This is a genomic window from Nonomuraea sp. NPDC004580, from assembly GCF_040609855.1.
Lineage (GTDB): Bacteria > Actinomycetota > Actinomycetes > Streptosporangiales > Streptosporangiaceae > Nonomuraea > Nonomuraea salmonea.
This window is the reverse complement of the sequence record NZ_JBEXLH010000003.1, coordinates 113,276-169,383: the sequence shown is the minus strand read 5'-3', so window position 1 is coordinate 169,383 and position 56,108 is coordinate 113,276. Positions and strand designations below refer to the sequence as shown.

The window sequence follows — 56,108 nt, the reverse complement described above, 5'->3', positions numbered from 1 at the left end:
GGAGGTCAAGGCCACCGGCATCCCCTGGAACTTCGCCCCCTGCCTGTGCGTCTCCCGCGACGACCGGTGGGGCCGCGCGTACGAGTCGTTCGGCGAGGACCCCGCGCTGGTCACCCGCATGGCCACCGTCGTGGACGGGCTGCAGGACCACGGCGTGCTGGCCACCGCCAAGCACTACGTCGGCGACGGCGGCACCGCCTTCGGCTCGTCCACGACCGGCGACTACACCATCGACCAGGGCGTCACCACGACCACCCGTAAGGAACTGGCCGCGATCCACCTGGCGCCGTTCAAGGAGGCGGTGAAACGCGGCGTCGCCACCGTGATGCCGTCGTTCTCCAGCGTGGACTTCGGTGACGGGCCGCTGAAGATGCACGCCCACGACGAGCTGATCAACGGGACGCTCAAGGGCGAGCTCGGGTTCAAGGGGTTCGTGGTCAGCGACTGGCAGGCCATCGACCAGATCCCCGGGGACTATCCGTCCGACGTGCGCACCTCGGTCAACGCCGGGCTCGACATGATCATGGTGCCGTACGCCTATCCCGAGTTCACCGGCACGCTGAAGGCCGAGGTCGAGGCAGGGCGGGTGCCCATGTCGCGGATCGACGACGCCGCCGCCAGGATCCTCACCCAGAAGTTCCGGCTCGGCCTGTTCGAACGCCCCTACGCCGACCGCTCCCACCTGCGCGACGTCGGCTCGCCCGCGCACCGCGCGGTGGCCCGCAAGGCCGCCGCCAAGTCGCAGGTGCTGCTGAAGAACGACGGCGGGCTGCTGCCGCTGCGCCGCGACGCCAAGGTGTACGTGGCCGGCTCCAACGCCGACGACATCGGCAACCAGAGCGGCGGCTGGACCATCACCTGGCAGGGCTCCTCAGGGCCCATCACGCCCGGCACGACCATCCTTGAGGCCGTCCGCTCGCGGGCCGCGTCCGTCACCTACTCCCGCGACGCCTCCGCGGACCTCGCCGGGCACGACGTGGGCGTGGTCGTCGTGGGCGAGACGCCGTACGCCGAGGGGCAGGGCGACGTCGGCCGCGCCGGCCGCACGCTCGACCTGTCGGCCGCCGACCGGGCCGCCGTGGACAAGGTGTGCGGGGCCATGAAGTGCGTCGTCCTCGTCGTGTCGGGCCGGCCGCTGCTGCTCGGCGACCTGTCGGGCGTCGAGGCGGTCGTCGCGTCGTGGCTGCCCGGCACCGAGGGCGACGGGGTCGCCGACCCGCTGTTCGGCGCGGTCCCGTACACGGGGCGGCTGCCGTTCACCTGGTTCAGGAGCGTCGCGCAACTGCCGATCAACGTGGGTGACGCGTCGTACGATCCGCTGTTCCCCTACGGGTGGGGGCTGCGTACCGACCGGGCCCGCGACCGGCTCAAGGACGCCCGCGACCGGCTCGCGCGCGGAGACGTCGCGTCCAGGGCGGCCGCGCTGACGCTCTCGGCCACCCTGTCCGGCCGGAACTGGAACGCCGACGGCTCGGTCCGCGACCAGCGAAGGGTGCTGGACGGACTGGCGGCCACCGCCACCCTGCTCGACCGCTCGAAGAACGAGCCGTACGAGGTGGCCGACGCCGTGGCCTCGGTAGCCCGCGACCTGGCCCAGAAGTCCGGAGAACGCCCGGACCTCCAGGCACTGGCCGACCACGAACTGGCGTCCGGCAACGCCCGCAAGGCAGTAGACCTGCTGACCCAGGCCACCCGCTGACCCTTCGGGCCCCCGGCCGGGGGCCCGAAGCTCATCGAGACGCGACGCCTCCCGGCTCCGTGGACAGGTCGTCATCGGCCACGACCACGTCGAAGTCGGCGTTGAGTGCGGAGACGTCCGGCATGGTCACCACGAGGTCGCGGGCCATCTCCTCGGCCTCGCTCACTGCCCCTTCTTCTCCTTCACGGCGTCCTGACTGGACTCGGGGCTGACCTCGCGGGGTGCGAGGTCAGCCCCTCATCCGGGCCGGGAGCAGTCCCCTTCGCCCGGCCCGGGCTTCGATGCCGCGTGGTCGGTCGCGGCGGCTGGGCGGTGTGGTCAGTCGTGGCAGAGGCAGAACGGGTGTCCGGCCGGGTCGAGGAAGACGCGGAAGGAGTCGTTGTCGCTCGGCTGGTGCTCGTGCTTGCGGGCGCCGAGCTTGAGCACCTGGCGCTCGGCCTCGTCCATGTCGGACACCGTCACGTCGATGTGCATCTGCTGCGGGCGCTCGGCGCTCGGCCAGTCGGGCGGCTGGTGGTCGGGGGCGAGTTGGAAGGCCAGCCGCTCGGGCGAGCCGCCGTTCGTGACCACCACCCAGTCGTCCTCGACCGAGGTGATCGGCCAGCCCAGCAGCTGCGAGTAGAACTCCGCCAGTCCCTTGGGATCCCGGCAATCGATGACGATGGTTCGGAAAACGGCTATGCCGCCCATCCTGTCCAGCCTCTCCGTGACGACAATGGGTGTCATGGCTGCCAACTCGTTCATGGTTCCGCTCGGCACTCCCGCACCAGCCTTCGACCTGACCGCCATCGACGGCGGCAGCGTGTCACTGGGTGACCTCGAGGGGTCGCCCGCCACCCTCGTGATCTTCCTGTCGAACCACTGCCCGTACGTACGGCGGATCGAGGACGGCCTCGCCGCCCTGGCCAAGGACTACGGCGCGAGGTTGTCGATCGTCGCCATCTGCAGCAACGACAGCGTGACCTACCCCGACGACGACCCCACACACCTCGCGGAGCAGGCGGCGCGGGCGGGGTTCACGTTCCCGTACCTGCTGGACGACACCCAGGAGGTGGCCAAGGCTTTCCGCGCGGCCTGCACTCCCGACTTCTTCCTGTACGACGGGCGGCTCCGGCTGGCGTACCGGGGCGAGTTCGACGGGGCGCGGCCGGGGAACCACATGCCGGTGACCGGCGTGTCGCTGCGCGCGGCCATCGACGCGGTGCTGGCGGGCGAGCCGGTGCCGCAGGACCAGCGGCCGTCGATCGGCTGCGGCATCAAGTGGCGGCCGGGCAACGAGCCCGCCTGATCGCACGCGGGACGGCGGGCCCTCACCCCATGCGGCCTGCCGGACCCGAGCAGCCTGCGGACCCGAGCAGCCTGCGGGCCCGAGCGGGCTGCCGGATCCGCTCCTGGACAGCGGCCTGCTCAGGACCCGGACCAAGGCACAAGCCCGATCCCGGTGTGCCCGTCCCGGTCAGGAGGTGGCGGCGGCGATCGCGGCGGGGAGGGCCAGGAGCAGGTCGTGGGGCTCACCGCCCTGCCAGTGGCGGATCAGCGCGGTGCCCGCCTCCCCCGGATCGAACTCCTCGCACCCCAGCGGGCCGAAGCAGCCGGCCTGGTCGAGCATGAGGATGAGGGGATCGTCGTCCGGCAGGGCGGCCGCGTAGGCGGCGGCGTCGAGCAGCGCGAGCGCGCACCTGGCGTTTCGCCCCTCGTCCCTGGACTCCACGCGGTCGAGGCGACGCCGGGCTTGAGCACGGAGGTACTCGGCGAGCGATTCTGACCTACTCACGACAAACCTTCTTCGATCATGTGCGTACGGCTACGACATCATCACTCAAGGTGAGGCTCTCTCGTGGGACGTTTGCCAACTACGGCCAGTCGGACCCCCGCGAACATGACTTCTGCGGGGTGGGGGATTATTTGAGGCATGAGTGCGTTCGACGATCTGTATGCCGCCAACGCGACGTTCGCCAAGGAGTTCGGCACCTCCGACCTGACCGGTCGCGCGGCCCGTGGTCTGGCCGTGGTGACCTGCATGGACTCCCGGATCGACCCTCTCGGCCTGTTGGGGCTCAAACCCGGTGACGCCAAAATTCTGCGGAACGCGGGCGCCCGCGTGACGGATGACGTCCTGCGTACTTTGGTGCTGGCCGTGTACCTGCTGGGCGTGGAGCGCGTGCTCGTCATGGCGCACACGGACTGCGGCATGTCGAAGGTGACGGACGACGCCGTACACGACCTCACCCAGTCCCACGGGGTGGACACCCGCATGCTGGACTTCCACACCGTCCCCGACCAGGCGGCGGCCATGCGCCACGACCTCACCCGGATCCGCAGCACCCCGTTCCTGCCGCCGGGCATACCGGTGGCAGGCGCCATGTACGACGTCCACACGGGCCTGCTGTCCCCCTACCCGGACTGACGAGGACGCCGACGCCCCCCACCCATGGCAGCCCACCCCTCGCTGCGGCGCCGGACCGCCGCAGCGAGGCTTCTCGTGTCCGGCGCGACGGCGCCTCTTCGTCGGACTTGCCGAAGGGCTCTCAGACGGCCTCAGCGCCCGAATGACACGCTGAGACGATCAAGGGGACGGAAGGGGCCCCTGTGAGCCCCAGAAAGCCACACAGGGCCTCTGAGGCCCCGCCAGGCCCTTCAGGACCGGTGGGCGCTCACCTGCCGCGGTCACTCAAGCGGCCCGGCCGCCGTATCGCCCGTGGGCGGTCGGGGCCGGGCCGGAAGCGTGGGTGGTCAGGCGTCGATGTGGTCGCGGTCGACTTCGGCGGCGCTGTTGACGATGAACTCGCGGCGCGGCGCGACCTCGCTGCCCATCAGCAGGTTGAAGATGTGCTCGGCCGCCTCGGCGTCTTCGATGCGGACGCGGCGCAGGATGCGGTGGCGCGGGTCCATGGTGGTCTCGGCCAGCTGGTCGGCGTCCATCTCGCCCAGACCCTTGTAGCGCTGCACCGGGTCCTTCCACCGCTTGCCGCGCCGCTCCAGGTCGCGCAGCACCTTCTGCAGCTCGGCGTCGGAGTAGCAGTAGATGTACTTGTCCTTGCCGCGCCCCGGGTTGGTCAGCTCGATGCGGTGCAGCGGCGGCACCGCGGCGAACACCCGCCCGGCCTCGACCATCGGCCGCATGTAGCGGTGGAAGAGGGTCAGCAGCAGGCAGCGGATGTGGGCGCCGTCGACGTCGGCGTCGGCCATGAGGATGACCTTGCCGTAGCGGGCGGAGTCGATGTCGAACGTGCGGCCCGACCCGGCCCCGACCACCTGGATGATGGCGGCGCATTCGGCGTTTTTGAGCATGTCGCTCACGGACGCCTTCTGGACGTTGAGGATCTTGCCGCGTATCGGCAGCAGCGCCTGGAACTCGGAGTCGCGGGCCAGCTTGGCGGTGCCGAGCGCCGAGTCGCCCTCGACGATGAACAGCTCGCTGCGGTCGACGGCGTCGCTGCGGCAGTCGACCAGCTTGGCCGGTAGCGCGGAGTTCTCCAGTGCGCTCTTGCGGCGCTGGTTGTCGCGGTGCTCGCGGGCCGCGATGCGGGCCTTGGCGGCGGCGACGATCTTCTCCAGCACGGCCCTGAGCGGCTGCTTGTAGCCGCGCGGCGGGTTGGTGAACAGCTCTTTGAGCTCGCGCGAGACCACGTGGGAGACGATGCGGGTGGCGGCGGAGGTGCCGAGCACCTCCTTGGTCTGCCCCTCGAACTGCGGCTCGGGCACCCGGACCGTGACCACGCCGGTCAGGCCCTCGGAGATGTCGTCCTTGGTGACGGGGTCGTCGCCGTTCTTCAGCAGGCGGGTCTCGCGCAGCAGCTCGTTGATCGTACGGACGAGGCCGCGCTCGAAACCGGTGAGGTGGGTGCCGCCCTTGGGCGTGGCGATGACGTTGACGAACGAGCGCACGGTGGACTCGTAGCCCTTGCCCCAGCGGACCGCCACGTCGACCGACAGCTCGCGCTGGACCTCGGTGGGCGTCATGTGGCCCTGGTCGTCGAGGACCGGCACGGTCTCGTGGAAGTGGCCGACCCCCTGCAGGCGCAGCACGTCGCAGATCGCCTCGTCGCGGGCCAGGAACTCGGTGAACTCGGAGATGCCGCCGTCGAAGCGGAACTCCTCCTCCAGGCGCTCCTCGTGACGGCTGTCGTAGACGACCAGGGTCAGGCCGGGGACCAGGAACGCGGTCTGCCGCAGGCGTACGTGGATCTCGTCGAGCGAGACCTCGGCGTCGGGGAGGAAGATCTGCTTGTCGGCCCAGAAGCGCACGCGGGTGCCCGAGACGTACTTCGCCGTCTTGTCGCCGATGCGCAGGCCGGACTTCTTCTTGAACTTGGCGGTGGGCCCTTCGCCGTCGAAGACGCCGGGCACCCCGCGCCTGAAGCTCATCTCGTGGACCACCCAGTCACGGTCGACCTCGACGTCGACGCGCGCCGACAGGGCGTTGACCACGGAGGCGCCCACGCCGTGCAGACCGCCGGAGGCGCCATAGGAGCCGCCGCCGAACTTGCCGCCCGCGTGGAGCTTGGTGTAGACGAGCTCGACGCCGGCCAGGCCGCTCTTGGGCTCGATGTCGACGGGGATGCCGCGGCCGTTGTCGCGCACCTCGATGGAGCCGTCGGCGTAGAGCTCGACCTCGATGCGGTCACACTGGCCCGCCAGCGCCTCGTCGACGCTGTTGTCCACGAGCTCCCAGAGGCAGTGCATGAGCCCGCGACTGTCGGTGGACCCGATGTACATGCCCGGGCGCTTGCGGACGGCCTCGAGACCCTCAAGCACCGACAGGTGACGAGCCGTGTAACCCGCCTCCACTAGCGTCACTCCAGCTCCCCTGTTCTAGTCATCGAACACGTGTGCGTAGCCTACCGTTCTTCCCCTACGCGCGCGTACAAGCTTGCCATGGTCGCTCGTTTGCCGTTACCAACCGGCTGATCATCATTACTTTCGGGCACATTCCGCTCTGGGCGTAGAGAGGGGGCGGTTGGGAACGTCCACGTCCGGTTAGATGTTGTTCCAAGTGACTGACGCCAGATCCTCGCTTCGGCGGGGGTGACCCGAAAGGCGATACGTGACTGGAGCTCTCGCCCCCGTTAAGCCGCTGACGGCCCTCGACCGCTGCGACCGCTGCGGTGCCCAGGCCTACATTCGCGCGACCCTGCCTGTGGGTGGGGAGCTGCTGTTCTGCGCCCACCACGGGCGTCAGCACATCGCAGCGTTGCGTGAAAAGGGCGCCGACATCCTGGACGAGTCGGCTCGGCTCAGCGAAACCCCTGCAACCGCCCCCAGCGATGAGCGCTGATCACAGCGTTCATCGTGTGAGATAACCACATATTGCGAAACGCTCGACGGCGACTCCGGGTCCACCCGGAGTCGCCGTCGTGCTTTCACCCGCCCGCGATTCTCCGTCCTTCGACGGCCGCTCCGGCCCGTGCCCGGTGCGGCCCGGCTCCAGCGGTGCGGCGGGCGGCTGCGGCGGCGGCCCGTTGACGATCAGGACGGTCAGCCGCCCGCCGCCGATGAGCAGGGCGGCCCCGCCGAGCACGGTGAACAGCAGGTTCCTGGTTTCGAGGCCGTGCGGCGCGCGCGGGACGTCCACGGCGCGCAGGACGAGCGCCCCTGCCACGTCGGCGGCGAAGATCAGGCCGGAGCCCTCTCGCAGGGCGCATCTCCCTCACTTCCGCCGGCCGATCCCTCGAGGGCGAAGACTAGAGAGTCGGTGGCCGCCGTGGCGACATACCGGGGAGCCGGATCCCGGTGATACCGGGGCAGGGGGTGCGGGTCAGAGGGGGGCGGCGCGGTAGTGGTAGCGGCCCGTCGCCGTGAAGCCCTCGCCTCGGTAGAGGGACTGGGCGCCCGCGTTCTGAGCCGTCACCACCAGGTACGCCTCGCCGCCGCCCGCACGGGCCACCAGGGCCCGCAGCACCGTCCTGGCCAGCCCCCTGCGCCGGGCCTCGGGCAGCGTGGCCATGCAGTAGACGCCGAGCGTGTCGCCCTGCGGGACGGCCCGGCCGACGGCCAGCGCCCGGCCGCCCTCCTCGTACGCCGCGTACAGGGCCGGCACGCCGGTGCAGATCCGCTCGGCCACGGCGAGCCCGTCGGCGTAGCGGCCGTCCACGGCCCACCAGGTCTCCAGCCAGCCCGGCCAGGGCCGCCCCTCGATCCTGACCTCGGGGGCGGGCTCGCCCTTGGGCGTCCCTGACATGACGACCGTGGGATCGACCACCTCGTATCCCCGGCGTCCGAGCTCCTCATCCAGCCCCGGCATGGTGCCAGGGCCCATGGAGAAGAAGCACCGCTGCCCCCGCTCCCGGTAGAAGTCCTCAGCCGCCGAGATCGCCCGGTCCAGGTCGGACGGCCGGCCGAGCGCCAGCACGGAATTGGCTCTCTTGGTGACCCCGCCGGCGTGTCGCAGCAGCCATCCCTCGTACGCCCGCACCTCGAAAGCGGGCCATGCCTCATGAACGAGCAAGTCGACATCCACCCGCGCAGCCTAGCGACCCGAGCCTGGGAAAGGGCCACTGGCCAGGGCCAATAGGGTAGAGGACTGTGCTGATCCTGTTGCCGCCGTCCGAGGGCAAGGCGTCGGAGGGTGACGGCCCGTCCGTGGGCGAGCTGTCCTTCCCCTCCCTCGGCAAGTCCCGCAAGCGGGTGATGACCGCGCTCGTCCGGGCCTCCAGACGCCGCGACGCCCTCGACGTGCTGGGCCTGACGCCGGGCCTGGCGGGTGAGCTGGCCAAGAACACCGCGCTGGCGACCGCGCCCACCCTGCCCGCCGCCGCCCTCTACACCGGCGTCCTGTACGACAACCTCGGCCTGGCGACCCTGGACGCGGAGGCGCTCGCGCGGGCTGAGGAGTCCGTGCTGATCTTCTCCGGGCTCTGGGGGGTGGTGCGGATCACCGACCGCATCCCGCCCTACCGCCTGTCCATGGGCGTCAACCTGCCGCCGGTCGGCGGTCTTGCGGCCTTCTGGCGCCCGGTGATCTCCAAGGAGCTCGACCGGCTGCCGGGGCTGGTGGTGGATCTCCGCTCGGCCACGTACGCGGGGGCCTGGCAGCCTGGGTCACGCTCGGTGACGGTACGCGTGTTCCGCGACGGCAAGGTCGTCAGCCACATGGCGAAGGCCACCCGGGGCGAGGTCGCCCGCGCCCTGCTCGACCAGCCGGCCCAGCCGTCCACGCCTGAGGAGCTGGTCAAGACCCTCGACTCCCTCGGCCACACCACACACCTCACCGCTCCCACGAACTCCAAGCGCCCCTGGGTGCTGGACATTCACCTCTAGAAAGTTGGAACCCCAGGAACACGTGCGCTCACCGGAAAAGCCGAAGCGCCCCGCCGGAACTCCGGCGGGGCGCTTCGCACAACGAGGTGAGCCCCAGCGAACCAGGGCCCTGATGCGGGTCAGTCCAGGTAGTCGCGCAGGACCTGGGACCGCGACGGGTGGCGCAGCTTCGACATGGTCTTGGACTCGATCTGGCGGATGCGCTCACGGGTGACCCCGTAAACCTTGCCGATCTCGTCCAGCGTCTTGGGCTGGCCGTCCGTGAGACCGAAGCGCATGGACACGACGCCCGCCTCCCGCTCCGACAACGTGTCGAGAACGGAGTGCAGCTGCTCCTGCAGCAGCGTGAAGCTGACGGCGTCGGCCGGCACGATGGCCTCGGAGTCCTCGATGAGGTCACCGAACTCGCTGTCGCCCTCCTCGCCCAGCGGGGTGTGGAGGGAGATGGGCTCGCGGCCGTACTTCTGGACCTCGACGACCTTCTCGGGCGTCATGTCCAGCTCGCGGGCCAGCTCTTCCGGCGTGGGCTCGCGGCCGAGGTCCTGCAGCATCTGCCGCTGGACCCGGGCCAGCTTGTTGATCACTTCGACCATGTGGACCGGGATGCGGATGGTCCGCGCCTGGTCGGCCATGGCACGCGTGATCGCCTGCCGGATCCACCACGTGGCGTAGGTGGAGAACTTGTAGCCCTTGGTGTAGTCGAACTTCTCGACGGCCCTGATGAGGCCCAGGTTGCCTTCCTGGATCAGGTCGAGGAACAGCATGCCGCGCCCGGTGTAGCGCTTGGCCAGCGAGACCACGAGCCGGAGGTTGGCCTCCAGCAGGTGGTTCTTGGCACGGCGGCCGTCTTCGGCGATCCACTCAAGCTCGGCCTTGACGTCGACGGGGAGCCCCTCGGCCTCGGCACCGCCCAGCTGCTCCTCGGCGAACAGGCCGGCCTCGATGCGCTTGGCCAGCTCGACCTCCTGCTCGGCGTTGAGCAGGGGGACCTTGCCGATCTGCTTGAGGTAGTCCTTGACCGGGTCGGCGGTGGCGCCGGCGGCGGCGACCTGGGCGACCGGGGCGTCATCGTCGTCGTCGGAGAGGATGAGGACTTCTTCCTCGCTCTTCTCCGCGGCGACCTCGGCGGCCTTCGGTTCGTCGTCGGACTCGGTGTCGTCGTCGGAGTCGCCCTCGGAGTCGCCTTCGGCCACGATCTCGTCGTCGTCGACGTCGATGTCCTCGAGCTCGTCGAGCACTACGTCGCCGTCGAGCTCGAGGTCCTCGTCGTCGTCGGCGTCGCGTGCGGCGTCGGGCCCCTTGGGCTTGGTCTCGGCAGGCCCAGCGTTCTTCGGCTCGGCCTTCTTGGCGGCGGCGGATGCCGCGGCCTTCTTCGCCGCCGGAGCGGCCTTCTTGGCAGGGGCCGCCTTCTTGGCGGCCGGCTCGGCTTCAGCGGTGCCCACGACCGCGGTCACGGTCTCGGGCTGCTGCTCTTTGGCGGCCGCCGCCGTCTTGGTCTTGACGGGGGCGGCGGTGCGGCGCTTTGCTGGACGAGACTTCTTCGGCGCAGCCGAATCCGCGGCGGTCACCACCACGGTCACGCCCTCTTTGCTGAGGTTCCGCAAGAACGCGGCGGCGTGCGACATGGGGATGTCCGCCTCCTCGAAGGCCTGACGGACATCCTCAGACTCGAGGAAACCCTGCGAGCGCCCACGCTCGAGCAGTCGCTGAATGACGGGCTCGTTCAGCTCTTGTGGCTTCGAGCGAGTCGAACTTGCAGGCGACACGAACACCTCTCGAACGAACGCGTGGCGACAATGGACCCAGATGCCCGCTGGGGGGCTGTTGCCTCTCTCGGAGATCGGTGAGGCCGTGCGGACCGCGACGGACCTGCACAGTATTGTGGCACGACCCCGCGATCCATACGGCCACCTCCCGGCGGTTGACCTCCACCCTAGGCCGACCAAGACAGTAGTGCGTACGTAAGCGGGGCACTGATACCCGAAAGCAACCGTTATGACTGTTTCATTCAGTCACTCTTCGTGGCTGGTGGGACGTGGATTGCGAGCGCGGTAACGTCATCATCCTGTTCATATCCAGACAACATCCGGTCAACCAGGAAGTCCAGCAGCATGTGCGGACTACTCACCACCTCAGGCGGCGCTTCGGTCACAACACTGCAAAGCTCTGCGAGCCCGGCATCCAGTCCGCGCTTCCTGTTCTCGACGAGACCGTCGGAGTAGAGCACGGCGGTATGGCCGGGCGGCACGACGAACCTGAACTGCCTCCGGCTGGTCGGCCAGCCTAGCGGAGTGCCGGGCTCTGCGTCGCACAGGATCGCCGTGCCCTGCGGAGAGACCAGGACGGGTGGCGGGTGTCCCGCCATGGCCAGCGTGCCCTCGCCGGTGACGGGCTCGACCACCATGTACGCCAGCGTCGTGACCTGCTCTTCTTCCTCGGTCGCGTCGAAGACGCGGTCGAGACCGGTGAGCACGGCCGCGGGCGGCGGGTTGGTCAGCGCCAGCGCCCGCATGGCGTTGCGGATGCGGCCCATGCCGGCCGCGGCCTTGACGCCCTTGCCCATGACGTCGCCGACGACCGCCGCGACCCGCCCGTCCTGCAGCTCGAACGCGTCGTACCAGTCGCCGCCGACCTGGACGTGGCGGCTGCCGGAGCGGAAGCGCTGGGCCAGCACCAGACCCTTGATCACCGGCAGGCGGTCGGGCAGCAGGCTGCGCTGCAGCGTCTCGGCGGTGCGGTGCTCGCGCTCGAACAGGGTGGCCCGCTCGACGGCGAGCGCGCACTGACCGGCCAGCGCCTCCAGGAAGACGCCGTCCTCCTGAGAGATCTTCTGGGGCCTGGTGAAGGAGAAGCGCAGGGCGCCGAGCGCGCGGCCGGCGGCCAGCAGCGGCAGGCCCACCCAGGCCCGCTCGTCGCCGTGCGCGAGGAACTGCGCCAGCACCTCCTCGTCGCCACCGGCCTCGAGGAGCTGGGCCTTCAGCGACTCGGGCGACTCGGCGAAGACCGGGCGGCGGCTGTTGACCGCCATGGTCATCACGTTGGAGTGGGACAGTGGGATCTCGTCGCCGGTGGCCCCGGACGCCTCGAGGATGCCCTCGCCGTTGATCAGCTTGAGCGCGGCGCGGTCGGTGTCGAGCAGCGCCACGGCGGAGCGGTCGGCGGCCAGCGCGGTGCGGCCCACGTCGATGATGACCTGGACGACCTGCTCGACCGTCAGCGCCTCCGCCAGCATGGCCGTGGCGCCCTGGAGCCGCGCGGTGCGCAGGGCGGCGGCGCCGAGCTGGTCGGTCAGCCTGCCGCGCATCTCCTCGGCCTCGCGCTGCGGCGTGACGTCGGTGTTGGCGCCGACCCACTCCACCACCCTGCCGTGGCGGATGATCGGCACGGCCCGCACCTCGAAGTGGCGGTAGCCGCTCGCCCGGGTGCGCACCCGGTAGTTCCACTCGAACATGGTGCGGCCGCGCAGCGCCTCGCGCCACGCCTCCTCGGTCTGCTGCCGCTCCTCGGGGTGGACGACCTCCAGCCAGCCGTTGGCGAGGTATTCCTCCAGGCCCTGGCCGGTGATGGCGCGCCACTGCGGGGCGTCCTCGACCACGGCGCCGGTGGGCGAGGTGATCCAGACGAGCTGGGACTGCGCCTCGACCAGCGAGCGGTAGCGCTCCTCGCTGCGGCGCAGCGCCTCCTCGGTCTGGCGGCTCTCGGTGACGTCGAGCCCGACCAGGGCGATCGCGCGCAGCTCGCCGGCGTCGTCGTGGACCGGCGAGAACGACAGCGACCAGTGGCGCGTGTCGCCCTCGGCGGAGCGCACGCGGACGCGGCCCTCGGTGACCGGCGCGTCACCCTCGATGACCGCCTGCACGGCGTGCGTGATGATCTGGCTGAGGTCGGCGGACAGCACCTCGACCGGCTGCCTGCCGATCATGCGGTCGGCGGGCACGTTGACGACGTCGCTGAAGACGTCGTTGACCCGCTGGATGCGGCTGTCGGCGTCGAAGAACGCGAAGGCGAACTCGGCCTCCGACAACATGCCCTTGAAGAGGGCGGAGTCTGAGATGTCCACATCCGACTCCCGGGGACGGGGAACGGAGGTCTCGGCGCTCATGGTCCGCACCTCCGTCGCGTGCCAGGGTCTCCCACGCGGCACATCTCCATAACTGTGTATCGGCGTAGCGCAGCTCCGGGCGACCGGATTCTGCAGTACATCATCGACGATGGGCATGTACGGACGGAAGCCCCCGCCGCGGCCCTGTCGCCTCTAGGGTCTACGCATCCTGTCAAAGTCGCTCCACATTGCGCAGCAAGATCAGGTTACAGCGCCAGATCGCCGGGGCGGATCCCGCCACGACCTCTGGGCCCCTACTGGCCCTTGGCCGCGCGCTTGGCCTCCTGTTTGGCCGCCCGCACGCGGGCCAGGCTGTCGGCGTCGACCACGTCGGCCACCGACCGGTACGACCCCTCCTCGCCGTAGAGTCCGGCTGCTTCACGCCAGCCTGACGGCTGGACCCCCAACTGCTTGCCCAGCAATGCCAAAAAGATCTGGGCCTTCTGCTTGCCGTATCCCGGCAGGGCGATGAGTCGTTTCACCAATTCTTGACCGTCGGCGGCGTCGGCCCAGATGTTCTCGGGCCGTCCGTCGTAGTGCTCGACGATATAGGCAGCCAGCTGCTGGATGCGGGCCGCCATGGATTTGGGGTAGCGATGCACGGCCGGCTTGTCCGCGAGCAGGGCGGTGAACGCCTCGGGGCCGTAGGAGGCGACCTCCTGCGCGGTCAGGTCGCGCCCGAGCCGCTCGGAGATCGTGTACGGCCCCGTGAACGCCCATTCCATGGGGATCTGCTGGTCGAGCAGCATGCCGACGAGCAGGGCGAACGGGCTGCGGCCGAGGAGCTCATTCGCCTCGCTCCGCTGGGCGAGCTGGATGCGCATGGAGACAGCTTTGCATGAAAGCTCACCCGGTGAAGTGAACACAGGCCGCGCGGAGCCTTGACACGCGCCCGAGAAAAGGTGGAATGGGAGCGCAAGTCGCCCTGCAGACATTCCTGGGGGTTTGCCCCTACGGTTCCAGAGGAATCTCACTCCTATGCTCGCTCTGGCCACACGGTTCCTGCGGGAGCCGGTCAGTCTCAGGCTGGCCGAAGAGTTCCTGACCGTGCCCGTGGACACGATCGACCGATGCGTGGCCGACGTGTGCGCGTGCGCCCAGCACCTGGGCATCTCGGCGACACCCGAGATCGTGGAACGCATCGCCCGGGAGCACCTGCTCGCGATCGTCAACTCCGCGCCGCCGCCGCGCGGCAACCGCTGACCCCGGGGCGCCGGCGCACGGCGTCCCAAGACGGCGTGACAAGCGTGAAGCGTCCTGATCGGCGTGTCCGTCTCGTGTCCGTCTCGATCGCCGCCGCCGATAACATCGAGGTCACCGGGCCGTGTTCTCCGCACCGTCCGCGCCCGGAATACGAGAGAGTGAGGGTGTGCGCCGACACCGACGAGATCCCCAGGAGAGCACCCCTCCTGACGACGTGTTCAAGGAGATGGTGCAGGCGGCTCGTGAGTTGCTGGCCGTACGCACCCCCCTCGACGCGGAGCTGATGGTCTCCGACATGATCGGCGCCTGGTGGGGCAGGCGGGTCAGAGGCGGCGACGTCGAGCAGGTGCTCGGCGAAGGGCTGGTCGACTACGCCGCCAAGGCCGGCACCCCGGCCTCGCTCACGCTGCTCATCTGCCTGGCCTATCTCGGCACCGCCCGCCAGGGCGCCAAGGCGGAGGGCGCGGCGCTGGCGATGATGGAGTCGGGTGTGGCGCGCCCCGGCTGGGCCGACCGGGTCGGCGCGGTCAAACCGGCCGGCTGCTACGTCTCCCGCGACGCCTACGGCGACCAGGACACGGTGATCTGCACCTTCGCCTACCGCTGGAGCGACAGCGAGCAGCCGATGGACCGCCACGCGCTGGTCCTGGTGGTCGACTACAACATGAGCGGCATGGCCCGCGACGCCTGGGTCTCCTCACAGGTCGACAAGCTGCTTGAGCAGGCCAGGGCCGAGGCGGCGGGCAATCCGCTGCTGCTGTTCGAGGAGATCGAGCCCGACCAGGCCAGGGCGCTGCTGGAGTCGGCGATGAAGGCCACCAGAGAGCCGAAGACGCCGCCGCCGGTGAGCGACAGCTACAGCGCCTACCACGCCTTCGCCAGGGCCAGGCTCAAGGCGCTGCCGCCGGGGCGCAAGCGTCCCGCGCCGCTGCACACCGAGGCCCCCTACAGCAGGGAGCGGCGGGCCATGCTGGCGGCGGAGTTCCTCGCCTCCGACGCGGCCGAGCACCTGTCCGACCCCTCGGCGGCCTCGCGCTGCGCCGACCACATCATCGACTACGGCTGCGACCAGGACTTCAACCGGCCGCTGCGGGTGAGCCCGACCAAGTGCGAGACGTTCCTGCTCGACTGGCTGCCGCGCAAGGTGATGCTGAGCGAGGCGGAGCAGGAGGCGATGCCGCACGTGCTGGCGGCCTGGGTGCGCTTCGCGGCGCGCCGCACGGGGCTGCCCGAGCAGGGGCTCAAGGCCACGCTCGACGCGGTGTGGGAGGCGATCGGGAAGTTCCCCGAGGCCTACCGCGACCCGACGACGTTCGGGCTCGACCGGCCGCTGCTCGAAAGGCTCCTGCCCGACGGCGACCTGTCGGCGCTGGCCAGGCGGGCCTTCGCCTTCCCCTATCTGCAGGGCACCCACAACGGCATCGACCTCGACCGGCTCGACCCGGCCGACGCCGCCGACCGCCGTACGTTACTCGAGATCGACCACGGCACCGTGATCGACCAGGAGCACCTGGCCTGGCACGAGGAGATCGCGAGCCGGCTGTGGGACGGCGACCCGCCGCAGCTGTGGGAGGCCGCGCAACGGCTGCTCGACCTCGGCCACGACCGCCACGACGTGCTCCACGTCCTGATCGAGATCGTCGAGCGGATCGGCGGCCATCCCGACGAGCTGGCGGCGGCGCTCGACGACATCGCGGACATCCCCGACGAGTTCTAGAGTCTTCCTCCATGGCGATGTACCGGCGACTCACCCGTGCTGATCAAGCGGGCCGCTACCTGGCCTCCGAGCACACCCAGGGTCCTTGGGACCCGCGCACGCAGCACATGGGGCCGGTCGCCGCGCTGATCGCGCACGAGGTGGCCCAGACCGCGCCGCGCCCGGGGCTGGAGCCGTCCCGGCTGGTGGCCGAGGTGTTCGCGCCGGTGCCCGTGGCCGAGTTGGAGGTCACGACCGACGTCGTACGCGACGGCAAGCGGGTGCAGTGCCTGTCGGCGAGCGTGTCGTCGGGCGGCCGCGAATACGTGAGGGCCACGGCCTGGCGCATCCGTACGGAGGAGATGCCCCCGGTGGGCGGCGCCGCACCGCCCGCTCCCCCGCACTCGCTGAAGCCCGACGGCTCCTGGCTGGCCACCGACTTCGGCTACGGGCGGGCGATGGAGTGGCGGTTCGTCGCGGGCGGCCCCGGTGAGACGGGCCCCGCGACCGCGTGGGGCAGGCTGCGCGTGCCGCTGGTCGAAGGCGAGGAGCCGGCGCCGTTCGAGCGGGTGGCGGTGCTCGCCGACAGCGGCAACGGCATCAGCGCCGCCCTCGGCTTCGACACGCACGTGTTCGTGAACGTCGATCTGACGATCTCGCTGTTCCGCGCGCCGGCGGGCGAATGGGTCTGCATGGACGCGGAGACCGTCGTCGGCCCGTCCGGCCGCGGCCTGACCCGGAGCACCCTGTACGACGAGAGCGGCGAGATCGGCGCGGCCACGCAGACGTTGTTCGTCGCGCCGAGGTAGCCGTACCCGCCATGATGGGTGCCATGGTGATCGACCTGAACGCTGACCTGGGCGAGGGTTTCGGCATCTGGCGGCTCGGCGACGACCTCGCGCTGCTCGACATCGTCACGAGCGCCAACGTGGCCTGCGGCTTCCACGCGGGCGACCCCGTGACGATCAGGCGCACGTGCGCGGCGGCCGTGGACCGCGGGGTGTCGATCGGGGCGCAGGTGTCCTATCGCGACCTGGCCCACTTCGGGCGCAGGGAGATGGAGGTCGAGCCGGAGGAGCTGTGCGCCGAGGTGCTCTACCAGCTCGCCGCCGTCGACGGCATCGCCAGGGCGATGGGCGGGCGGGTCTCCTACGTCAAGCCGCACGGCGCGCTCTACAACCGGATCTGCCGCGACGAGGAGCAGGCCACGGCGGTGATCGACGCGGTCGCCGACTACGACCCCTCGCTGCCGGTGCTGACCCTGCCGGGCTCGGTGGTGCACCGGGTGGCGGCGGCCGAGGGGGTGCCGACGGTGAGCGAGGCGTTCGCCGACCGGGCGTACACGCCGGCGGGCATGCTGGTGCCGCGCCGCGAGCCCGGGTCGGTCGTCCACGACCCCGAGGCGGTGGCCGCCCGCGCCCGCCAGATGGCCGTGGAAGGCTCTGTGACGGCCGCTGACGGCAGTTCCGTGCCTCTTTCCGCGCGTTCCATCTGCGTCCACGGAGACACCCCTGACGCGGTCAGGCTGGCGCAGGGGGTGCGCGACGCGCTGCTGGCCGCCGGAGTGGTCCTGCAGGCGTTCGCGTGATCCGCACGGCCGGGGAGCACGGGCTGCTCGTGGAGACGGGCTCGCTGGAGCTGTCGCACCGCGTCGACGCGGCGTTGCGTGCGGCGCGGCCGGCGGGCGTCGTGGAGATCGTGCCAGGGCCCGCGACGGTGCTGGTGGTGGCGCCGGGTGCGGATCAGGGGCGGTTGCGGGCGCGGCTCGAGTCGGTCGTCCGCGAGGAGAGCGGCAGGACGGCGGCGGACGAGGGTCGTGAACGGCCTGTCGTCACCATCCCCGTCGTCTATGACGGGGCCGACCTGGAGTCCGTGGCCGAGCTGGCCGGGATCTCCGTGGCGGAGGTGATCGACCGGCACACCGGGCGTGAGCTGGTGGTGGGGTGGCTGGGGTTCGCCCCCGGCTTCGCCTACCTGACCGGGCTCGACCCGGTGCTGGAGATGCCCAGGCTGGACACGCCGCGCACGTCGGTGCCCGCCGGGTCCGTGGCCGTCGCGGGGCCCTACTCGGCGGTCTATCCGACGGCGTCGCCGGGCGGGTGGCGGCTGCTCGGGCGGACGTCGGTGCGGGTGTGGGACGTGTCCGCCGATCCGCCGTCGCTGTTCAGGCCGGGCACGCGGGTGCGGTTCGAGGTCGCATGATCGAGGTCGTGGCGCCGGGTCCTTACGCGACCGTCCAGGATCTCGGGCGGCCGGGGTTCGCGCATCTGGGCGTGCCGTGTTCGGGCGCGGCCGACGCTCCTGCGTTGAAGCTGGCCAACCGGCTGGTCGGCAACGCCGAGTGGCCGGCCGGGATCGAGCTGACGTTCGGCGGGGCGCGGCTGCGGTTCGCCGACGCGGCCTGGGTGGCGGTGACGGGGGCGCCGCTGGAGGTGCGGGCGGCGGGCGCCTCCGGGGTGCGGCCCGGCATGGGGGCGCCGTTCTGGGTGCCCGCCGGAGCCGAGCTGATCTTCGGGATGCCCGGGACAGGGCTGCGTACGTACGTGGCGGTGCGCGGCGGCATCGCGGTCGAGCCGGTGCTCGGCAGCAGGTCGACCGATTCGCTGTCCGGGCTCGGGCCACCGCCGCTGCGGGCCGGCGACACGCTGCCGGTCGGCGGGGCCGACGGGCTGATCACCGTGGACCAGGCGCCCCTGCCGGGGCCGCGGCCCGCCGTGCTGCGGGTGGTGCCGGGGCCGCGCGACGACTGGTTCGCGGGCGGCGCGCTGGAGGTGCTGTGCGGGCGGCCGTACGAGGTGAGCCAGGACAGCAACCGCGTCGGCGTGCGGCTGCACGGACCCGAGCTGGCGCGGGCCAGGGAGGGCGAGCTGCCGAGCGAGGGCATGGTGACCGGGGCCGTGCAGGTGCCGCCGAGCGGGCAGCCGATCGTCTTCCTCGCCGACCACCCGCCCACCGGCGGCTACCCGGTGATCGCGGTGGTGCTGGACGCCGACCTGCCGGTGGCCGCCCAGCTGCGGCCAGGCGACCGGGTCCGCTTCACGCTCGCGCAGGGCCTCGCCCGTCCGGCCGGCCCGTGACGCACACGGCGGCTCAGCGGTCGAGCGTGCCCGTGACGCAGGTCGTGACCGCGCCGCCGACCCAGATGCGGCCCTCGGCGTCGGTGGAGACGTGCACGCGGCCCCGCCTGCCGATCACGGTGCCCTGCGCGGCGACGTAGGGGGCGTTCGCCCGGCCGGTGCGCAGCAGCCACTGGGCGAGCGCGGCGTTCAGGCTCCCGGTCACGGGGTCCTCGACGGTGGCGCCGTTCTGCGGGAAGAACGCCCGCACCTCGAACGCGCACTCCGACCCCTCGGGGTAGGGACCCACGACGCCGATGTCCTCCGGCACCGTGCCGGGGCGCAGCGCGAGCACCTGCCCGGCGTCCGCCAGCAGCACCCCGATCCAGTGGGGGCCGTTGGCGGCCCACTCGGCGGCCACGATGTCGGCCCGCTCGATGCCGAGCGCGGCGGCCACCCGGCCGAGCAGCTCCTCGTCCACCGGTCCCGAGCGGATCAGCGGCGGCGCCTCGAAGGCCAGGCCGTCGCCGGTGACGCGCAGCGGCACGAGCCCGGCCCCGCACTCCTGCACCACCTCGCCCTCCTTGCGCGGCACGCCGCCCGACTCCAGCCAGGCGTGGCAGGAGCCCAGCGTGGGATGCCCGGCGAAGGGCAGCTCCCGGTCAGGGGTGAAGATGCGCACCCGGTAGTCGGCCTCACCGCTGGTCGGCGGCAGCAGGAAGGTGGTCTCCGACAGGTTCGTCCATCGGGCGAAGCGCTGCATCTCCTCCGTGCTCAGCCCGTCGGCGTCGATGACGACCGCGAGCGCGTTGCCGAGGTACGGAGTGGCGGCGAAGACGTCGACCTGCGTGAATCTGCGAGACATACCCGGAGTCTCCCAGAGGGGTCTTTTCCGCCGCACGGGCGACCCCGCAGACTGGACGGCGTGGCGGACTTCGATGTGGTGGTCCTGGGCTCGGGACCGGGCGGGCAGAAGGCGGCGATCGCGGCCGCGAAACTCGGCAAGCGCGTGGCTGTGATCGAGAAACGGAACATGATCGGCGGCGTGTGCATCAACACGGGCACGATCCCGTCGAAGACGCTGCGCGAGGCCGTCCTCTATCTGACGGGGCTCAACCAGCGGGAGCTGTACGGCGCCAGCTACCGCGTCAAGGACGAGATCACGGTCACCGACCTCGGCATGCGCACCCAGCACGTGATCGGCCGCGAGATCCAGGTGATCCGCGCGCAGCTGGCCCGCAACCACGTGACGGTGCTCCAGGGCACCGGCCGCTTCCTCGACCCGTACACGATCGGCATCACCGGCGAGGACCAGGACGAGAAGAAGGTCACCGCCGACAAGATCGTGATCGCGACGGGCACCTCGCCGGCCCGGCCGGCGAGCGTCGAGTTCGACGACAAGACCGTGATCGACTCCGACGCGATCCTGCGGCTCGACCGGGTGCCCGAGACGCTGGTCGTCGTGGGCGCCGGGGTGATCGGCATCGAGTACGCCTCCATGTTCGCCGCGCTCGGCACCAAGGTGACCGTGATCGAGCGGCGCGAGCGCATGCTGGAGTTCTGCGACCTGGAGATCGTCGAGGCGCTGAAGTACCACCTGCGCGACCTCGCGGTCACCTTCAGGTTCGGCGAGAACGTGGCGGCCGTCGAGCGCCGCCCGCGCGGCGCGCTGACCCTGCTGGAGAGCGGCAAGATCATCCCGGCCGACTGCGTCATGTACTCGGCCGGCCGCCAGGGCAAGACCGCCGAGCTGTGCCTGGAGGCCGCCGGGCTGTCCGCCGACGACCGCGGCCGGATCAAGGTGGACGAGAACTTCGCCACCGAGGTGCCCCACATCTACGCCGTCGGCGACGTGATCGGCTTCCCCGCGCTGGCCGCCACCTCGATGGAGCAGGGCAGGCTGGCCGCGCAGCACGCCTGCGGCGAGCCGTCGGGCGACCTGGCCGAGCTGCCGCCCATCGGCATCTACACCATTCCCGAGATCAGCTTCGTCGGCTGCTCGGAGGACGAGCTGACCCGCGACAAGGTGCCGTTCGAGGTGGGCATCTCGCGCTACAGGGAGCTGGCCAGGGGGCAGATCATCGGCGACTCGTACGGCATGCTCAAGCTGCTGGTGTCCTCCGAGGACCGGCGGCTGCTCGGCGTGCACGTGTTCGGCACGGGCGCCACCGAGCTGGTGCACATCGGGCAGACCGTCATGGGGTGCGGCGGCACGGTCGACTACCTGGTCAACGCGGTGTTCAACTATCCGACGCTGGCGGAGTCGTACAAGGTGGCGGCGCTGGACGCGATGAACAAGATGCGCACGGTCGCCCGGCTCACCGCTGACCTGTAGCGCGCTCACCTGGCGAAGGCGATCTCCACCCTGCGGTTCTCGGCGCGGCCCGGGGGCGCCACCCGGTCGGAAGTCCGACCCGCCCGTGCGGAAACCCCAGGGGACTGATCAGTCCGTGGAGGGGCGGCGGTTGCGCGGTGCGGGCTTCTTGCGGCCCGCCACCAGCGTGTCTCCCGACGCGGTCGTGACCTCCTCGCCGTTACCCGGCTCCTTGGCCGTGGTACGCGGCTTCGGGTGGGGCGCGGTGTCCTCGGACGGGGAGGGGGTCTCCTCCGTCTTCGGAGCCGGTTCTGCTGGTTTCTCCTCGGGCTCCCTGAGCGCGGCGATCACGCGGTCGGCCTCGGTGTCGGCGGCGAACTCGTCGGCCGCCTGCGACTCCCTGCGCCTGATGACGACCATGTGATCGACCGACACGCGGCCCGCGCCGACGACGGCGAGCAGCAGGCTTGCCGCCCCGAGGAGGATGAGCTCGTTCAGGCTGATGGGATTGAGCGGGGGCGCGACCAGGAAGACGGCCAGCGCCTCGGCGAAGAGGATCAGCCCCGTGATGGAGACCGCGAGCCCGGCGATGAGCAGCGCGCCGCCGATGAGCTCGGCGAGCATGGTGACCGTGGCCCAGGCGCCGGGGGCGGGGGCGCCCTGCTCCAGGAACTTCGCCCCGGTGATCTTCAGGCCGTCTTCGAGCTTGGCCCAGCCGTTGGCGAAGAAGATCCCGCCCACGCCTAACCGGGCGACCAGCGCGGCAAGATCACGTAGGGACTGTTTCACGGTAGTTGTCTGCCCTGATCGGGACATGGCACACCTCAATCACGGCTGAGCAGCATGGCCACCACGACGGCGGTCAGGCTGAGCAGGACGACGCTCACGACCACGGTCGTGTGCAGGGCGTTGACGAAGGCCCACCGGGCGGCGTCGAGCAGCGCGCCGCCGGTCTGGCCGCCGAGCTGGTTCGCGACGTGGGCGGCCGAGGCGAGCGACTGGCGGGCCTCGTCCATGCCGCCCGCGGGCACGCCGGGGACGGACGGGAGCCCGGGGGCGTAGACGATGGCGGTGATCGTGCCGAGCACGGCCACGCCGAGTCCGGCGCCCAGCTCGTACGCGGTCTCCTCGATCGCCGCCGCGCCACCCGCCTGCGACTCGGAGGCCGCGGCCATGATCGTGTCGGACGCGGCGAGCAGCGCCACCTGCACACCGAAGCCGATGCCCACGAAGCAGCACGCGAGCATCACGGGATGCCCCTCGACGCCCCAGGTCAGCGTGGGGGTCAGGGAGAACGCGACGAGGCCGAGCCCGCCGCTCATCGTGGCCCGCATGCCGATCTTGGGCAGGATGTGGGCCGCGGCGAGACCGCCCGCGATGGCCGAGGCGACCAGGGGCAGCATGCGCAGCGCCGCGCGCACGGGGCTGTCGCCGAGCACGAGCTGCAGGTATTGGGCGAGCATGAGCTGCAGCCCGACCAGCGCGAACACGCCGAGCAGCACGCCGGTCACGCCGGTCGTGAACGACCGCCGCCGGAACAGGCCGACCTCCAGGAACGGCTCGCGCAACCGCGTCTGGCGGCGGACGAACGCCACCAGCAACCCCACCCCGGAGAAGAACACCAGCACCGAAGCCCACAGCGGCATGAGGCTGCCGGAGCCGGCCTCCTTCAGGCCGAAGGCCAGCGCCAGGATGCCGAGCACCGACAGGATCGCGCTGGCGACGTCCCATGGCCGGTCGGGGCGCTCGCGCGACTCGGGCAGCAGGCGTACGGCGGCGGGCAGCAGCACCAGCAGGATCGGCACGTTGATGAGGAAGACCGCGCCCCACCAGAGGCCGACGAGCACGCCGCCGATGAGCGGCCCGACGGCGGCGCCGGCGGCGGCGACCGCGCTCCAGACGCCGAGCGCGATGGCCCGCTCGCGCCGGTCGGTGAAGACCTGGCGGATCAGCGACAGCGTGGCCGGCATGATCATCGCGCCGCCCACGCCGAGCAGCGCCCTGGCGAGGATGAGCGTCAGCGGCGTCGGGGCGAACGCGGCTCCGGCCGAGGCCACCCCGAACAGCACGAAACCGCACAGCACCAGCCGCTTGCGGCCGTACTTGTCGCCCAGCGTGCCGAACATGATCAGCAGCGGCGCGACGACCAGCGAGTAGATGTCGATGATCCACAGGAGCTGCACCGCGGAGGGTTCGAGCGCGGCCGTGAGCGCGGGCACCGCGATGTGCAGGACGGTCGCGTCGACCGTGATGAGCAGCAGGCTCAGACAGAGCAGCACCAGGATGGACCAGCGGCGGTCACGAGGATCCCGGTCGGCGACGCGGACGAGGGGTGCGGCCTGTGTGACGGTCATGGGCCTCCTTGCAGGCCGATCCGAATCACAGGGCCCGCACGTGCTGGTAATCGACCGGGGGGCGGAAGCGCGGGGGGTGTCCTGGCTCCGGCGCTCCGGCTTGCGTGGCAGCTTAGGCCATGTCATGCACTTGTCATAGCGGTATCGGACGATCCACGACTGGCCCCGACCTCTCTAGAGAGATACAGCCATATGTCGGCATCTATCCATCGATCGAATCGGAGCCGATCATGGTACGTGTGGGGACCGACGGACGTGACACCACCACCCATCCCTCCGACCGGTCCTCCCGCGAATGGTGCGAAGAGGCCGTGACCAGGCTGAACGCCGGCCGCCCCGAGTCAGCACTCGAAGCCGCCAGGAACGCCGCCGACCGCGAGCCAGGCGCCGAGTGGCCGTACCGGCTCATCAGCCTCGCCCACGAGCGGCTCGGCCGCGACGCCGACGCCCTGCCCGCAGCCGAACGGGCCGTGGCACTCTCGCGCGGCTCGTGGCCCGCCCGGCTGCGCCTCGCCGCGGTGCTGCGCCGGGTTCCCGGCCGCTGGCAGGAGGCCGTGGAGCACGCGATCCTGGCCGGGAAGTTCGCGCCCGAGCAGGCGGGACCCGCCGTCATGCTGGGCGACCTGGCGCTGCTGCGCGGCGAGCACGTACGTGCCGCGCGCTCGTACCGGGCGGCGCTCGCGCTCGACCCTGAAAACCCGCAGGCCCGCGTCAACCTGGGCCTGGCCCTGCTGCGGTGGGATCCGCCGCGCGCCCACCACGACCCGGCCTGGCCGGTGGTGCCGCGCGAGACAGGGCGGGCCAGGCGGGCGCTGGAGGTCTGGTCGCGCCAGGTGAGGCTGCTGCTCGCGGTGGCCACGCTGGCCGTCGCGGCGTGCGCGCTGCTGCTGGACTGGGGCGCGCAGGCGCGGCTCGGCGGGTTCGCGGTGCTGGTCCTGCTGGTGCCGCTCACCGTCCGGCAGGCGCGGCGGGTGGCGGTCTGGTCGTACGCGAGGGCCATGCTGCGCCGGGACCCCTGTCTCGGAGTGTCGGTGGCGTCGGCGGCCCTGGCGGTGCCGGCGTTCGCGGCCTGGCTGCTGCTGGGCGCGGTACCGGCTTTGCCGCGCGCCTTCGACCCGGTGTGGGCGGGGCTGGCCGGTTACGTGGTGCTGAGCTGGCCGGCGCTGGCGGGCGTACGGGCGCTGGCGGAGACGTGGCGGGGGCGTCCGCTGCCGGCGCTGGCCGAGACGCTGCCCGCGCGGGCGGCCGAGCGGGCGGCCAGGCGGAACACCGGCGTGCTGCTGTGGATCGTGCTGGGCAGGACGTGGTCGGTGCTGGTGCTGCTGGTGGCCGGGGCACTGGTGGTGGAGCCGCGGGCGGTGGTGGCCGCCGTCGTGGCGCCGTACCCGCTGGTGCGGGGGTATCTGCGGGCGCGGGGGCACGGTGACAGGGCGCTGGCCGTCGCGTCGGCGCTGGTGGTGCTGGGCGCGGTGGCGTGCGCGGCGGGCGGTCTGCTGGGACAGGCGTGGGGGTGGCGCGCTGGGCTGGGCGCGCTGCTCGCGGCGGCGGCGGTGTTCGCGGGCCGCGCGCTGCTCGCCTGGTGGCGCGGCGGTCCCGGGCCGTGGCGCTCCTCGATGCTCATGTGCGACCTGCCGATGGGAGCGGAGCCGTCGGTCCCGCTCGACTCCGACGTCCGCCAGACCTTCTCCTTCGCCCGCAGCATCGTCCTGTCGTACGGCGACGCGCTCGGGCCCCGGGTCGCCGGCGCGGTGGCGACCGTCACCTCGGCCGGCGAGCTACGGCTGATCGCCGAGACCGAGGCGTGGCAGGCCATCGAGGACGACCCGCGGGTGGCGGTGTTCGCCGCGGACCCGTTGCAGCGGCGGTTCTGGGTGGAGGTGCGCGGCGTGGCGCAGGCCGACTCCGACGTGTTGTGGGTGACGCCCAAGCAGGTGCTCGTCGGCGAGTTCCCCGGGCGGCACCAGCGCCGCTGAGTAGAATGTTGTTCTATGCGGATTCTGCGCACCCCTGACGAGCGCTTCGCCGGATTGCCCGGCTTCCCCTACGAGCCGCACTACGCCGAGGTCGGCGACGGGCTGCGGATGGCGTACGTCGAGGCGGGCCCCGCCGACGGCGAGCCCGTCGTCCTGCTGCACGGCGAGCCGAGCTGGTCCTTCCTCTACCGGCACGTCATTCCCGAACTGACCGCGGCGGGGCTGCGCGCCATCGCGCCCGACCTGATCGGGTTCGGCCGCTCCGACAAGCCCGCCGAGCAGACCGGCCATACCTACGCCAGGCACGTCGAGTGGACCAGGGCCCTGCTGTTCGACGCGCTCGGCCTGACCGGCGTGACGATCGCCGGCCAGGACTGGGGCGGCCTCATCGGGCTGCGCATCGCCGCCGAGCACCCCGGCCGGGTGGCGCGGATCGTCGCGGCCAACACGGGCTTGCCGACGGGTGACATTCCCATGCCCGAGGTGTGGCACCGGTTCAGGGACGCGGTGCGCAAGGCGCCGGTGCTGGACATCGCCCGGCTGATCCAGGCGGGCTGCACGACCAAGCTGGCGCCCGAGGTGCGGGCGGCCTACGACGCGCCGTTTCCGGACGAGTCCTACAAGGCGGGGCCGCGCGCCATGCCCGGTCTCGTGCCCAACACGCCCGACGACCCCGCGGCGCCCGCCAACCGCGCTGCCTGGGAGATCCTCACCACGCTCGACCGGCCGGTGCTGGTGGCCTTCTCCGACAGCGACCCGATCACCGGCGGCATGGCGCCCGTGCTCAAGAGGTCGCTGCGCGGCGCCGCGGGCCTGCGGCATCCCGAGATCAAAGGCGCGGGGCACTTCCTGCAAGAGGACGCGGGCGCCGAGCTCGGCCGCCGGATAGCCCTTTTCGTGACCTCCACCTAGCGTGTCAGGACCGCCCAACTGTCGGCCTGGTGCGGTATAACCGGGGGCGGACCGGGGAGGCGTGATGCGTGAGTCCGGCAGGACCCAGACCGCGGGGAGGGCCGCGGCGCGGGATCTGTTCGAGAAGGTTCGGCTGCGTTATTTCCAGATTCCCCCGGCCGTGCGCCGGGTCCTCTACGCGGTCGTGCTCGTGGCCGCCATGGGCGTGGGCGCGGCACTCGGCTGGGACCTTCTCGACACCTTCCCCCTGGTCGTGCTGCTGCTCGCCTTCGTGGCGCTGACCATGCGCTTCCCCAGGGCCGCCGCTACCATGCTGGTCGTCGCGGGCTGGGTGGTGCTGGCGCTGCCGCTCTTCTCCGCGCTGTTCGGTCCCGGCGCCGGGGCCGTGCACCTCATGGTCGCGCTGTCGCTGCCCGTCGCCGGCGCCGCCCACTTGATTCGCTGGGTGACGCCGTGGCTGACCACGCTGATGGCGCTCGCCCCCGCAGGAGTGCTCGGCGCCCTGGTCGCCTTCGCCTTCTCCTCCATCGCTGCCGCGGTATGGGTCGCGTACGCCGCCGCAGCGGCCGTGCTCGTGCAGCGGTTCCTGGTGGCCCGCCGGGTCAAGGCCGAGACCGCCGCCGCGGAGGAGCAGCAGGTACGCGTCAGGGTGCGCGAGGGCCGCCCGGAGTCGCCCCAGGACAAGCAGGGCGCGCCGCCGCAGATCTCCGTCGAGGAGGCGCTGGGCGAGCTGGAGAGCATGATCGGCCTGCAGCCGGTCAAAGAGCAGGTGCGCTCGATCGCCGCCTCCATCGAGGCCGGCCGCCTGCGCGCCGAGGCCGGCTACACCACCGGCCGCCCCACCAGGCACTTCGTCTTCGTCGGGCCGCCCGGCACCGGCAAGACCAGCGTCGCCCGCGCACTCGCCAAGATCTTCTACGCGTTCGGCCTGCTGGAGACCCCCTACGTCGTCGAGGCGCAGCGGGCCGACCTGGTGGGCGAGTTCCTGGGCGCGACCGCGATCAAGACCAACGAGCTGGTCGACCGGGCGCTCGGCGGCGTGCTGTTCATCGACGAGGCGTACGGGCTGGTCAACTCCTCCGACGGCCAGCCCGACCGGTTCGGCGCCGAGGCCGTGCAGACCCTGCTCAAGCGGGCCGAGGACGACCGTGACCGGCTGATCATCATCCTGGCCGGCTACGAGCAGGAGATGAGCGCGTTCCTGTCCAGCAATCCCGGGCTGGCCAGCAGGTTCGCCACCCGGGTGCGCTTCCCCGGCTACTCCCCCGCCGAGCTGGTCGAGGTCACCGAGCTGCTGCAGCGCCGCAGGGGCGACACGATGGTGCCCGAGACCCGGCGCGCGCTGCTCGGCCTCTACGAGGACGTCCACCGCCGCGGCCTGGTCGACGAGCTGGGCAACGCCCGCTTCGCCCGCAGCCTGGTCGAGGCCGCCGCGCAGGCCCGCGACGTGCGGGTGGTGGGCGCCGGCGGCACCCCGACCACGCAGGACCTCGTCACCACCACCACGCCCGACGTCACCAAGGCGTTCGACGAGCTGACCGCCCGCTTCCGCGGCTACGTCGCCACGCCCACGCTGGAGGAGGCGCTCGCCGACCTCGACAGGATGGCCGGGCTTGCCCCGGTCAAGCGGCAGGTGCACGCGATCGCCGCCCAGCTCCAGGTGGCCAGGATGCGTCAGGAGCGCGGCCTGCCCACGCCGCAGCAGATGCGCCACTTCGTCTTCACCGGCCCGCCGGGCACCGGCAAGACCACGGTCGCCCGCGTGCTCGGCCGCGTCTTCGCCGCGCTGGGTCTGCTGCCCAGGCCGGACGTTGTCGAGGCGCACCGCGCCGACCTGGTCGGCCAGCACCTCGGCGCGACCGCGATCAAGACCAACGAGCTGGTCGACCGGGCGCTCGGCGGCGTGCTGTTCATCGACGAGGCCTACAGCCTGGTCAATCCCGGTTACCAGGGCGGCGACGCGTTCGGCGCCGAGGCCGTGCAGACCCTGCTCAAGCGGGCCGAGGACGACCGCGACCGGCTCGTCATCGTGCTGGCCGGCTACGAGCGCGAGATGGACGCCTTCCTCGCCACCAACCCCGGCCTGGCCAGCCGCTTCAACCAGCGCGTCGCCTTCCCCAGCTACTCGCCCGCCGAGCTGTCGCAGATCGCGGTGCTGCTGGCCGAGAAGTCCGGCGACACCTTCGACGACGAGGCGCTGAGCAGGCTCGACGAGGTGTTCGCCTGGGTGTGCGAGGAGCGGCTGATCGACGGGCTCGGCAACGGCCGCTTCGCGCGTTCGCTGTTCGAGCGCGCGGCCATGCGCCGCGACGTGCGACTGGCCGCCCACGCGGCGCGCGGCGGCTCGGCCAGCGCGGCCGACCTCACCACGATCACCAGTGAGGACGTCCGCACGGCCGTGGATGAGCTGGCCGGACGCTGAGAGCCGGACGCTGAGAGCCGGACGCTGAGAGCCGGGCGCTGACTTTCTTTGACGCTTGAGGTGCGCCGCGCCCATCACATCGTGTAGCTATATGACTACGATGGGCCACATTCAGTGGCGTGTCGTATCTGTGGCCGCGTAGGAGGGGGAGCGATGGCGGGGTTCCTGGCCCGCAGGCTGCTCAACTACGCCGTGCTCGTCGTCATGGCCGCCAGTCTCGCCTACCTGCTGGCGGCCATGGCGCTCGACCCGCGCTCCAACTACGCCGACCGCACGCCCAAGCCGCCGCCCGGCGTCGTGGACGCCCAGCTCACGGCGCTCAACCTCAACGACAAGACACCGCTGCTGCAGCGCTACGCCACGTGGGCGGGCGGGGTGCTGCGCGGCGACTTCGGCAAGACGGTCGCGGGCTCGCCGGTCAACGAGGATCTCAAGCGCCGCATGGGCGTGACGTTCCGGCTGGTCATCCTGGGCCTGGTGTGCGGCAGCCTGCTCGGCGTGCTCACCGGCGCGCTGGCCGCGGTCCGCCAGTACGGCTGGTTCGACCGGCTGTCCACCGGTGTGTCGTTCCTGGTGCTGGCGATCCCCGTGGTCGTGCTGGCCAACATGCTGATCCTGGTGGCGTCGTGGGCCAACGAGGACCTGTTCGGCCGGCCGGTGCTGCTGGTCAGCGGCGAGTACAGCGACGGCCTGACCACCGGCTTCTGGGGGCACGTGGTCGACCGGCTGCAACACCTGATCCTGCCGACGATCTCGCTGTCGGTCGGGCTGATCGCGGTGTTCAGCCGCTACCAGCGCAACATGATGCTCGACGTGCTCGACGCCGACTTCGTCCGCACCGCCCGGGCCAAGGGGCTGAGCAGGCGCAAGGCGCTGACCCGCCACGCGCTGCGCACGGCGATGATCCCGGTGGTGACCTATTTCGCGTTCACCTTCGGCGCGCTGCTGACCGGGGCCACGTTCACCGAGAAGATCTTCGGCTGGCACGGTCTGGGCGAGCAGCTGATCAACTCGATCTTCAGCAACGACGTCAACACCGTCGCCGCCATCTCGCTGCTGGCCGCCATCGCCGTGCTGTGCGCCTCGCTGGCCGCCGACCTGCTGCAGGCCGCGCTCGATCCGAGGGTGCGCGCCGGATGACGCTGTCCGAGGAGGAGCTGGCGGAAGAGCTGTCCGACGGCACGCTGACCAGGGCGCCGTCCAGGACGCGAGTGGTCGCCGGCCGGTTCTTCCGCTCCACGCAGGGGCGCGTCGGGTTCGCGGTGCTGGCGCTGATGTTCCTGCTGGCGTTCGTGGGCCCGCTGTTCAGCCCGTGGACCTACACCGACAAGGACTTCACCGCGTTCCTGCAGCCGCCGTCGGCGCGCCACTGGTTCGGAACGCTCCAAACGGGCTCGGACGTCTTCGCCGTCACCCTGCGCGGCATGCAGAAGTCGCTGGTCGTGGGGCTGCTGGCGGCGCTGGTCTCCACGGCGCTGGCGGCGGTCGTGGGCGCGTTCGCCGGCTATTTCCTCGGCTGGACCGACCGGGCGCTGAGCTGGCTGACCGACCTGCTGCTCGTGCTGCCGGCGTTCCTCATCCTGGCGATCCTGTCGCCGTTGTTCGGCTCCGGCCAGTGGCCGCTGTTCGTGATCATGCTGGCGCTGTTCCTGTGGATGGTGACCTCGAAGATCGTGCGCGGGATGTCGATCTCGCTCAAGGAGCGCGAGTTCGTGCAGGCCGCCCGCTACATGGGCGTGCCGCCGGTGCGGATCATCTTCCGCCACATCATCCCCAACCTGTCCTCGCTGCTCATCGTGGACGCCACGCTCAACGTCAGCAGCGCCATCCTCACCGAGACCTCGCTGTCGTACTTCGGGTTCGGCATCCAGCCGCCCGACGTGTCGTTCGGCACGCTCATCGCCGACGGCTCCAAGACCGCGGTCTACGCGCCGTGGACGTTCTGGTTCGTGGCCGGGCTGCTGGTGGTCACGGTGCTGGCGGTCAACCTCGTCGGCGACGCGCTGCGCGACGCCTTCGACCCGTCCTCGTCCCGGGGGGCGCGATGAAACCGGTGCTGGAGGTCGGCGACCTGACCGTGTCGTTCGGCGGCGTGCCCGCCGTACGCGGGGTCAGCTACGCCGTACGTCCTGGCGAGGTGCTCGGCATCGTCGGCGAGTCGGGCTCCGGCAAGTCGCTGACCTGCGCCGCGGTGATGGGCCTGCTGCCGCCCCGAGCCCGGGTCACCGGCTCCGTGCGCCTGCACGGCCGCGAGCTGATCGGCGCCCCCGACCGCGCGCTCAACGCCTTCCGCGGCAAGACCATGTCGATGGTCTTCCAGGACCCGCTGTCCGCGCTCACCCCGGTCTACCGGGTGGGCGACCAGATCGCCGAGGCCGTCCGCGTGCACCAGCGGGTCAGCAAGGAGAGCGCGCTGGTCAAGGCCGTCGAGCTGCTCGACCTCGTCGGCATCCCGCACCCCTCGGAGCGGGCGCTGGCCTTCCCGCACGAGTTCTCCGGCGGCATGCGGCAGCGCGTGGTGATCGCGATGGCCATCGCCAACGACCCCGACGTGATCATCTGCGACGAGCCGACCACAGCGCTCGACGTCACCGTGCAGGCGCAGGTGCTGGAGGTGCTCAAGCGGGCCCAGGCCAAGACCGGCGCCGCGATCATCATGATCACCCACGACCTGGGGGTGGTGGCCGGGTTCGCCGACCGGGTGCTCGTCATGTACGCCGGCCGGCCCGTCGAGGTGGGCGGCGTGGACGACGTCTTCTACCGGACGCGGATGCCGTACACGGTGGGGCTGCTCGGCTCGATCCCGCGCGTCGACACCGGCGCCAGGCAGCCGCTGACGCCCATCGAGGGCAACCCGCCCTCGCCCGCCGAGCTGCCGCCCGGCTGCCCTTTCGCGCCGCGCTGCCCGATGCGCATCGACGAGTGCGACGCCGCCGAGCCGCCGCTGTACGACGTCGGCGAGGGCCATCGGGCGGCCTGCATCCGCTGGCAGGAGGTGCATCCCAGGCCGCCCGGCAGGCACGCCGCTCCGGAGGAGGGCGTGCGGCTGCGGGCGCGCGGCGAGCGGCCGGTGCTGGAGGTGCGCCACCTCGTCAAGGACTACCCGCTGCTCAAGGGCGCGGTCTTCAAGCGCCGGGTGGGCACCGTGCACGCGGTGGCCGGCGTCAGCTTCGACATCCGGCAGGGCGAGACGTTCGGCCTGGTCGGCGAGTCGGGCAGCGGCAAGACCACCACGCTGACGCAGATCCTTGAGCTGGCCGCGCCCCAGGAGGGCTCCGTCGTCGTGCTCGGCCACGACACCGCGCACCTCACCAGGGCCGAGCGCACCGAGATCCGCCGCGACATGCAGGTCGTCTTCCAGGACCCGCTGGCCTCGCTCGACCCCCGCATGACCGTGCACGACATCCTGGCCGAGCCGCTGCGCACCCACGGCAGGCCCGAGCCGGCCCGCCGGGTCGGCGAGCTGCTCACGCTCGTCGGCCTCGACCCCTCCCACGCCGCCCGCTACCCGCAGGACTTCTCGGGCGGTCAGCGCCAGCGCATCGGCATCGCCAGGGCGCTCGCGCTGGAGCCCCGGCTGCTGGTGCTGGACGAGCCGGTCTCGGCGCTCGACGTGTCGATCCAGGCCGGGGTGATCAACCTGCTCGACTCGCTGCGCACCAGGCTCGGACTGTCCTACCTGTTCGTGGCCCACGACCTCGCCGTCGTGCGGCACATCGCCGACCGGGTGGCGGTGATGTACCTCGGCAGGATCGCCGAGATCGGGCGGGTGGAGGCGGTCTACGGCACGCCGATGCATCCGTACACGCAGGCGCTGCTGTCGGCGATCCCGCTGCCCGACCCCGTACGCGAGCGCTCCCGCGAGCGCATCCTGCTCGAAGGCGACCTGCCGAGCCCCGCCCGTCCCCCCTCCGGCTGCCGCTTCCGCACCCGATGCCCCAAGTTCCGCGCCGAGCTGACCGACGCGGAGCGCCGGCTCTGCGTCCACGCCGAGCCCGAGGTGCGCATGCTGGGCGGCGAGGACCAGGGGGCGGCCTGCCACTACGCAGACAGGCGCGAAGTCGTCTAGACCTCGCTCGATCCGGGAGGGAATCGCTCGATGAAACGATCACGTCGTGTCGTGCCGGCACTGCTGGCGGGCACGCTGCTGCTGCCGGCCGGTTGCGGCAAGGAGCAGGGCGGCGGCACCGGGGCCACCGACAGCGCCGGTGACGAGCGGACGATCAAGGCGTTCGACATCAACCCGCAGCCGCGCGAGAAGGTCAAGGACGGCGGGACGCTGCGCTGGGGCATCAACGAGTTCCCGACCCAGTGGAACAGGAACCACGTCGACGGCAATCTCGCGATGGCCGCGGTGATCAGCAACGCGCTGCTGCCCTCGCCGTTCAGGTCCAACGAGAAGGCGGAGATCTCGCCCGAGACCGACTACGTGCTGGACGCGCAGGTGACGAGCACGAAGCCCAAGCAGGTGGTGACGTACCGGCTGAACCCGAAGGCGAAGTGGTCCGACGGCAAGCCGATCACGTGGAGCGACTACCGCGCGCAGTGGCAGGCGCTGAACGGCCGCGACCCCGACTACCGCATCGTCTCCTCCACCGGCTACCAGGACATCGAGAAGGTCGCGCGGGGCAGGGACGACCATGAGGTGGTGGTGACGTTCGCGCGGCCGTTCGGCGACTGGCAGGCGCTGTTCGGGCCGCTGCTGCCGGCCGCGACCAACCGCGACGCGGAGTCGTTCAACACCGCCTGGCTCAACAAGATCCCGGTGACGGCGGGGCCGTTCAGGTTCGGCGGGTTCGACCAGACGGCCAAGACGATCACGCTGGTACGCGACGACGCGTGGTGGGGCGAGCGGGCCAAGCTCGACCGCATCATCTTCCGCGCCTCGGAGCAGGACTCCCTGATCAGCGCGTTCGGCAACGGCGAGCTCGACATCATCGACATCGGCCCGTCCGCGCCCGACTACGCGCGGGCCAAGTCCACCACCGGCGCCCAGGTGCGCCAGGCCGCCGGTCCCGACTTCCGGCACTTCACCTTCAACGGCTCCAGCCAGCTGCTCACCGACGTCAGGGTCCGCCAGGCCCTCCAGCTCGGCATCAACAGGGAGGCCATCGCGCAGTCGGACCTGCAGGGCCTCGACTGGCCGGTCACCCCGCTGAACAACCACTTCTTCATGAACACCCAGGAGGGCTACCAGGACAACGCGGGTGCGCTCGGCGCCTACAACCCCGACAAGGCCAAGCAGCTGCTCGACACCGCCGGCTGGAAGCTCGACGGCCAGGTCAGGCAGAAGCAGGGCAGGACGCTCGACCTGCGGTTCGTGGTGCCGTCGGGAGTGCAGATCAGCAAGGCCGAGGGTGAGCTGGCGCAGAGCATGCTCGCCCAGATCGGGGTGAAGCTCTCCATCAAGGCGGTGCCGAGCGACGACTTCTTCACCAAGTACGTCATCCCCGGCAACTTCGACATCACCCCGTTCGCGTACATCGGCACGCCGTTCCCGGTCTCCAGCAGCTACGGCATCTACGCCAACGCGACCAACGGCCAGAACTGGAACGCCAACTTCGGCCGCACCGGATCGCCCGCCATCGACCAGGCCATGAGCAGGGCCGCGCAGACGCTCGACCCGGCCGAGGCGCGGGCGGCGACGAACGAGGCCGACAAGCTGCTCTGGCCGCTGGTGAACGTGCTGCCGCTCTATCAGCGCCCGCAGCTGGTGGCCGTGCGCGCGTCGCTGGCCAACGTGGGGGCGCGCGGCTTCTTCGACCTCCAGTACGAGGACATCGGCTTCACCGGCTGAGCCCGCAGGCGGGCCCGCCGCCGTGCCGCTCCTGGCGCGGCGGCCTCTTTCGCTCGGTCAGGTGGCGCTGCCGGCCATCACCCGGTCGACGATGCCCTGGCTGCCCTCCTGACGGGCGCAGTGCGCGCAGCAGTACCAGTGCTCGCCGGACTGCACGCCGTGCCCGATGACCTTGGTGCCGCAGTGCTCGCAGATGGGCGCCATGGCCTCGATCGCGCACTGGAAGCAGTCGAAGGTGTGCGTCACTCCCTGCGCGCGCACCTCGAAGGCCATGTCGTAGTCGTTTCCGCAGGTCTCGCAGACGGCCATGGTGATCCCCTCGTCAGTCGATCCGCCCCGTGGAATACCCCGTTCCGTGGTCCCCTTTCCCCAAGAAACCGCCATATTCTGCCTTTTCGTCACGCTTTCTGACATGACGGGTTTCGCTTGATATTTCGGTCAGAGCACAGTAAAGATCGTCCTTGCTCATGCACACCTCGCAGAAGGGCTCCACGTGCTCACCCGAACGATCATCGCGGCCGCGCTGGCCGCCGCCGGGATCGCCGCCGTACCCTCCACCGCGTACGCCGGCTCGGCCGCGTACACCCCCGAGCGCGTCTGCGGCAAGGACTTCCACCGCGTCAAGGACGGCCACCGGGCGATGAGGACCAAGCGCGGCGTCGTCTTCGGCCACGTCTACCTGATGTACAGCAAGCGCAGCGGCAAGAACTGCGTGGCCGCCATCAAGACCGCCTTCACCGGCACCCGTACGACCACCGGCGCCTACATCGAGGTCAAGGGCGGCGGCCGCAGCGAGGACCAGCAGCGCTACCGCTACTACGCCGAGACCGGCCACATCCAGGGGGCCTGGAAGTGCGTGCGGTACGCGGGCTGGACGCGCGACCCGGACAACCGCGTCACGGCGTGGGGCGGCCGAAAGTCGTGGGGCAACTGCAAGGGCTGATGAGGTGGCCAATGAGGTGGCCGGTGCGGGGTAGGGTCCGGAAGAGGAGGCCGGTGAGACACATCCGCTCCCGGCCCTGAGACGAATCATCACTCGCCGAGACCATCGCCCTGCCGTCTTCGGAGAAATGCGTCGAGCGGGCGGGCGGCCCCGATCAGGCTGGCGCGCATGGCGGAGGTCAACCGGCCGTCATGACGTCGCCGGCGACACGCGGCGCATCGTCGTGAAAGGAGAAAGGACGCGCTTCCGAAGGGGGAAACACCATGAAACGCGTCAAAGTCACGAAGTCGGCCAAGCGGCGCCCCCGGCCGGCGCTGGAGCTCGACCTGCGGTCACCGGCAGGTCGCCGGCTTCCCTACTGACTTGCTCCTTACACCGAACTTACGGGGGTATCTGTAGATAACATAGGTAACAGGAATATCACGGGGGGCTCACGATGAAGAGGCTTGTGGTGGTGCCGCCAGCTGTTGCCAGGCACAAGATCCGCGACATCCGGGCGGCCGACCGCCGCCGCAAGCCGCCCGCCGACGCCAAGGTCGTCGACCTGCGCGCCTACACCGGCAGAAACGTCATCCGGTTTCCCGGCGGGCCCACCCCCGCCGCCTGAGCCTGGAGGTCCGGGCCACTCCTCGGCCCGGACCTGATCACGCTCAGCCGTACAGCCGCTGCTTGTACGACTCCCCGTAATAGCGCTCGAGCTCTTCGACCGTCTCGGTCACCGTCTGCACCTCTTTGATGATCCTCGCGTTGGACGGCAGGACGTCGGGGTTCCAGGTCTCCGGCTTCCACAGCTCCGAGCGCAGGAACGCCTTGGCGCAGTGGTGGAAGATCTGCTCGATCTCGACCACGAGCGCGAGACGCGGGCGGTGGCCCTTGACGATCATCTCGTCGAAGAACGGGGCCTCGCGGACGAGCCGGGCGCGCCCGTTGATGCGCAGGGTCTCGTTCCTCCCGGGGATCAGAAAGATCAACCCCACATGCGGATTTTGCAGGACATTTCGGAATCCGTCCGCCCTGCGGTTGCCGGGACGCTCCGGGATCGCGATCGTCGTGTCGTCGATGACGTGCACGAACCCGGCCGGGTCGCCCTTGGGTGAGACGTCGCAGGCGCCCGTGTCGTCGGACGTCGCGATCAGGCAGAAGGGCGAGGCCGCCAGCCATTCGCGGTCGCGGGGGTGCAGGCGGGGCCGGTCCTTGGTGGCGGCCCGCGGCATGACCTCCCCCAGCAGCTCGCGCAGCTCAGCCTCCGACTCGATCTCCGCCCACGTCATGTGATCTCCCTTCGGGGGTTTCCACCATCTTGTCAGAGAGGGGGGCGAGCATCCGGTGTGGTGTCCGGAGGGCGAGACTGACCGGATCATCCCGTACGACTCCGTCGCGCAGTCCGGGGCCCGGGCGGAGCTCCACCTCCTCAGGCGCGACGTTCCTGCCACAGGAAGGGCAGAAGGAGACCTGGTCGAGGCGGGTGCCGCAGGTCACGTGGTGGAACAGCCGGCGCGGGCCGCGCTCGGCCAGGTGCCGCTCGCCCCAGGCGGCCAGAGCCAGCACGGGCACCCACAGCTCGCGACCCCTGGACGTCAGGACGTACTCGTCGCGCGGCGGCGAGTCCTGGTAGCGGCGGCGTTCGAGGATGCCCGCGGCGACCAGCGTGGTCATCCGCTGCGACAGCACCGCCTTGGGGATGTCGAGATGGGCCTGGAAGTCTCCGAAGCGCCGCACGCCGTAGAGGGCGTCGCGGACGATGAGCAGCGTCCACCGCTCGCCGATCACCTCGAGGGCACTGGCCAGCGAGCAGTTCTGACCTTCGTAGTTCTTCCCGAGCGCCATGGCCCCATGTTAGTTCATTCACCGAACCGTGCTAGCGTGCCCGACATGAGTTCAGTGACCGAACCGATGGTCCTCCTGCGGCGATGGACGCTGCCCGTGGCATCGACGGCGCCGTTCCTCGTCATGACGAACTTCTCGCTGCCGATGGCGACGCTGCCGCAGACCGCGCGGTCGCTGGGCGCCGGGCCGACCGGGCCGGTGTGGATCCTCGGCTCGATCGCGCTCGGGCTGTCGTCGCTGCTGCTGGTCGCCGGTGGGCTCGCCGACGACCACGGGCGCAGGCGGGTGCTCGTGGCGGGCGGCGGGGTGCTCGCCGCCGCGAGCGTGCTGGCCGCCGTGAGCCCCAGCGTGGCGGTGTTCGTCCTGGCCAGGCTCGTGCAGGGCGGGGCGAGCGCGGCCGTGCTGGCCGCCAGCCTGGGCATCGTGGGGCACGCGTACCCGGCGGGGTCGGAGCGGGTGCGCGCGACCGGCCGCTACGGCGCCATGATCGGCCTCGGGACGACCGCGGGCCCGCTGCTGTCCGGCCTGGTCGCGACGGCGACGAGCTGGCGGGCGGCCTACTGGCTGATGGCGGCCGGCGCGCTGGCCCTGACCGTGGTGTCGGCGAGGACGCTGGACGAGTCGCGGGCGGCGGTGCCGCGCCGCTTCGACGTGCCCGGGGTGGTGCTGCTCACCCTCGGCGTGGCGGCGCTGGTCGCGGGCGTCACCGAGGGCCGGACCGGCTGGTCGCGGCCGGTCGTGGTGTGGGCGTTCGCCGCGGCCGTGGTGCTGATCGCGGCCTTCGTCGCGGTCGAGCGGCGCCGTCCTGAGCCGCTGCTGGATCTGGAGCTGTTCAGGCGGCCGTTGTTCCTCGTCGCGACGGGCGGGGCGACCGTCGTGGGGGCGGCGGTGGTCGGGCTGCTCAGCTACCTGCCGACCGTGCTGCAGGAGGCGCACGGGCTGACCGCGCTGGACACGGCGCTGCTGTTCGCGGTCTGGTCGGGGCTGTCGTTCGTGACGTCGCTGCTGTCGCGGCACGTACGCCTGAGTGCCGCCGCCCGCCTGGCATTCGGCCTCGGGCTCAGCGCGGCCGGCTACATCGGGCTGCTGAGCCTGGCCGCCACGCTGTCGTTGCCGCTGGTCATCGCCGGGCTGGCGGTGAGCGGCACCGGCTCCGGCCTGATCAACTCCTCCATCACCCACCTGGCGATCGAGAGCGTGCCCGCCCACCGGGTCAGCATGGGCTCGGGGGCCAACAACACCGCCAGGTACATCGGCTCGTCCCTGGGCGCGGCCGGGATCGCGGCCACGATCGGCGCCGCCGGCCTGTCGCAGGGGACGCTGATCTCGGTGGCCGCCGCCATCGCGCTGACCGGGCTCACCGCGGCGGCCACGCTGCTCGTCAGGGCCTGACCCTCACCAGCGGCGCGACCTCGCCATCGCCGCCAGGTACGCGTCACGCTCTGCCGTGAACCGCGCCGGATCCATGGGCTTGCGCTCGGCCCGCACGTGCAGCATGGTCAGCTCGGTCGCCGCGTGCTGGTAGTCGCTCATGGCCCTGCCGAGACCCACTCCCCTGGCCCACCTGCGGGCCGTCTTGCGCGTGGACAGCGTGGTGAGCATGCGCAGGTCGGCGTCGCTGATCAGCCCCGTCTGCCGGTACGCGGGCAGGTAGTGGGCCATCCTGGCGATGAGGTGGCGGCGCTCGTTCACGGTCACCACGATCAGCGCGATCAGCGCCACCATGATCACCAGGTAGGCGCCGCCGAGCACGTTCAGCGAGCCCGTCGCCGCGGCGCCGTTCCACAGGCCGTGCAGGACGACCGCGCCCAGGTAGCCGAGCGGGATGGCGGCGTACCTGCCCGGGGTGCCGCGGGTGAGCGCGTACGCGATGCCGAGCCCGATCATCGAGGTGTAGATCGGGTGGCCGAGCGGGTCGATCAGGCCGCGCATCACGAAGAGCTGGACCACGGCGCCGGGGCCGTCCTCGCCGAAGGCCAGCAGGTAGTAGCCGACGTTCTCGACGGTGGCGAAGCCGAGGCCGGTCATGGAGGCGTACACGATGCCGTCGGTCAGCCCGTCGATCTCGGCGCGCCTGCGCAGGAGCAGCAGCAGGGCCGAGCCCTTGAGCGCCTCCTCGATCACCGGCGCCAGCACGACGGAGCCGACGTCCTTGACGGTTGCGGCGGCATAGCCGGCCCTGCTGACCAGCTCCTGACCGGCGAGGGTCAGCGCGATGCCCGCCACGATCGCCACCCCCGCGCCCCAGGCGAAGGCGAAGGCGAGGTTGAGCTTCGGCTCGGGCTCGAGCCTGTCCAGCGAGAGCACGGCGGCCAGCAGCACGGGAAGGGGTGCGAGGCCCAGCAGCGCGGACAGGGCGAACCCGACGGGGCCGCCCGCGTACAGCATCAGGGCGAGGACGATCAGCGCGATGAGGCCGGAGGCGACGAGCCCGATCAGCAGGGCCTTGCTGGGGCGTTGGGCGAGCAGCGGTGCAGTCATGGTGGTGCCCTCTCTTCCCGTCTCCACGACCGGCTATGCGCCCCGGCCGTCACGCACGCTTAACGGTCGCTCGTTTCCCGGTAATAAGGATCCGCCACCACGGCCTTACCGTCTGTGTACGAATACACGTCCCGGCCCGAGATGAAAACCCGCAGCGCGCGGCTCATCACGTCGAGCGGGTCACCGGACCAGATCACGACGTCGCCGTCGAGCCCCGGCCGCAGCGCGCCCACCCGGTCGTCGAGGCCCATGATGCGGGCCGGGTTGACGGTGATCGAGCGCAGCGCGGCGTTCCTGTCGAGGCCCTCCTTGACGGCCAGCGTGGCCTGGTGGACGAGGAAGTGGATGGGCACGACGGGGTGGTCGGTGGTGATCGCCACCTCCACGCCGGCCCGGTCGAGGATGCCGGGGTTGCGCAGCGAGCGCTGCCGCAGCTCCACCTTCGACCTGGAGGTGAACAGCGGGCCCATGATGACCGGCACGTTGCGCTCGGCCAGGGTGTCGGCCAGCAGGTGGCCCTCGGTGCCGTGGTTGATCACCAGCCGGTAGCCGAACTCGTCGGCCAGCCGGAGCGCGGTGGCGATGTCGTCGGCGCGGTGGGTGTGCTGGCACCAGGGCAGCTCGCCGTCGAGCACGCGTACGAGGGTCTCCAGCGTGCCGTCGCGGTCGAACGGCTTGCCCTCGTCCGCCGCCGCGGCCTTCCTCGCCTTGTAGTCCTGGGCCTTCATGAACGCGTCGCGGATCACCGCCGCAACGCCCTGGCGGGTGGAGGGCAGCTTCTTCTGGTCGCCGTAGACGCGCTTGGGGTTCTCGCCGAGCGCGCTCTTGACGCTCACCGGCTCCTTGACCAGCATCTCGTCCACCGACCTGCCCCAGCACTTGATCGCGACGGTCTGGCCGCCGATCGGGTTGCCGGAGCCGGGCTTGATCACGGCGGTGGTCACGCCGCCGGACAGCGCGTCGCCGAAGGCCAGGTCGGCCGGGTTGATGGCGTCGAGCGCGCGCAGGCGGGCGCCGTTGGGGTCGGTCATCTCGTTGGTGTCCTGGCCGGCCCAGCCCTCGGCCTCCTCGTACACGCCCAGGTGGCCGTGGGCCTCCACGAAGCCGGGCAGCACCCAGCGGCCCGCGGCGTCCACGACCTCGGTGCCTTCCGGGATGCTGACGTCGCGGCCGACCGCGGTGATCTTGCCGTCCTGGATGAGGACGGTTCCTCCGTCGATGGGGTCGCCGTCGACGGGCACAACGTATCCACTGGTGATGGCGAGATTCATGCGTTGTAACTTACAGCTCGACGGGTAGGTGGCCTCAATGCTGACTGACCTTTACCGACGATGGCTGCTGGAGCTGTGGAAGGGCGACTTCGGGCTGGCCGACGAGCTGGTCACCGCCGACTTCACCGGGCACTGGCCGGGGATGGACGTCTCGGGGCCCGCCGGGCTGGCCGAGGCGCTGCGGCAGGCGCACGAGCCGTTCGCGGACGTGGACGTCACGCTCGAGGTGGGGCCGATCGTGGACGGTGATCTGGTGTCGGCGCGGTGGACGTTCGCCGGAACGTATCGGGGCGGGCTGCCCGGGGCGACGGCTCCTTCGGGCGCCAGGATCGCCTTCAGCGGGCACGACATTCTGCGGGCGCGTTCCGGGAGGTTCGCCGAATACTGGGTGATCTCCGACGTCCAGACGTTCGGCCGACAGCTCGGTATAGGGTGATATTTCCCATTATCTAGCCATTGGTTTGGTGCATGTCGGAAACCTACGGTCCCGGTGCCGGGCCCGCGCCTCGCTCCCTGCAGGACGAGCAGCTCTCCGGCCTGCTGGCCTCACAGCGCTTCGGCGCGCTGGCCACCACCAAGAGCAGCGGTCACCCCCACTTGTCCACCGTCCTCTACCACTGGGACCCGGAGCAGCGCGTCGCGCGCATCTCCACCGTCGCCGGCCGGCTCAAGGTGCGCCAGCTCAGCAATGACCCGCGCTGCGCCCTCTACGTCGCCAGCGACGACTTCATGGCCTTCGTGGTCGCCGAGGGGCAGGCGGAGCTGTCACCGGTGAGCAGCGAACCCGGCGACGAGGTGGGCAGGGAACTGCTGGCCATGGGTCCGCAGAAGCCCGGGGACGAGGAGGCGTTCCTGAAGCAGATGGTGACCGACCAGCGCCTGGTGATCAGGCTTCGGGTGAACCGCCTCTACGGAACGACGCTCCCCACCGGCTGACCCCGCCCGCGTCCCTCCCGCAGGCCGGCTGCCTTTGCCGACATATCGCCTGACGTGCGCATTTGGGGCTCGCCGATCTTTCCAGGCAGTGAACCGGTGTCGCGCGTTCTGCTCATCTGCGCGGCACCGCCGGGTTACCCTGCCCTCAACTCGCCGTCACAAGGCCTTGTCACCGTCGAGTCGTCATCTCTTCCCACCAGAGGAGACTCATGTTCCATCGGCTCGCCGTCCTGACCATCACCTCCCTGCCCCTCACCCTCCTCGCGCCCGCCGCTCCCGCGAGCGCCGCCTTCGCCGCGACGGTCACGGCCGTCGCCCACCGGGGCGCGTCGGCGTACGCGCCGGAGAACACCGTCTCCGCCCTCCACCTCGCCGCCGACCAGGGCGCCGACATGTTCGAGGTGGACGTCCAGGAGACCAAGGACCACCACCTGGTCCTGATGCACGACACCACCCTGACCCGCACCACCGACGCAGAACGCCGCTTCCCCGGCCTGTCCCCCTGGAACGTCGGCGACCTCACCCTCGCCCAGATCCGCGAGCTCGACGCCGGCTCCTGGCTGTCCGGCGAGTACACCGGCGAGCCCGTGCCCACGCTGGCCGAGGCGCTGGAGGAGATGCGCGGCGCGGGCATCGGGCTGCTGCTCGAGGTCAAGTCGCCGCACCTCTATCCCGGCATCGAGGCCCGCATCGCCGCCGAGCTGCGCCGCCACTCCTGGTGGCTGGCTCGCGGGCGGCTGGTCGTGCAGTCGTTCGACTGGGACTCGATGCGCCGGTTCGAGCGGCTGCTGCCGCAGGTGCCGATCGGGCTGCTGGGCACGCCTTCGACGAGTGAGCTGCGGGGGCTGGCCTCGTTCGCCGACCAGATCAACCCGCCGTACGGGGAGCTCACGGCCGCTTATGTGCGCCGCGTCCACCGGCTCGGCATGGACGTCCTCACCTGGACGGTGGACGACCCCGACACGATGCGGCGCATGCTGACGTACCAGGTGGACGGCATCATCAGCAACAAACCCGACGTCCTGCGCGACGTACTCGACTCCTGAGAGCCGCACGGCGACAAACAGGAGCGGGGAACCGGAATCCTCCCGGCTCCCCGCTCCGACCTGCTGGTGCAGCGCTGTGATCCCCGGGCAGTGCACTGATCTGGAGGGTGCGGCATCCCCTCGAGTCAGGTGCCGTCTATCCAGTACTTCTGCAGTCTGGCGATGGCCTCGTCCTTGCTCATCGCCGCGACGGCCATCTCGTCGAGACCCACCCTTGAGATCAACATGAAGACAAGATCGGCGGGCAACGCCTCCGAGGGCAGTTCGGGCACTCCTCGATCGGGTTTCACGCCATTCTGAACGCATCCCCAGAACGGCGCCTCATCCACCTGAAGCTGATCACGGAGTATGTGGCTCCAGATACCTGGACCATAGGTGCTGCGATCGACCGGATGAGAGATCCGAGTCCTCAAGATCCTGCCATCAGGAAGATCCAGCTCATAGGTGACGTGGTGGGTGCCCGTTCCACCTCGGGCGTTCCGTACCTGACGCCAGCCCTCAATCCGACAAAAGGAATCGTGATGATCACGAGTGGGCTGTGGCCAGCTCACCGTGCAGCCCCCACCAGCCATTCGCGCAGCTGAGTGTCATCACTGAGGCTGATCAACTGCACGACCCCCCAGTTCTCACGGTGATTGGGAACGTCGAGCAGGTGGTCCTGCCAGTCCTCGGCGTACTCACGTAGCCCTTCGATCATCTCCGCAACAGCCTGATCAAAGGTCGCACCGTCCGCGGAAACAGGTAGCCCTGGGATGAAAACCGACCAACCACCCGCCTCTGAGATCACCTGCGCATGAGAAGGGATGACCTTGGCAAGGTAGTGGCGCAGCCTATCGACGTCCACGAGGGCCGTCACAGCTGACTCACGCCGCACTGTGGCCACGCGCCCCCGCTCCGCCGCGTCCAGCAGCGCCTTGAGATGCGTACGAGCTTCGGTATAGCTGTCGAAGTGAACGGCTGCCATGGCGGCCCCTTCAGAAAGACTCACTTCATGATGCCACCTCAAGCCAAGTACATCAAGTACTTGATGTACTTGGCGAGATCACTTCTTCGGAGCTTGCAGTGCGCTCCGCTGGGGCATCCGGGTCGCCTTCCACTGCGGAGCATCTCAAGCAACGTTGTCGCTCCTGACTGCCAACTCCCCGGCCCGGCTGGGCCGGGAGGTCCAGGGGCGGCAAGGCAACATACCTCGCCGCCCCTCTTGACCAGCACCATCTCGTCAGGCGCGCAACGCCGAATGTCGTAGCCGCTCCAACTTGGCCTGTTTTCAGCTGCAGCCGCTGGTCGAGCCGCAGCCCTCGCAGACGTAGCAGCTGCCCGCGGGGCGCATCTTCGTGCCGCAGGTCATGCAGAGCGGCGCGTCGGCGGTGAAGCGCTGGTGGCTCTCCAGCGTCAGCTCCTGCCTGACGACCGGCAGCTCCTCCTCCGCCTTCGGCTGAGCGGCGGCGGCCGACTCGATCGGGGCCGACTGGGCCAGCGCCTCGCGGTCGACCGTCTCCTGCAGCGCCGCCGGGTCCTCGCCGCGCTGCTGCGCCGCCCGCTCGGCCGCCGAGAAGATGCCCAGCGCCGCCCGCTCCTCGTAGGGCAGGTGGTCGAGGGCCAGCCGGCGGAAGATGTAGTCCATCACCGAGGTGGCCATGCGGATGTCGGGGTCGTCGGTCATCCCGGCCGGCTCGAACCGCATGTTGACGAACTTGCTCATGTACGTCTCCAGCGGCACGCCGTACTGGAGCCCGATGGAGATCGCCACCGAGAAGGCGTCCATGACGCCCGCCAGCGTCGAGCCCTGCTTGGACATCTTGAGGAAGACCTCGCCGAGCCCGTCGTCCGGGTAGGACGAGGCGGTCATGTAGCCCTTCGCGCCACCCACCGTGAACCGGGTGGTCATGCTGGGCCGCTGGTTGGGCATGCGCCGCCGGGTCGGCCGGTTGACCTCGACGACCTTGACCTCGGGCTCCGCCGCCTGCTCGGCCTTCTGCTCCTGCTTCTTCGCGCCGTCGCCGGCCGACAGCGGCTGGCCGACCTTGCAGTTGTCGCGGTAGACGGCCAGGGCCTTGAGCCCGAGCCGCCAGCCCTCGAGGTAGACCTGCTCGATGTCGTCGATCGTGGCCGACTCGGGCAGGTTGACCGTCTTGGAGATGGCGCCGGACAGGAACGGCTGCGTGGCCGCCATCATGCGGACGTGGCCCATGGGCGCGATCGCCCGCTCGCCCATCGCGCAGTCGAACACCTCGTAGTGCTCCTGGCGCAGGCCGGGGGCGTCGACGACGTGGCCGTGCTCGGCGATGTACTCGACGATGGCCTCGATCTGCTCCTGCTGGTAGCCGAGCTGCTTGAGCGCCCGCGGGATCGTCTGGTTGACGATCTGCATGGAGCCGCCGCCGACGAGCTTCTTGAACTTGACCAGCGCCAGGTCGGGCTCGATGCCGGTGGTGTCGCAGTCCATCATGAGGCCGATCGTGCCGGTGGGCGCGAGCAGGCTGGCCTGGGCGTTGCGGTAGCCGTTCTTCTCGCCCAGCTTCAGGCACTCCGACCACTGGCGGGACGCCTCGGCGTGGATCTTCGCGTCCATCGTGCCGACCGTGCGCAGGTCGTCGTTGGCCGCCGCGTGCTTGCGCATGACCCGCTTGTGCGGCTCGGCGTTGCGGGCGTATCCGTCGTACGGGCCCACGACCCCCGCCAGCTCCGCGCTGCGCCGGTAGGAGACACCGGTCATCAGGGACGTGATCGCCCCCGCCACGGCCCGGCCGCCGTCGGAGTCGTACGCGTGGCCGGTCGCCATCAGCAGCGCCCCGAGGTTGGCGTAACCGATGCCGAGCTGCCGGTAGGCCCGCGTCGTCTCGCCGATCTTCTCCGTCGGGAAGTCGGCGAAGACGATGGAGATGTCCATCGCGGTGATGATCAGCTCGGTCAGCTTGACGAAGTCGGCGACGTTGAAGGAGTTGTCGTCCTTCAGGAACTTCAGCAGGTTGATGCTGGCCAGGTTGCAGGAGGAGTTGTCGAGGTGGACGTACTCGCTGCAGGGGTTGCTGGCGGTGATGCGGCCCGTCTCGGGGGTGGTGTGCCAGTCGTTGATCGTGTCGTCGTACTGCAGGCCGGGGTCGGCGCACTCCCAGGCGGCCTTGGCCATCTTGCGGAAGAGGTCCTTGGCGTCGACCTTCTCGATGACCTCGCCGGTCAGGCGGGCCCGCAGCCCGAAGTCGCCGCCCTTCTCCACCGCGCGCATGAACTCGTCGGAGACGCGGACGGAGTTGTTGGCGTTCTGGTACTGCACGGAGACGATGTCCTTGCCGCCCAGGTCCATGTCGAACCCGGCGTCACGCAGCGCGCGGATCTTGTCCTCCTCGCGCGCCTTCGTCTCGATGAACTCCTCGATGTCGGGGTGGTCGACGTCGAGCACGACCATCTTGGCGGCCCGGCGGGTGGCGCCGCCGGACTTGATCGTCCCCGCCGAGGCGTCGGCGCCGCGCATGAACGAGACCGGCCCGCTGGCCGTGCCGCCGCTCGACAGCAGCTCCTTGGAGGAACGGATGCGGGACAGGTTGACCCCCGACCCTGAGCCGCCCTTGAAGATCACGCCCTCTTCCTTGTACCACTCCAGGATCGACTCCATCGTGTCGTCCACGGAGAGGATGAAACAGGCGCTCACCTGCTGCGGCGACTGCGTGCCCACGTTGAACCACACCGGCGAGTTGAACGCGAACACCTGGTGCGCCAGCGCGTGCTTCAACTCGTGGTCGAAGATCTCGGCGTCCTCGTCGCTGGCGAAATAGCCGTGCTCGATGCCCGTCTTCGTGTAGACGCCGACGACCCGGTCGATGAGCTGCTTCAGGCTCCACTCACGCTGCGGCGTGCCCACGGCGCCCCGGAAGTATTTGGTCGTCACGATGTTCGCCGCGTTGACCGACCAGAAGTCGGGGAACTCGACACCCCGCTGCTCAAAGTTGATCGACCCGTCGCGCCAGTTCGTCATGACGACGTCGCGGCGCTCCCACTGAATCTCGTCATACGGGTGCACACCGGGCGTGGTGAAGATCCGCTTCATCTTCAGGCCCTTACGCGGACGCTTGCCCCCGCGCGCCACTGAACCGCTGGCCGTCTCCGTCATGACTCCCCCTTCTCCGCCTTCAACTGTTTGATCTCGGCCTCGAAGTCCGCCAGGCTCTCGAAACCGCGATATACCGATGCGAACCGCAGGTACGCCACCTCGTCCAGCTCCCGCAGCGGCCCCAGGATGGCCAGGCCCACTTCGTTGGACGGGATCTCGGCCGCGCCCTTCGCCCTGATGGCCTCTTCCACCCGCTGCCCCAGCTGCGCCAGCGAATCCTCGCTGACCGGCCTGCCCTGACAGGCCCGCCGCACGCCCGCGACGACCTTGTCACGTGAGAACGGCTCGGTCACTCCGCTGCGCTTGCTCACCATGAGCAGTACGGTCTCCTGCGTGGTGAACCTGCGCCCGCACTCGGGACAGGTCCTGCGACGCCGGATGGCCGCACCGTCGTCCGTCGAGCGACTGTCGATGACCCTGGTGTCAGGGTGGCGACAGAACGGACAGTGCACGCTTTTCGCCTCCAAGACCTGCGGCCACCACACACCGCAGAAACCGCCCTGACGGGACGCTGACGCACGCTCCACGGGAACCCATGGAGCGGTCACGGAAACACAAGGTGTGGTGAACTACATCGGTGTAACTACTAGATGTTGTGGTCTAACCGTAGAAGCGCGCGACCATGAACGCAAGTTGAGCCACTCCTTCCCGCCGAAGTCGCTGATCAGCACCCTCGCCTCATCCGCCCCGGGCGTGTCGGTCCACCGGTGGTGATCTTTACGCAGGTAGAGACGTCACATCGGTTACTCGAGCGGTCGCATGTGAACAACTCTCACACCGCTCCCAGCGGACAAACCCAGCACTCGCATCCACCGCCTTGATCCCCCGTAACACCCCTCAGCGAAGGCGTCCCTCGCCACCGGCCTCCAACGCGAGAACCACTCGCGCATCACCGCCCACCCGGAACGGCACCTCGTACAACCCCGCCCACCTGCACTTCCATCCCTCCCGAGAGAGCCCACGCACCCCATGCCCACCTGCCCGGCAACCGGGGCTGCCTCGCCGCGTCACCAGGAAGCCAGCCAGCCCTGCCCACCCATCACCCAGGCAAGCCCTCCTGTTCTGGGATCATCAGGGAACGACGTCGCCGTGTCGGTCCAGGAACTGCTCCCCCGGTACGTACAGGCGGTTGCCGGGCCGAATGAGGGAGTCGGGCAGGCCGTTGAGCTGCTTGATCTCCTCTACCAGGGCGGCAGGGTCCTCGCCCTCCGCAAGAGCATCAGCGATCTTCCACAACGTGTCCCCCTGGCGCACCTCGACCCACGGCAGCCCGGCGTGACCGGCCACCACGACCCGCACCTCCGCATGACCGACCGCCCGAGTGCCGAGCCAGAAGCCGCCCAGCGACAGCAGCGCCATCGCGACGACCGCCACGATCCGTCCGCGCCGCGTCAACCGCACAGGAGCCGCCTGCCGCCGCGCCCCGGCCCTCCCCAGCCCAGGCACACCGACCCGCTCCCGCCGCCCGACACTCCCCGCCCGAACCACACTCCCCGCCCGAGCCGCACTCCCCCGCCCCACTCCGTTTCCGCGCCCGACCGCACTCCCCCGCCCAACTTCGCTTCCGCGACCGGCCGCACTTCGCCGCCCGGCCGGATTCGGCCGCCCCGGCAAGCGTGGCCGCCCGGGCGCGCTGTCCCGTCCGGGCGCGCTGTCCCGTCCGGCCATGCCCGCCCGCGCTGCGGTGATCCCGCGCTCTAGCGCCTTCTTACGCTTGACCGCCTTCTCCCGCCCGCTTCCTTTCCCCCGGCCGCTTCCTTTCTCCCGGCCTGCGGACTTCTTTCGCCCGGGGGTCTTCTCCCCCGTGGCCGTGCGCTCCCCTCGCCGTGCGGGACCTCCGGTGCGGCCCTGCGGGAACGCGCCGCCGCGTTCCGGGGCGATCCCCACAGGACGTCGCCCGGTTCCGGCGCTCCCGCCCGGCGCGGGGGCATTCGCCTCGCCCCGTATCAGCGTCAGCGGGCCTCGGCTGAGCGTGCCGGCGTCGTCTGCGTCGGCCCGCCCCCTCCGGAAACGCCGGAAAGGTGCGATGCCGTGGACGCCCTTCCCGCCCCGGACGCCCTTCCCACCGCCGAGGGCCTTGCCGACGCGGGCACCCTTATCGCCGGGGACGCCCTTGCCGCTTCGAGCAGCCCTGTCGCCACGAATACCCATGTCGCCACGGACACCCATGTCGCTGCGGATGCCCTTGCCGCTGCCGGTCCGGGAAGCGACGACACGGCCGAGCGGGGTGGCGTCCCTGGCATCGCGCGAGCGTGAGGGGGCGACGTCAGAGCGTGCGGGTGCCAGGCGAGGGCCCGACGGTGTCACGTCGGAGGGCGGGCCGCCGACCTTCGCGCCACCTCGGCGTGCTTTGTGCGTAAGCGGGACATCGTCGCGCGGTGGGTCCGCGCCGCGTGGCTCCCAGCGAGCCCCGCCCCTGCCCGATGCCCCGCCCCTGCCCGATGCCCCGCCCCACCCTTGTGCGTCGCGTCCGCCGGCCGCCGCCGCGCCTTTCCCCAAGGCCGCGCCGGCGCCCGGCGCCACGTCACCGCCCGGCACCGTGCCGGCGCCCGGCGACGCGCCCCTGCGCCGCGCCCTGCCCCTCCCCTGTGCCCCTTCACCGCCCGGCACCGCACCGCCCGGCGTCGCGCCACGGCCCGGCGACCCGGCGGCGGCTGCGTTCCCGAGGGTGTCTGCGTCGGGTGGGCCGGCGGGGGCCGGGCGTGGGGGTGGGACGAGGTGCAAATGGGGCCTTCCGCCGTGGCGGGCGCGGGGCCCCAACCTCTTGCTGGAATTCATGCGAACGCCACCCCCCGCCCGCGTATTGTCTCCCCGTCGATCGTTACTCCGCGTGGCTTCGGCGATCAAGGTGAGCCGGTTGACGTCTTCGCTGGTCGTGTCCGTGTTTGTGGGCGTTCGCATGGATGACCTCCTGCCGTGTGGCCTGAGGAAAAGGCCGAATAAGATCAGCAAATCGAACACGGTGTCGATCGAACTCCCGTACGATGTTGTACACCACACTGGCGACAATTTCGAGGAAGACTCGAACAATTGTTTGAAGATGATCTTCAACAGCGATACGGTCGCTGTGTGCGACATCGGGACCACAGACCGGGAGGTCCGCCGGTGAGGCGGGCCGCCAGGCGAGGAGGAAGAGCATGACCGAGCGGGACGACGCCAACGGGGTCAGCGACCTCGCGGTGCGCCGACGAGACTCCCTGGGCCTGACGCCCAGGCAGCGCAAGATCCTCGAAGTGATCCGCGACTCGGTACAGCAGCGCGGATATCCGCCCTCCATGCGTGAGATCGGCGAGGCGGTGCAGCTGACCAGCACGTCCAGCGTGTCGCACCAGCTCACCGCCCTGCAGCGGAAGGGCTACCTGCGGCGCGACCCGCATCGGCCGCGCGCGCTGGAGGTGCGCCTGCCGGGCGAGCCGGTGTTGTGGGTCGACCCCGACGCCGGTGCCGAGGAGCCCACGGTCAACCGGCCGACGGCCGCCTACGTCCCGCTCGTGGGCCGCATCGCCGCCGGTGGCCCGATCCTCGCCGAGGAGAGCGTCGAAGACGTCTTCGCGCTGCCGAAGCAGCTCGTCGGCGAGGGCACGCTGTTCCTCCTGCAGGTCACCGGTGACTCGATGATCGAGGCCGCGATCGCCGACGGCGACTGGGTGGTCGTACGCCAGCAGCCCGTCGCCGAGAGCGGTGACATCGTGGCGGCGATGATCGACGGCGAGGCCACGGTCAAGACCTTCAAGCGCAAGGACGGCCACGTCTGGCTCGTCCCGCACAACCCCAACTACGAGCCCATCCCCGGCGATGAGGCCAGTGTGCTGGGCAAGGTCGTCGCGGTCCTGCGCCGCCTCTGACCTCTGAGCTTCCTCCGGCTCCTCGCGGGGTGGCGCTCGGGCACAGGTCCGAGCGCCAGGCGGGGCGCAGGAGGCGTGCGTCCCGTCCCCGGTCCCGCGGGTTGATGTGCACTCCAGGTTCCTGAATGTCGTGGTGAGGGTGGCAGGGCCGGCGGCTCCTCACGGTTCTCGGTGTCGCTCACGATGTGTGCTGTGGTGACGCCGCCCCTGCCCCGGCCAGCGGCCGATCACTCCAGGATGAAGCTGGCGCTGTTGCGGAACGCGGTCGTTCCGTCGTCCCGCTCCACCCACACCGTTCCCGCGCGGTGGCGCAGGTAGTGGCCGGGGAAGTTGATCGACTCGAAGGACACGGTGCCGCTGCCGGCGAGGCCGGTGCGCCGGGTGAAGGAGGCGTCGGCGTCGAAGAGGGCCGAGCCGTCCCGCTGGTGCACCCATCCTTCGTGGTTGCGGTGGCGCAGGTAGTAGCCCGGGAAGTTGGCTGATTCCAGGGAGACGGTGCCGGTGCCGGACAGCCCGGTCACGAGCCTGAACTGGGAGTCGGCCAGCGGGGTGACGTTGCTCTCCAGGCGAGCGCGGAAGTCCCAGTGCCGTACGGCCGAGCCCGCCACGTCGTACGACATGAGCCGCACCGGCGTGACCCCGTCGGCCACCGGGATGCCGAAGTCGGGGGTGCCGTCGGCGCGCCAGTACACCTTCTGTACGCGGGTCCGCCGGTTGGGATCGTTGAGCGGGTCGCCGGAGATGTCCCGATAGTTGCGATCGTGGTAGACGATGAGGTCGCTCTGCCCGTCTTCGGAGACCGTGAACGAGTTGTGCCCGGGGCCGTACTGACTGGTGGCGGCGTTGCTGGCGAAGACGGGGTTCGGGCTCTTGGTCCACGACGCGGCCTGCAGCGGGTCGGCGGAGGCCGAGGCGGTGAGCAGGCCGACGCAATAGTTGGCGTCGGTGGCACTGGCCGAGTACGTCAGGAAGAGCCGCCCGTTACGCTGCAGCACGGCGGGGCCCTCGGCCACCTTGTAGCCCCGTGTCTCCCACGCCAGCGTGGGCACGGTCAGCCGGGTGACGGTCCCGGTGATCGTCCAGGGGTTGGCGCCCATCCGGGCGATGTAGAGGTTGGAGTTGGTCGCGATGCCCGGCTCCTGCTGCGCCCAGAGGAGATGGCGCACGCCGCCCGCGACGAACGTGGTGGCGTCGAGCGAGAAGGTGTCCCACGGCGTGGTGATGCGGCCGCGCTCGGTCCAGGTGCCGGTCAGCGGGTTGGCGGCGGCGTTCTCCAGGACGTACATGCGGATGCGCCACACGTCGTCGGCCCGGCCGGCGGCGAAGTAGACGTACCACTTGCCGTTGATGAAGTGGATCTCGGGGGCCCAGATGTGGGCGCCCATCTCGCCGCTGGTGTGGCGGCGCCAGATGACGGTCTCGGGGGCGGTGGCGAGGCCCTGGATGGTGGTGGCGCGGCGCAGCACGATGCGGTCGTACTCGGGGACGGTGGCGGTGAAGTAGTAATAGCCGTCGGTGTGCCGGAAGACGTGGGGGTCGGCGCGCCGGGCGGCGATCGGGTTGGTGTACTGCACGGCCGGGGAGGCGTGGGCGGCGCCCGGTGGAAGGATCACGAGCAGCATTGTGGCCATGAGAACGAAGGCCACAGTCCGGCGGAGGGCGGTCATGGGCGTCCTTTCCGGAGGGGAGCAGGTGTTAGCGCTAACATCACGCCACCCGGCTCCGCGCCGACGGGATCGCATTCGTACCCCGGAGCGGCCGCCCGGTCAATCCCCCCGCGCCTGATACAGCCGGTGCCCGGCCACGATCACGTGACCGGCGAACTCCAGCACGTCCCGCCGCCGCTCGAACGGCGAGCCGTAGAGCGAGCGCCGGGGCGTGCCGAAGTGCTCACCGAGGCACGACACCAGCTCGGCGAAGGACGGCTGCGCGGAGTCGTCCTGGCGCAGGTGCAGGGCCTCGTTGACCACCCGGTGCCAGCGCTCGGGGAACGTCTCCAGCGCGTGCAGCGCGGCGTCCGTCTTGGACGCGATCTCGCCGGTGGCCAGCGTGTAGTGCAGGCGGGAGACCCCGGTGACCACCCACACCGTGCCGTACGCGCCGAGCGAGGTCACGCCCCACGGGGAGAGAAGGCGGGAGGCGCGGTGGATCAGCCGGCGCCAGTAGCGGTCGAGGTTGCCGTCGGTCCACGCGGCCAGCGCGGCGGGATCGTTCCAGATCTTCAGCTCTTCCGGCTTCGGCCCCCGGCAGGTCAGACCGTGGCGGGCGAGGGTGTGCCAGGTGACGGGGTTCGGCTCGCCGCGCCGGTTGAGCCTGGCGCCCTGCGCCTGGGGGCGCTCGCCCAGCTCGGCGGGGTCGTGGCCGAGGTCGTCCCAGGTGAGGTAGATGCCTTCGAAGGGGTGGGCGCCGAGCCTGGTGTGGATGCGTTCGAGCACGCCGGGCCCCGGCGGCCCGGTGGTGACGGCCACGAAGTCGATGTCGCTGGTGTCGGGCCGGTAGTCGCCGAGCGCCGCCGAGCCCTCGAGGTAGAGCCCCTCCACCAGCCCTGGGGCCTCCGCGTCCGCCACGGAGAGGTACGTCTCGACGATCGCGTCGATCTTCGGGTGGGGCGTCATGGCCGCCCAGCCTGCCATAACCCGCGCCACCACCTCATCACATTCAGAAATCCTAGAATGGCCACGTGGAGGACGCATATCCCCCAATAGACCTTAAATCAGTACACGATGGGCTTAAGTGGGCGGCGGTGGACCCAGGCGTCATCCCCGCCTGGGTCGCCGACATGGACCTGCCCACAGCCCCCGCCGTCACCGAAGCCCTGGCCAGGCGGACGGCAGGCGACCTCGGCTACCCCGCCTGGCTGCTCGACCCGAGCGCGGGCCCGCTGGCCGAGGCGTTCGCCGAGCGGATGTCGGCCCGCCACGGCTGGGACCCCGACCCCACCCACGTCCGCCCCTTCAACGACCTCAACCAGGCACTCCAGGTGCTGCTCCAGATCTGGACGCGGCCCGGCGACGGAGTGGCCCTGCACGTCCCCGCCTACCCTCCGTTCCTGACCACGCTGGAGGTCATGGACCGCCCGCTCCATCCGATCAGGCTCGAACCGGACGGCGGCACCTGGCGCTTCGAGGTGCCCGACCTGTCGGGCTGCCGGGTCCTGCTGCTGGTCAACCCGCACAACCCGACCGGCCGCGTCTTCACCCGCGCCGAGCTGACCGCGCTGGCCGAGTGCGCCGAGCGCCACGACCTGCTGGTCATCGCCGACGAGATCCACGCCGACCTCGTGTACGCGCCCCACCGGCACATCCCGTTCGCCACGATCCTCCCGGACCGCACCGTCACCCTCACCTCGGCCACGAAGGCGTTCAACCTGGGCGGCATCCGCTGCTCGGTCGCGCACCTCGGCCACGCGGGCGTCCGCGCGGCCTTAGAAGCACAGCCGCCCTTCGTGTACGGCTCCCCCAGCGTCTTCGGCGTCGAGGCCACGGTCGCGGCCTGGCGGCACGGGGACGCCTGGCTGGCCGAGACCCTGGCCCTGCTCGACCGCAACCGCCGCACGATCGCCGCCCGGCTGCCGGAGACGTTCGGCTACCGGCTGCCGGAGGCGACGTACCTGGCCTGGCTGGAGGCGGGGCGGCCGGGCATGGCCGAGATGATCGAGCGCGAGGCCAGGGTCAGGCTGAACGACGGCGCCGGCTTCGGCCCCGGCGGCGAGCACTACGTCCGGCTCAACTTCGCCACCACCGAGGCCATCCTGGCCGAGATCCTCACCCGCCTGACCGTTCTCTGAGACCGGCCGGGCCGCCACGATCGGCCCAGCTGACCAGCAGGACCGATCAGCAGGACCGATCAGCAGGGCCGATCATCAGGCGGGCAGCGGCGGCAGCTCGGGCGGCGTCGCCGGCGCGTGCTCGTCGAGCGCGGCGAGCGCCAGCTCGATCGCCCTGTCGAGTTGCGGATCCCGCCCGGCGACCCGGTCCTGCGGCGTGATCACGACCTCGACGTCGGGGTCGACGCCGTAGTTCTCGACGCCCCAGCCGGGCCCCTCCAGCCAGAACGAGTACCGCGGCTGGGTCACCACGGTGCCGTCCACGAGCGAGTACCGCTGGTCGATGCCGATGACGCCGCCCCAGGTCCGCACGCCGACGAGCGGCCCGATGCCGCGATTCTTGATGCCCTGGCTGACGATGTCGCCGTCCGACCCGGCGAACTCGTCGGCGATGGCCACGACCGGCCCGCGCGGCGAGTCGTCGGGGTAGCGCATCGGCCGGTAGCCGCGGGAGACCGACCAGCCGGTGACCCTGCGCGACAGCTTCTCCAGGACCAGCTCCGACAGGTGCCCGCCGCCGTTCTCCCGCACGTCCACGATGAGCCCGTCGCAGGCGATCTCGGTGCGCAGGTCGCGGTGGAACTGCGCCCACCCGGGCGCTCCCATGTCGGGGACGTGCAGGTAGCCGAGCCGCCCGCCGGACGCCTCCTTGACGTGGGCACGCCGGTCAGCGACCCAGTCGTGGTAGCGCAGCGCGGTCTCGTCGGCGATCGGGCTGACCACGACCCGGCGGACGTCGCCGCCCGACGCGGGCCGCACGGTCAGCTCGACGGGCTGGTTCGCGGTGCCGGCCAGCAGCGCGAGCGGGCCGCGTACCGGATCGACGGGACGGCCGCCGACGGCGAGGATCGCGTCGCCCGGACGGACCGCGACGCCGGGGGCGAGCAGCGGCGAGCGGGCGGCGTGGTCGGACGACTCGCCCGGCAGGATGCGGGTGACGCGCCACACGCCGTCGTCGTCCCTGGCCAGGTCGGCGCCGAGCAGGCCCTGGCGGCGGCGCGGGTCGGCGCCGCCGCCGTTGCCTATGGCGTAGGCGT

Annotated in this window: 52 protein-coding genes (2 of these 52 running past the window's edge); 28 read left to right on the top strand and 24 right to left on the bottom strand. The window is 70.8% G+C overall.

The features are described 5' to 3' along the window. Positions 1-1,699, top strand: the 3' portion of a protein-coding gene (locus ABZW11_RS06035; protein ID WP_355413141.1) for a glycoside hydrolase family 3 N-terminal domain-containing protein. It extends 1,352 nt beyond the left edge of the window; the window shows 1,699 of its 3,051 coding nt (coding positions 1,353-3,051); the start codon falls outside the window, past its left edge; it ends in the stop codon at positions 1,697-1,699. Between the two features lie 31 nt (positions 1,700-1,730). Here ABZW11_RS06035 and ABZW11_RS06030 read toward each other — a convergent pair whose 3' ends face one another. Together ABZW11_RS06030 and ABZW11_RS06025 are read right to left on the bottom strand one after the other, a co-directional pair. Further along, positions 1,731-1,865, bottom strand: a complete 135-nt coding sequence (locus ABZW11_RS06030; protein WP_355413139.1) for a hypothetical protein — start codon at positions 1,863-1,865, stop codon at positions 1,731-1,733. A 152-nt stretch (positions 1,866-2,017) separates the two neighbouring features. Continuing rightward, on the bottom strand, positions 2,018-2,425 hold the full coding sequence (locus ABZW11_RS06025; protein ID WP_355413137.1) for a VOC family protein: 408 nt from the start codon (positions 2,423-2,425) through the stop codon (positions 2,018-2,020). On the opposite strand from ABZW11_RS06025, the gene ABZW11_RS06020 reads away from it, so the two are divergent. Next, positions 2,424-2,987: a thioredoxin family protein gene (locus ABZW11_RS06020; RefSeq protein WP_355413135.1), complete on the top strand. Its 564-nt coding sequence runs from the start codon at positions 2,424-2,426 to the stop codon at positions 2,985-2,987. The genes ABZW11_RS06025 and ABZW11_RS06020 overlap by 2 nt on opposite strands. 168 nt (positions 2,988-3,155) lie before the next feature. Here the strand turns inward: ABZW11_RS06020 and ABZW11_RS06015 are convergent, their stop codons facing one another. Further along, the gene (locus ABZW11_RS06015; protein WP_355413133.1) at positions 3,156-3,473 is read right to left on the bottom strand and encodes a hypothetical protein; all 318 of its coding nucleotides are present in this window, start codon (positions 3,471-3,473) and stop codon (positions 3,156-3,158) included. A 138-nt stretch (positions 3,474-3,611) separates the two neighbouring features. On the opposite strand from ABZW11_RS06015, the gene ABZW11_RS06010 reads away from it, so the two are divergent. After that, positions 3,612-4,106, top strand: coding sequence for a carbonic anhydrase (locus ABZW11_RS06010; RefSeq protein ID WP_355413131.1), 495 nt, complete (start codon positions 3,612-3,614; stop codon positions 4,104-4,106). 326 nt (positions 4,107-4,432) lie between these two features. Here ABZW11_RS06010 and ABZW11_RS06005 read toward each other — a convergent pair whose 3' ends face one another. Continuing rightward, positions 4,433-6,499 (bottom strand): DNA topoisomerase IV subunit B, encoded by a 2,067-nt coding sequence (locus tag ABZW11_RS06005; protein ID WP_355413129.1) that lies wholly within the window; start codon positions 6,497-6,499, stop codon positions 4,433-4,435. A 247-nt stretch (positions 6,500-6,746) separates the two neighbouring features. Between ABZW11_RS06005 and ABZW11_RS06000 the strand changes: the two genes are divergently transcribed. Beyond that, positions 6,747-6,977, top strand: coding sequence for a hypothetical protein (locus ABZW11_RS06000; protein WP_355413127.1), 231 nt, complete (start codon positions 6,747-6,749; stop codon positions 6,975-6,977). 9 nt (positions 6,978-6,986) lie between these two features. Here ABZW11_RS06000 and ABZW11_RS05995 read toward each other — a convergent pair whose 3' ends face one another. Both ABZW11_RS05995 and ABZW11_RS05990 read right to left on the bottom strand, forming a co-directional pair. Further along, positions 6,987-7,301, bottom strand: a complete 315-nt coding sequence (locus tag ABZW11_RS05995; protein ID WP_355413125.1) for a hypothetical protein — start codon at positions 7,299-7,301, stop codon at positions 6,987-6,989. Between the two features lie 156 nt (positions 7,302-7,457). Continuing rightward, positions 7,458-8,159: a GNAT family N-acetyltransferase gene (locus ABZW11_RS05990; protein ID WP_355413123.1), complete on the bottom strand. Its 702-nt coding sequence runs from the start codon at positions 8,157-8,159 to the stop codon at positions 7,458-7,460. Between the two features lie 65 nt (positions 8,160-8,224). Here ABZW11_RS05990 and ABZW11_RS05985 point away from each other — a divergent pair, with 65 nt between their 5' ends. Continuing rightward, positions 8,225-8,959 (top strand): peroxide stress protein YaaA, encoded by a 735-nt coding sequence (locus ABZW11_RS05985; RefSeq protein WP_355413121.1) that lies wholly within the window; start codon positions 8,225-8,227, stop codon positions 8,957-8,959. Positions 8,960-9,078: 119 nt separating this feature from the next. Here ABZW11_RS05985 and ABZW11_RS05980 read toward each other — a convergent pair whose 3' ends face one another. From ABZW11_RS05980 to ABZW11_RS05970, 3 genes are all read right to left on the bottom strand, one after another. Beyond that, positions 9,079-10,725 carry an RNA polymerase sigma factor gene (locus ABZW11_RS05980; RefSeq protein ID WP_355413119.1) on the bottom strand — a complete coding sequence of 549 codons (1,647 nt, stop codon included), beginning with the start codon at positions 10,723-10,725 and terminating at the stop codon, positions 9,079-9,081. 242 nt (positions 10,726-10,967) lie between these two features. Continuing rightward, positions 10,968-13,061 (bottom strand): SpoIIE family protein phosphatase, encoded by a 2,094-nt coding sequence (locus ABZW11_RS05975; RefSeq protein WP_355413117.1) that lies wholly within the window; start codon positions 13,059-13,061, stop codon positions 10,968-10,970. A gap of 254 nt (positions 13,062-13,315) precedes the next feature. After that, complete coding sequence (locus tag ABZW11_RS05970; protein WP_355413115.1) at positions 13,316-13,885, bottom strand: HhH-GPD-type base excision DNA repair protein; 570 nt, start codon at positions 13,883-13,885, stop codon at positions 13,316-13,318. Positions 13,886-14,039: 154 nt separating this feature from the next. Here ABZW11_RS05970 and ABZW11_RS05965 point away from each other — a divergent pair, with 154 nt between their 5' ends. From ABZW11_RS05965 to ABZW11_RS05940, 6 genes are all read left to right on the top strand, one after another. Beyond that, the gene (locus tag ABZW11_RS05965) at positions 14,040-14,264 is read left to right on the top strand and encodes a hypothetical protein (RefSeq protein ID WP_355413113.1); all 225 of its coding nucleotides are present in this window, start codon (positions 14,040-14,042) and stop codon (positions 14,262-14,264) included. Between the two features lie 226 nt (positions 14,265-14,490). After that, positions 14,491-15,981: a hypothetical protein gene (locus tag ABZW11_RS05960; RefSeq protein WP_355413534.1), complete on the top strand. Its 1,491-nt coding sequence runs from the start codon at positions 14,491-14,493 to the stop codon at positions 15,979-15,981. Positions 15,982-15,992: 11 nt separating this feature from the next. Continuing rightward, a complete protein-coding gene (locus tag ABZW11_RS05955) occupies positions 15,993-16,769 on the top strand; it encodes a thioesterase family protein (RefSeq protein WP_355413111.1) in 777 nt (258 codons plus the stop codon). Between the two features lie 23 nt (positions 16,770-16,792). After that, positions 16,793-17,548, top strand: a complete 756-nt coding sequence (locus tag ABZW11_RS05950) for a 5-oxoprolinase subunit PxpA (protein WP_355413109.1) — start codon at positions 16,793-16,795, stop codon at positions 17,546-17,548. After that, positions 17,545-18,162 carry an allophanate hydrolase subunit 1 gene (locus tag ABZW11_RS05945; RefSeq protein ID WP_355413107.1) on the top strand — a complete coding sequence of 206 codons (618 nt, stop codon included), beginning with the start codon at positions 17,545-17,547 and terminating at the stop codon, positions 18,160-18,162. Before ABZW11_RS05950 ends, ABZW11_RS05945 begins: the two co-directional genes overlap by 4 nt. Continuing rightward, the gene (locus ABZW11_RS05940) at positions 18,159-19,037 is read left to right on the top strand and encodes a biotin-dependent carboxyltransferase family protein (protein ID WP_355413105.1); all 879 of its coding nucleotides are present in this window, start codon (positions 18,159-18,161) and stop codon (positions 19,035-19,037) included. Before ABZW11_RS05945 ends, ABZW11_RS05940 begins: the two co-directional genes overlap by 4 nt. Before the next feature lie 13 nt (positions 19,038-19,050). Here the strand turns inward: ABZW11_RS05940 and ABZW11_RS05935 are convergent, their stop codons facing one another. Further along, on the bottom strand, positions 19,051-19,881 hold the full coding sequence (locus ABZW11_RS05935; RefSeq protein ID WP_355413103.1) for a PhzF family phenazine biosynthesis protein: 831 nt from the start codon (positions 19,879-19,881) through the stop codon (positions 19,051-19,053). 60 nt (positions 19,882-19,941) lie between these two features. Here ABZW11_RS05935 and sthA point away from each other — a divergent pair, with 60 nt between their 5' ends. Beyond that, positions 19,942-21,351: a Si-specific NAD(P)(+) transhydrogenase gene (gene sthA, locus ABZW11_RS05930; protein ID WP_355413101.1), complete on the top strand. Its 1,410-nt coding sequence runs from the start codon at positions 19,942-19,944 to the stop codon at positions 21,349-21,351. Between the two features lie 108 nt (positions 21,352-21,459). Here sthA and ABZW11_RS05925 read toward each other — a convergent pair whose 3' ends face one another. Further along, complete coding sequence (locus tag ABZW11_RS05925) at positions 21,460-22,119, bottom strand: DoxX family membrane protein (protein ID WP_355413099.1); 660 nt, start codon at positions 22,117-22,119, stop codon at positions 21,460-21,462. Positions 22,120-22,154: 35 nt separating this feature from the next. Next, entirely contained in the window at positions 22,155-23,684 is a 1,530-nt protein-coding gene (locus ABZW11_RS05920; RefSeq protein WP_355413097.1) for an MFS transporter, read from the bottom strand. 311 nt (positions 23,685-23,995) lie between these two features. On the opposite strand from ABZW11_RS05920, the gene ABZW11_RS05915 reads away from it, so the two are divergent. From ABZW11_RS05915 to ABZW11_RS05885, 7 genes are all read left to right on the top strand, one after another. Next, the gene (locus ABZW11_RS05915) at positions 23,996-25,657 is read left to right on the top strand and encodes a tetratricopeptide repeat protein (RefSeq protein WP_355413095.1); all 1,662 of its coding nucleotides are present in this window, start codon (positions 23,996-23,998) and stop codon (positions 25,655-25,657) included. 15 nt (positions 25,658-25,672) lie between these two features. Next, positions 25,673-26,569, top strand: a complete 897-nt coding sequence (locus ABZW11_RS05910) for a haloalkane dehalogenase (protein WP_355413093.1) — start codon at positions 25,673-25,675, stop codon at positions 26,567-26,569. Between the two features lie 64 nt (positions 26,570-26,633). Further along, entirely contained in the window at positions 26,634-28,991 is a 2,358-nt protein-coding gene (locus ABZW11_RS05905) for an AAA family ATPase (RefSeq protein WP_355413091.1), read from the top strand. Between the two features lie 153 nt (positions 28,992-29,144). Next, positions 29,145-30,131: an ABC transporter permease gene (locus tag ABZW11_RS05900; protein WP_355413089.1), complete on the top strand. Its 987-nt coding sequence runs from the start codon at positions 29,145-29,147 to the stop codon at positions 30,129-30,131. Beyond that, on the top strand, positions 30,128-31,039 hold the full coding sequence (locus ABZW11_RS05895; protein WP_355413087.1) for an ABC transporter permease: 912 nt from the start codon (positions 30,128-30,130) through the stop codon (positions 31,037-31,039). Before ABZW11_RS05900 ends, ABZW11_RS05895 begins: the two co-directional genes overlap by 4 nt. Further along, a complete protein-coding gene (locus ABZW11_RS05890; RefSeq protein WP_355413085.1) occupies positions 31,036-33,060 on the top strand; it encodes an ABC transporter ATP-binding protein in 2,025 nt (674 codons plus the stop codon). Before ABZW11_RS05895 ends, ABZW11_RS05890 begins: the two co-directional genes overlap by 4 nt. 30 nt (positions 33,061-33,090) lie before the next feature. Continuing rightward, on the top strand, positions 33,091-34,788 hold the full coding sequence (locus ABZW11_RS05885) for an ABC transporter family substrate-binding protein (protein ID WP_355413083.1): 1,698 nt from the start codon (positions 33,091-33,093) through the stop codon (positions 34,786-34,788). Between the two features lie 57 nt (positions 34,789-34,845). Here ABZW11_RS05885 and ABZW11_RS05880 read toward each other — a convergent pair whose 3' ends face one another. Next, a complete protein-coding gene (locus ABZW11_RS05880; protein ID WP_355413081.1) occupies positions 34,846-35,097 on the bottom strand; it encodes a hypothetical protein in 252 nt (83 codons plus the stop codon). Between the two features lie 184 nt (positions 35,098-35,281). Here ABZW11_RS05880 and ABZW11_RS05875 point away from each other — a divergent pair, with 184 nt between their 5' ends. Beyond that, entirely contained in the window at positions 35,282-35,731 is a 450-nt protein-coding gene (locus ABZW11_RS05875) for a hypothetical protein (protein ID WP_355413079.1), read from the top strand. A gap of 436 nt (positions 35,732-36,167) precedes the next feature. After that, a complete protein-coding gene (locus tag ABZW11_RS05870; protein WP_355413077.1) occupies positions 36,168-36,338 on the top strand; it encodes a hypothetical protein in 171 nt (56 codons plus the stop codon). 43 nt (positions 36,339-36,381) lie between these two features. Here ABZW11_RS05870 and ABZW11_RS05865 read toward each other — a convergent pair whose 3' ends face one another. Continuing rightward, a complete protein-coding gene (locus ABZW11_RS05865) occupies positions 36,382-37,002 on the bottom strand; it encodes a pyridoxamine 5'-phosphate oxidase family protein (protein ID WP_355413075.1) in 621 nt (206 codons plus the stop codon). Continuing rightward, a complete protein-coding gene (locus tag ABZW11_RS05860; protein WP_355413073.1) occupies positions 36,971-37,558 on the bottom strand; it encodes a helix-turn-helix domain-containing protein in 588 nt (195 codons plus the stop codon). Before ABZW11_RS05860 ends, ABZW11_RS05865 begins: the two co-directional genes overlap by 32 nt. A 45-nt stretch (positions 37,559-37,603) precedes the next feature. Between ABZW11_RS05860 and ABZW11_RS05855 the strand changes: the two genes are divergently transcribed. Further along, positions 37,604-38,950: an MFS transporter gene (locus ABZW11_RS05855; protein ID WP_355413071.1), complete on the top strand. Its 1,347-nt coding sequence runs from the start codon at positions 37,604-37,606 to the stop codon at positions 38,948-38,950. Positions 38,951-38,953: 3 nt separating this feature from the next. Here the strand turns inward: ABZW11_RS05855 and ABZW11_RS05850 are convergent, their stop codons facing one another. Both ABZW11_RS05850 and ABZW11_RS05845 read right to left on the bottom strand, forming a co-directional pair. Beyond that, entirely contained in the window at positions 38,954-40,039 is a 1,086-nt protein-coding gene (locus tag ABZW11_RS05850) for a PrsW family intramembrane metalloprotease (RefSeq protein ID WP_355413069.1), read from the bottom strand. A 59-nt stretch (positions 40,040-40,098) separates the two neighbouring features. After that, positions 40,099-41,310: an amidohydrolase gene (locus ABZW11_RS05845; RefSeq protein WP_355413067.1), complete on the bottom strand. Its 1,212-nt coding sequence runs from the start codon at positions 41,308-41,310 to the stop codon at positions 40,099-40,101. Positions 41,311-41,347: 37 nt separating this feature from the next. On the opposite strand from ABZW11_RS05845, the gene ABZW11_RS05840 reads away from it, so the two are divergent. From ABZW11_RS05840 to ABZW11_RS05830, 3 genes are all read left to right on the top strand, one after another. Further along, positions 41,348-41,746 carry an ester cyclase gene (locus tag ABZW11_RS05840; protein WP_355413065.1) on the top strand — a complete coding sequence of 133 codons (399 nt, stop codon included), beginning with the start codon at positions 41,348-41,350 and terminating at the stop codon, positions 41,744-41,746. A 32-nt stretch (positions 41,747-41,778) separates the two neighbouring features. Next, complete coding sequence (locus ABZW11_RS05835; protein WP_355413063.1) at positions 41,779-42,246, top strand: TIGR03618 family F420-dependent PPOX class oxidoreductase; 468 nt, start codon at positions 41,779-41,781, stop codon at positions 42,244-42,246. A gap of 209 nt (positions 42,247-42,455) precedes the next feature. Continuing rightward, positions 42,456-43,292 (top strand): glycerophosphodiester phosphodiesterase family protein, encoded by an 837-nt coding sequence (locus ABZW11_RS05830; protein WP_355413061.1) that lies wholly within the window; start codon positions 42,456-42,458, stop codon positions 43,290-43,292. Between the two features lie 547 nt (positions 43,293-43,839). Here the strand turns inward: ABZW11_RS05830 and ABZW11_RS05825 are convergent. The 4 genes from ABZW11_RS05825 to ABZW11_RS05810 form a co-directional block, all read right to left on the bottom strand. Further along, positions 43,840-44,256 (bottom strand): prevent-host-death protein, encoded by a 417-nt coding sequence (locus ABZW11_RS05825; protein WP_355413059.1) that lies wholly within the window; start codon positions 44,254-44,256, stop codon positions 43,840-43,842. Between the two features lie 303 nt (positions 44,257-44,559). After that, positions 44,560-47,400, bottom strand: a complete 2,841-nt coding sequence (locus tag ABZW11_RS05820) for a vitamin B12-dependent ribonucleotide reductase (protein WP_355413057.1) — start codon at positions 47,398-47,400, stop codon at positions 44,560-44,562. Next, on the bottom strand, positions 47,397-47,852 hold the full coding sequence (gene nrdR / locus ABZW11_RS05815; RefSeq protein WP_043614619.1) for a transcriptional regulator NrdR: 456 nt from the start codon (positions 47,850-47,852) through the stop codon (positions 47,397-47,399). Before nrdR ends, ABZW11_RS05820 begins: the two co-directional genes overlap by 4 nt. Positions 47,853-48,471: 619 nt before the next feature. Beyond that, positions 48,472-48,774 (bottom strand): LysM peptidoglycan-binding domain-containing protein, encoded by a 303-nt coding sequence (locus ABZW11_RS05810; RefSeq protein ID WP_355413055.1) that lies wholly within the window; start codon positions 48,772-48,774, stop codon positions 48,472-48,474. A gap of 1,456 nt (positions 48,775-50,230) precedes the next feature. Between ABZW11_RS05810 and ABZW11_RS05805 the strand changes: the two genes are divergently transcribed. Continuing rightward, positions 50,231-50,509, top strand: a complete 279-nt coding sequence (locus ABZW11_RS05805) for a hypothetical protein (protein ID WP_355413053.1) — start codon at positions 50,231-50,233, stop codon at positions 50,507-50,509. 28 nt (positions 50,510-50,537) lie between these two features. Further along, the gene (lexA, locus tag ABZW11_RS05800) at positions 50,538-51,245 is read left to right on the top strand and encodes a transcriptional repressor LexA (RefSeq protein WP_345387768.1); all 708 of its coding nucleotides are present in this window, start codon (positions 50,538-50,540) and stop codon (positions 51,243-51,245) included. Positions 51,246-51,472: 227 nt separating this feature from the next. On the opposite strand, the gene ABZW11_RS05795 is transcribed toward lexA, so the two are convergent. Both ABZW11_RS05795 and ABZW11_RS05790 read right to left on the bottom strand, forming a co-directional pair. After that, positions 51,473-52,858, bottom strand: coding sequence for a family 43 glycosylhydrolase (locus ABZW11_RS05795; RefSeq protein ID WP_355413050.1), 1,386 nt, complete (start codon positions 52,856-52,858; stop codon positions 51,473-51,475). Positions 52,859-53,011: 153 nt separating this feature from the next. After that, entirely contained in the window at positions 53,012-53,860 is an 849-nt protein-coding gene (locus ABZW11_RS05790; protein WP_355413048.1) for an aminoglycoside adenylyltransferase domain-containing protein, read from the bottom strand. Positions 53,861-53,988: 128 nt separating this feature from the next. On the opposite strand from ABZW11_RS05790, the gene ABZW11_RS05785 reads away from it, so the two are divergent. Further along, complete coding sequence (locus ABZW11_RS05785; RefSeq protein ID WP_355413046.1) at positions 53,989-55,032, top strand: aminotransferase class I/II-fold pyridoxal phosphate-dependent enzyme; 1,044 nt, start codon at positions 53,989-53,991, stop codon at positions 55,030-55,032. A gap of 75 nt (positions 55,033-55,107) precedes the next feature. Here ABZW11_RS05785 and ABZW11_RS05780 read toward each other — a convergent pair whose 3' ends face one another. Beyond that, a protein-coding gene (locus tag ABZW11_RS05780; protein ID WP_355413043.1) for a PDZ domain-containing protein crosses the window boundary here: on the bottom strand, positions 55,108-56,108 show its end. It continues 2,149 nt past the right edge of the window; 1,001 of the gene's 3,150 nt are visible here — the last part of the coding sequence; the start codon falls outside the window, past its right edge; its stop codon occupies positions 55,108-55,110.

Excerpts from the sequence above, each read along its gene's own strand:
- ABZW11_RS06020 (WP_355413135.1), top strand. The coding sequence starts at position 2,424 with ATGGCTGCCAACTCGTTCATGGTTCCGCTCGGCACTCCCGCACCAGCC.
- ABZW11_RS06025 (WP_355413137.1), bottom strand. The coding sequence starts at position 2,425 with ATGACACCCATTGTCGTCACGGAGAGGCTGGACAGGATGGGCGGCATA.
- ABZW11_RS06010 (WP_355413131.1), top strand. The coding sequence starts at position 3,612 with ATGAGTGCGTTCGACGATCTGTATGCCGCCAACGCGACGTTCGCCAAG.
- ABZW11_RS05975 (WP_355413117.1), bottom strand. The coding sequence starts at position 13,061 with ATGAGCGCCGAGACCTCCGTTCCCCGTCCCCGGGAGTCGGATGTGGAC.
- ABZW11_RS05970 (WP_355413115.1), bottom strand. The coding sequence starts at position 13,885 with ATGCGCATCCAGCTCGCCCAGCGGAGCGAGGCGAATGAGCTCCTCGGC.
- ABZW11_RS05965 (WP_355413113.1), top strand. The coding sequence starts at position 14,040 with ATGCTCGCTCTGGCCACACGGTTCCTGCGGGAGCCGGTCAGTCTCAGG.
- ABZW11_RS05960 (WP_355413534.1), top strand. The coding sequence starts at position 14,491 with ATGGTGCAGGCGGCTCGTGAGTTGCTGGCCGTACGCACCCCCCTCGAC.
- ABZW11_RS05955 (WP_355413111.1), top strand. The coding sequence starts at position 15,993 with ATGGCGATGTACCGGCGACTCACCCGTGCTGATCAAGCGGGCCGCTAC.
- ABZW11_RS05950 (WP_355413109.1), top strand. The coding sequence starts at position 16,793 with ATGGTGATCGACCTGAACGCTGACCTGGGCGAGGGTTTCGGCATCTGG.
- ABZW11_RS05940 (WP_355413105.1), top strand. The coding sequence starts at position 18,159 with ATGATCGAGGTCGTGGCGCCGGGTCCTTACGCGACCGTCCAGGATCTC.
- ABZW11_RS05935 (WP_355413103.1), bottom strand. The coding sequence starts at position 19,881 with ATGTCTCGCAGATTCACGCAGGTCGACGTCTTCGCCGCCACTCCGTAC.
- ABZW11_RS05920 (WP_355413097.1), bottom strand. The coding sequence starts at position 23,684 with ATGACCGTCACACAGGCCGCACCCCTCGTCCGCGTCGCCGACCGGGAT.
- ABZW11_RS05910 (WP_355413093.1), top strand. The coding sequence starts at position 25,673 with ATGCGGATTCTGCGCACCCCTGACGAGCGCTTCGCCGGATTGCCCGGC.
- ABZW11_RS05905 (WP_355413091.1), top strand. The coding sequence starts at position 26,634 with ATGCGTGAGTCCGGCAGGACCCAGACCGCGGGGAGGGCCGCGGCGCGG.
- ABZW11_RS05900 (WP_355413089.1), top strand. The coding sequence starts at position 29,145 with ATGGCGGGGTTCCTGGCCCGCAGGCTGCTCAACTACGCCGTGCTCGTC.
- ABZW11_RS05895 (WP_355413087.1), top strand. The coding sequence starts at position 30,128 with ATGACGCTGTCCGAGGAGGAGCTGGCGGAAGAGCTGTCCGACGGCACG.
- ABZW11_RS05890 (WP_355413085.1), top strand. The coding sequence starts at position 31,036 with ATGAAACCGGTGCTGGAGGTCGGCGACCTGACCGTGTCGTTCGGCGGC.
- ABZW11_RS05885 (WP_355413083.1), top strand. The coding sequence starts at position 33,091 with ATGAAACGATCACGTCGTGTCGTGCCGGCACTGCTGGCGGGCACGCTG.
- ABZW11_RS05880 (WP_355413081.1), bottom strand. The coding sequence starts at position 35,097 with ATGGCCGTCTGCGAGACCTGCGGAAACGACTACGACATGGCCTTCGAG.
- ABZW11_RS05870 (WP_355413077.1), top strand. The coding sequence starts at position 36,168 with ATGAAGAGGCTTGTGGTGGTGCCGCCAGCTGTTGCCAGGCACAAGATC.
- ABZW11_RS05865 (WP_355413075.1), bottom strand. The coding sequence starts at position 37,002 with ATGACGTGGGCGGAGATCGAGTCGGAGGCTGAGCTGCGCGAGCTGCTG.
- ABZW11_RS05860 (WP_355413073.1), bottom strand. The coding sequence starts at position 37,558 with ATGGCGCTCGGGAAGAACTACGAAGGTCAGAACTGCTCGCTGGCCAGT.
- ABZW11_RS05855 (WP_355413071.1), top strand. The coding sequence starts at position 37,604 with ATGAGTTCAGTGACCGAACCGATGGTCCTCCTGCGGCGATGGACGCTG.
- ABZW11_RS05850 (WP_355413069.1), bottom strand. The coding sequence starts at position 40,039 with ATGACTGCACCGCTGCTCGCCCAACGCCCCAGCAAGGCCCTGCTGATC.
- ABZW11_RS05845 (WP_355413067.1), bottom strand. The coding sequence starts at position 41,310 with ATGAATCTCGCCATCACCAGTGGATACGTTGTGCCCGTCGACGGCGAC.
- ABZW11_RS05840 (WP_355413065.1), top strand. The coding sequence starts at position 41,348 with ATGCTGACTGACCTTTACCGACGATGGCTGCTGGAGCTGTGGAAGGGC.
- ABZW11_RS05835 (WP_355413063.1), top strand. The coding sequence starts at position 41,779 with ATGTCGGAAACCTACGGTCCCGGTGCCGGGCCCGCGCCTCGCTCCCTG.
- ABZW11_RS05830 (WP_355413061.1), top strand. The coding sequence starts at position 42,456 with ATGTTCCATCGGCTCGCCGTCCTGACCATCACCTCCCTGCCCCTCACC.
- ABZW11_RS05825 (WP_355413059.1), bottom strand. The coding sequence starts at position 44,256 with ATGGCAGCCGTTCACTTCGACAGCTATACCGAAGCTCGTACGCATCTC.
- ABZW11_RS05820 (WP_355413057.1), bottom strand. The coding sequence starts at position 47,400 with ATGACGGAGACGGCCAGCGGTTCAGTGGCGCGCGGGGGCAAGCGTCCG.
- lexA (WP_345387768.1), top strand. The coding sequence starts at position 50,538 with ATGACCGAGCGGGACGACGCCAACGGGGTCAGCGACCTCGCGGTGCGC.
- ABZW11_RS05790 (WP_355413048.1), bottom strand. The coding sequence starts at position 53,860 with ATGACGCCCCACCCGAAGATCGACGCGATCGTCGAGACGTACCTCTCC.